The organism is Lysinibacillus sp. CTST325 (assembly GCF_054665055.1).
Genome location: NZ_BAAFHO010000001.1, coordinates 979074 through 1036744, shown reverse-complemented (window position 1 = coordinate 1036744; position 57671 = coordinate 979074). Strand labels below are relative to the sequence as shown.

60 protein-coding genes, 1 pseudogene and 1 other annotated feature (2 of these 62 cut by a window edge) are annotated in these 57671 nt (G+C 36.0%); of the genes and pseudogenes, 40 read left to right on the top strand and 21 right to left on the bottom strand.

What is annotated here, in order from left to right; translation table 11 throughout:
• From ACYQ73_RS05300 to ACYQ73_RS05285, 4 genes are all read left to right on the top strand, one after another.
• On the top strand, nucleotides 1-800 hold the 3' portion of the coding sequence (locus ACYQ73_RS05300) for a DUF418 domain-containing protein (RefSeq protein WP_460011479.1). 367 nt of this gene lie to the left of the window's left edge; 800 of the gene's 1167 nt are visible here — the last part of the coding sequence; its start codon lies off the left edge, out of view; it ends in the stop codon at nucleotides 798-800.
• A 313-nt stretch (nucleotides 801-1113) separates the two neighbouring features.
• On the top strand, nucleotides 1114-2016 hold the full coding sequence (locus tag ACYQ73_RS05295) for a fumarylacetoacetate hydrolase family protein (RefSeq protein WP_132363969.1): 903 nt from the start codon (nucleotides 1114-1116) through the stop codon (nucleotides 2014-2016).
• Between the two features lie 214 nt (nucleotides 2017-2230).
• Nucleotides 2231-2599, top strand: coding sequence for a YisL family protein (locus ACYQ73_RS05290; protein WP_460011478.1), 369 nt, complete (start codon nucleotides 2231-2233; stop codon nucleotides 2597-2599).
• 356 nt (nucleotides 2600-2955) lie between these two features.
• Nucleotides 2956-4479 (top strand): alpha-amylase family glycosyl hydrolase, encoded by a 1524-nt coding sequence (locus ACYQ73_RS05285; RefSeq protein WP_460011477.1) that lies wholly within the window; start codon nucleotides 2956-2958, stop codon nucleotides 4477-4479.
• A gap of 96 nt (nucleotides 4480-4575) precedes the next feature.
• Here the strand turns inward: ACYQ73_RS05285 and ACYQ73_RS05280 are convergent, their stop codons facing one another.
• Both ACYQ73_RS05280 and ACYQ73_RS05275 read right to left on the bottom strand, forming a co-directional pair.
• Complete coding sequence (locus ACYQ73_RS05280) at nucleotides 4576-5433, bottom strand: DegV family protein (protein ID WP_460011476.1); 858 nt, start codon at nucleotides 5431-5433, stop codon at nucleotides 4576-4578.
• 261 nt (nucleotides 5434-5694) lie between these two features.
• Nucleotides 5695-6504, bottom strand: a complete 810-nt coding sequence (locus ACYQ73_RS05275) for a Cof-type HAD-IIB family hydrolase (protein ID WP_460011475.1) — start codon at nucleotides 6502-6504, stop codon at nucleotides 5695-5697.
• Nucleotides 6505-6625: 121 nt separating this feature from the next.
• Between ACYQ73_RS05275 and ACYQ73_RS05270 the strand changes: the two genes are divergently transcribed.
• From ACYQ73_RS05270 to ACYQ73_RS05260, 3 genes are all read left to right on the top strand, one after another.
• Entirely contained in the window at nucleotides 6626-7390 is a 765-nt protein-coding gene (locus ACYQ73_RS05270) for a prolyl oligopeptidase family serine peptidase (protein ID WP_460011474.1), read from the top strand.
• A gap of 53 nt (nucleotides 7391-7443) precedes the next feature.
• Nucleotides 7444-7752 (top strand): metal-sulfur cluster assembly factor, encoded by a 309-nt coding sequence (locus tag ACYQ73_RS05265; RefSeq protein ID WP_460011473.1) that lies wholly within the window; start codon nucleotides 7444-7446, stop codon nucleotides 7750-7752.
• Between the two features lie 169 nt (nucleotides 7753-7921).
• On the top strand, nucleotides 7922-8116 hold the full coding sequence (locus ACYQ73_RS05260; protein ID WP_460011472.1) for a hypothetical protein: 195 nt from the start codon (nucleotides 7922-7924) through the stop codon (nucleotides 8114-8116).
• A gap of 450 nt (nucleotides 8117-8566) precedes the next feature.
• Here the strand turns inward: ACYQ73_RS05260 and ACYQ73_RS05255 are convergent, their stop codons facing one another.
• The gene (locus tag ACYQ73_RS05255; protein ID WP_460011471.1) at nucleotides 8567-9253 is read right to left on the bottom strand and encodes a Crp/Fnr family transcriptional regulator; all 687 of its coding nucleotides are present in this window, start codon (nucleotides 9251-9253) and stop codon (nucleotides 8567-8569) included.
• 273 nt (nucleotides 9254-9526) lie between these two features.
• On the opposite strand from ACYQ73_RS05255, the gene ACYQ73_RS05250 reads away from it, so the two are divergent.
• On the top strand, nucleotides 9527-11653 hold the full coding sequence (locus tag ACYQ73_RS05250; protein WP_460011470.1) for an ATP-dependent Clp protease ATP-binding subunit: 2127 nt from the start codon (nucleotides 9527-9529) through the stop codon (nucleotides 11651-11653).
• Nucleotides 11654-11701: 48 nt separating this feature from the next.
• On the opposite strand, the gene ACYQ73_RS05245 is transcribed toward ACYQ73_RS05250, so the two are convergent.
• The 3 genes and pseudogenes from ACYQ73_RS05245 to ACYQ73_RS05235 all read right to left on the bottom strand — a co-directional run.
• The gene (locus tag ACYQ73_RS05245; RefSeq protein WP_132363953.1) at nucleotides 11702-11896 is read right to left on the bottom strand and encodes a YjzD family protein; all 195 of its coding nucleotides are present in this window, start codon (nucleotides 11894-11896) and stop codon (nucleotides 11702-11704) included.
• 314 nt (nucleotides 11897-12210) lie between these two features.
• A complete protein-coding gene (locus ACYQ73_RS05240) occupies nucleotides 12211-12744 on the bottom strand; it encodes a hypothetical protein (RefSeq protein WP_132358150.1) in 534 nt (177 codons plus the stop codon).
• Between the two features lie 186 nt (nucleotides 12745-12930).
• Nucleotides 12931-13185: pseudogene (locus ACYQ73_RS05235) on the bottom strand (hypothetical protein); the annotation flags it as partial.
• 884 nt (nucleotides 13186-14069) lie between these two features.
• Between ACYQ73_RS05235 and ACYQ73_RS05230 the strand changes: the two are divergent.
• The 4 genes from ACYQ73_RS05230 (at nucleotide 14070) to ACYQ73_RS05215 (ending at nucleotide 16924) form a co-directional block, all read left to right on the top strand.
• Nucleotides 14070-15008, top strand: coding sequence for a beta-ketoacyl-ACP synthase III (locus ACYQ73_RS05230; protein WP_460011469.1), 939 nt, complete (start codon nucleotides 14070-14072; stop codon nucleotides 15006-15008).
• A 31-nt stretch (nucleotides 15009-15039) separates the two neighbouring features.
• Complete coding sequence (gene fabF / locus ACYQ73_RS05225; RefSeq protein WP_460011468.1) at nucleotides 15040-16281, top strand: beta-ketoacyl-ACP synthase II; 1242 nt, start codon at nucleotides 15040-15042, stop codon at nucleotides 16279-16281.
• 84 nt (nucleotides 16282-16365) lie between these two features.
• Entirely contained in the window at nucleotides 16366-16566 is a 201-nt protein-coding gene (locus ACYQ73_RS05220; protein ID WP_460011467.1) for a hypothetical protein, read from the top strand.
• Between the two features lie 127 nt (nucleotides 16567-16693).
• The gene (locus tag ACYQ73_RS05215; RefSeq protein ID WP_460011466.1) at nucleotides 16694-16924 is read left to right on the top strand and encodes a hypothetical protein; all 231 of its coding nucleotides are present in this window, start codon (nucleotides 16694-16696) and stop codon (nucleotides 16922-16924) included.
• A 70-nt stretch (nucleotides 16925-16994) separates the two neighbouring features.
• Here the strand turns inward: ACYQ73_RS05215 and trpS are convergent, their stop codons facing one another.
• The gene (gene trpS / locus ACYQ73_RS05210) at nucleotides 16995-17984 is read right to left on the bottom strand and encodes a tryptophan--tRNA ligase (protein WP_460011465.1); all 990 of its coding nucleotides are present in this window, start codon (nucleotides 17982-17984) and stop codon (nucleotides 16995-16997) included.
• A 363-nt stretch (nucleotides 17985-18347) separates the two neighbouring features.
• Nucleotides 18348-18581 (bottom strand) — a binding site (T-box leader).
• 752 nt (nucleotides 18582-19333) lie between these two features.
• Here trpS and spxA point away from each other — a divergent pair.
• The 6 genes from spxA (at nucleotide 19334) to ACYQ73_RS05180 (ending at nucleotide 26996) form a co-directional block, all read left to right on the top strand.
• Entirely contained in the window at nucleotides 19334-19729 is a 396-nt protein-coding gene (spxA, locus tag ACYQ73_RS05205) for a transcriptional regulator SpxA (RefSeq protein WP_460011521.1), read from the top strand.
• A 435-nt stretch (nucleotides 19730-20164) separates the two neighbouring features.
• Nucleotides 20165-20833, top strand: a complete 669-nt coding sequence (gene mecA, locus ACYQ73_RS05200; protein WP_460011464.1) for an adaptor protein MecA — start codon at nucleotides 20165-20167, stop codon at nucleotides 20831-20833.
• Between the two features lie 182 nt (nucleotides 20834-21015).
• The gene (locus ACYQ73_RS05195) at nucleotides 21016-22137 is read left to right on the top strand and encodes a competence protein CoiA (protein ID WP_460011463.1); all 1122 of its coding nucleotides are present in this window, start codon (nucleotides 21016-21018) and stop codon (nucleotides 22135-22137) included.
• Nucleotides 22138-22185: 48 nt separating this feature from the next.
• Nucleotides 22186-23997: an oligoendopeptidase F gene (pepF, locus tag ACYQ73_RS05190; protein ID WP_460011462.1), complete on the top strand. Its 1812-nt coding sequence runs from the start codon at nucleotides 22186-22188 to the stop codon at nucleotides 23995-23997.
• Between the two features lie 600 nt (nucleotides 23998-24597).
• On the top strand, nucleotides 24598-26286 hold the full coding sequence (locus tag ACYQ73_RS05185) for an MFS transporter (RefSeq protein ID WP_460011461.1): 1689 nt from the start codon (nucleotides 24598-24600) through the stop codon (nucleotides 26284-26286).
• Between the two features lie 110 nt (nucleotides 26287-26396).
• Nucleotides 26397-26996, top strand: coding sequence for a TetR/AcrR family transcriptional regulator (locus tag ACYQ73_RS05180; protein WP_460011460.1), 600 nt, complete (start codon nucleotides 26397-26399; stop codon nucleotides 26994-26996).
• An 88-nt stretch (nucleotides 26997-27084) separates the two neighbouring features.
• Here ACYQ73_RS05180 and ACYQ73_RS05175 read toward each other — a convergent pair whose 3' ends face one another.
• The 5 genes from ACYQ73_RS05175 to ACYQ73_RS05155 form a co-directional block, all read right to left on the bottom strand.
• A complete protein-coding gene (locus ACYQ73_RS05175) occupies nucleotides 27085-27894 on the bottom strand; it encodes a DsbA family protein (protein WP_460011459.1) in 810 nt (269 codons plus the stop codon).
• A complete protein-coding gene (locus ACYQ73_RS05170; RefSeq protein WP_132363931.1) occupies nucleotides 27887-28294 on the bottom strand; it encodes a globin domain-containing protein in 408 nt (135 codons plus the stop codon). The genes ACYQ73_RS05175 and ACYQ73_RS05170 overlap by 8 nt, the downstream gene beginning before the upstream one ends.
• A 210-nt stretch (nucleotides 28295-28504) precedes the next feature.
• Nucleotides 28505-29293, bottom strand: a complete 789-nt coding sequence (locus ACYQ73_RS05165) for a lytic transglycosylase domain-containing protein (protein ID WP_460011458.1) — start codon at nucleotides 29291-29293, stop codon at nucleotides 28505-28507.
• 39 nt (nucleotides 29294-29332) lie between these two features.
• Nucleotides 29333-29917, bottom strand: a complete 585-nt coding sequence (locus ACYQ73_RS05160; protein WP_460011457.1) for a CYTH domain-containing protein — start codon at nucleotides 29915-29917, stop codon at nucleotides 29333-29335.
• 154 nt (nucleotides 29918-30071) lie between these two features.
• Nucleotides 30072-30212: a hypothetical protein gene (locus tag ACYQ73_RS05155; protein WP_460011456.1), complete on the bottom strand. Its 141-nt coding sequence runs from the start codon at nucleotides 30210-30212 to the stop codon at nucleotides 30072-30074.
• Nucleotides 30213-30372: 160 nt separating this feature from the next.
• Here ACYQ73_RS05155 and ACYQ73_RS05150 point away from each other — a divergent pair, with 160 nt between their 5' ends.
• The 6 genes from ACYQ73_RS05150 (at nucleotide 30373) to ACYQ73_RS05125 (ending at nucleotide 35759) form a co-directional block, all read left to right on the top strand.
• Complete coding sequence (locus ACYQ73_RS05150; RefSeq protein ID WP_460011455.1) at nucleotides 30373-30756, top strand: UPF0738 family protein; 384 nt, start codon at nucleotides 30373-30375, stop codon at nucleotides 30754-30756.
• Between the two features lie 62 nt (nucleotides 30757-30818).
• Nucleotides 30819-31490 (top strand): GTP pyrophosphokinase, encoded by a 672-nt coding sequence (locus tag ACYQ73_RS05145; protein ID WP_132363923.1) that lies wholly within the window; start codon nucleotides 30819-30821, stop codon nucleotides 31488-31490.
• On the top strand, nucleotides 31487-32281 hold the full coding sequence (locus ACYQ73_RS05140) for an NAD kinase (RefSeq protein WP_460011454.1): 795 nt from the start codon (nucleotides 31487-31489) through the stop codon (nucleotides 32279-32281). Before ACYQ73_RS05145 ends, ACYQ73_RS05140 begins: the two co-directional genes overlap by 4 nt.
• A gap of 1 nt (nucleotide 32282) precedes the next feature.
• On the top strand, nucleotides 32283-33191 hold the full coding sequence (locus ACYQ73_RS05135; protein ID WP_460011520.1) for an RluA family pseudouridine synthase: 909 nt from the start codon (nucleotides 32283-32285) through the stop codon (nucleotides 33189-33191).
• A 736-nt stretch (nucleotides 33192-33927) separates the two neighbouring features.
• Nucleotides 33928-35304 carry a magnesium transporter gene (mgtE, locus tag ACYQ73_RS05130; protein ID WP_460011453.1) on the top strand — a complete coding sequence of 459 codons (1377 nt, stop codon included), beginning with the start codon at nucleotides 33928-33930 and terminating at the stop codon, nucleotides 35302-35304.
• 29 nt (nucleotides 35305-35333) lie between these two features.
• The gene (locus ACYQ73_RS05125; protein ID WP_460011452.1) at nucleotides 35334-35759 is read left to right on the top strand and encodes a hypothetical protein; all 426 of its coding nucleotides are present in this window, start codon (nucleotides 35334-35336) and stop codon (nucleotides 35757-35759) included.
• A gap of 64 nt (nucleotides 35760-35823) precedes the next feature.
• On the opposite strand, the gene ACYQ73_RS05120 is transcribed toward ACYQ73_RS05125, so the two are convergent.
• Nucleotides 35824-36348: a CotY/CotZ family spore coat protein gene (locus ACYQ73_RS05120; RefSeq protein ID WP_132363913.1), complete on the bottom strand. Its 525-nt coding sequence runs from the start codon at nucleotides 36346-36348 to the stop codon at nucleotides 35824-35826.
• Between the two features lie 132 nt (nucleotides 36349-36480).
• Between ACYQ73_RS05120 and ACYQ73_RS05115 the strand changes: the two genes are divergently transcribed.
• The 5 genes from ACYQ73_RS05115 (at nucleotide 36481) to ACYQ73_RS05095 (ending at nucleotide 38986) form a co-directional block, all read left to right on the top strand.
• Nucleotides 36481-36885, top strand: a complete 405-nt coding sequence (locus ACYQ73_RS05115; RefSeq protein WP_460011451.1) for a YhcN/YlaJ family sporulation lipoprotein — start codon at nucleotides 36481-36483, stop codon at nucleotides 36883-36885.
• Nucleotides 36885-37340 (top strand): stage V sporulation protein AC, encoded by a 456-nt coding sequence (gene spoVAC / locus ACYQ73_RS05110; RefSeq protein WP_460011450.1) that lies wholly within the window; start codon nucleotides 36885-36887, stop codon nucleotides 37338-37340. The genes ACYQ73_RS05115 and spoVAC overlap by 1 nt, the downstream gene beginning before the upstream one ends.
• Nucleotides 37334-38329 (top strand): stage V sporulation protein AD, encoded by a 996-nt coding sequence (locus ACYQ73_RS05105; protein WP_460011449.1) that lies wholly within the window; start codon nucleotides 37334-37336, stop codon nucleotides 38327-38329. Before spoVAC ends, ACYQ73_RS05105 begins: the two co-directional genes overlap by 7 nt.
• 16 nt (nucleotides 38330-38345) lie before the next feature.
• Nucleotides 38346-38705 (top strand): stage V sporulation protein AE, encoded by a 360-nt coding sequence (spoVAE, locus tag ACYQ73_RS05100; protein WP_460011519.1) that lies wholly within the window; start codon nucleotides 38346-38348, stop codon nucleotides 38703-38705.
• Between the two features lie 65 nt (nucleotides 38706-38770).
• Entirely contained in the window at nucleotides 38771-38986 is a 216-nt protein-coding gene (locus tag ACYQ73_RS05095; protein ID WP_460011448.1) for a YjcZ family sporulation protein, read from the top strand.
• A 51-nt stretch (nucleotides 38987-39037) separates the two neighbouring features.
• Here the strand turns inward: ACYQ73_RS05095 and ACYQ73_RS05090 are convergent, their stop codons facing one another.
• Together ACYQ73_RS05090 and ACYQ73_RS05085 are read right to left on the bottom strand one after the other, a co-directional pair.
• Nucleotides 39038-39268, bottom strand: coding sequence for a hypothetical protein (locus tag ACYQ73_RS05090; RefSeq protein ID WP_460011447.1), 231 nt, complete (start codon nucleotides 39266-39268; stop codon nucleotides 39038-39040).
• Between the two features lie 19 nt (nucleotides 39269-39287).
• Nucleotides 39288-39452 carry a hypothetical protein gene (locus ACYQ73_RS05085; protein WP_460011446.1) on the bottom strand — a complete coding sequence of 55 codons (165 nt, stop codon included), beginning with the start codon at nucleotides 39450-39452 and terminating at the stop codon, nucleotides 39288-39290.
• 184 nt (nucleotides 39453-39636) lie between these two features.
• Here ACYQ73_RS05085 and ACYQ73_RS05080 point away from each other — a divergent pair, with 184 nt between their 5' ends.
• Nucleotides 39637-39885, top strand: coding sequence for a stage VI sporulation protein F (locus ACYQ73_RS05080; protein WP_460011445.1), 249 nt, complete (start codon nucleotides 39637-39639; stop codon nucleotides 39883-39885).
• 227 nt (nucleotides 39886-40112) lie between these two features.
• Here ACYQ73_RS05080 and ACYQ73_RS05075 read toward each other — a convergent pair whose 3' ends face one another.
• From ACYQ73_RS05075 to ACYQ73_RS05065, 3 genes are all read right to left on the bottom strand, one after another.
• Nucleotides 40113-40541, bottom strand: coding sequence for a GNAT family N-acetyltransferase (locus tag ACYQ73_RS05075; protein WP_460011518.1), 429 nt, complete (start codon nucleotides 40539-40541; stop codon nucleotides 40113-40115).
• A 1-nt stretch (nucleotide 40542) separates the two neighbouring features.
• Entirely contained in the window at nucleotides 40543-41058 is a 516-nt protein-coding gene (locus tag ACYQ73_RS05070) for a YjcG family protein (protein WP_460011444.1), read from the bottom strand.
• 81 nt (nucleotides 41059-41139) lie between these two features.
• On the bottom strand, nucleotides 41140-41859 hold the full coding sequence (locus ACYQ73_RS05065) for an alpha/beta hydrolase (protein WP_460011443.1): 720 nt from the start codon (nucleotides 41857-41859) through the stop codon (nucleotides 41140-41142).
• A 112-nt stretch (nucleotides 41860-41971) separates the two neighbouring features.
• Here ACYQ73_RS05065 and ACYQ73_RS05060 point away from each other — a divergent pair, with 112 nt between their 5' ends.
• Both ACYQ73_RS05060 and ACYQ73_RS05055 read left to right on the top strand, forming a co-directional pair.
• Nucleotides 41972-42553, top strand: coding sequence for a phosphatidylglycerophosphatase A family protein (locus ACYQ73_RS05060; RefSeq protein ID WP_460011442.1), 582 nt, complete (start codon nucleotides 41972-41974; stop codon nucleotides 42551-42553).
• A gap of 588 nt (nucleotides 42554-43141) precedes the next feature.
• Complete coding sequence (locus tag ACYQ73_RS05055; RefSeq protein ID WP_460011441.1) at nucleotides 43142-43759, top strand: thermonuclease family protein; 618 nt, start codon at nucleotides 43142-43144, stop codon at nucleotides 43757-43759.
• A 214-nt stretch (nucleotides 43760-43973) separates the two neighbouring features.
• On the opposite strand, the gene ACYQ73_RS05050 is transcribed toward ACYQ73_RS05055, so the two are convergent.
• Nucleotides 43974-44225 (bottom strand): YfzA family protein, encoded by a 252-nt coding sequence (locus ACYQ73_RS05050; RefSeq protein ID WP_460011440.1) that lies wholly within the window; start codon nucleotides 44223-44225, stop codon nucleotides 43974-43976.
• Between the two features lie 68 nt (nucleotides 44226-44293).
• On the bottom strand, nucleotides 44294-44788 hold the full coding sequence (locus tag ACYQ73_RS05045; RefSeq protein WP_460011439.1) for a small multi-drug export protein: 495 nt from the start codon (nucleotides 44786-44788) through the stop codon (nucleotides 44294-44296).
• Between the two features lie 198 nt (nucleotides 44789-44986).
• On the opposite strand from ACYQ73_RS05045, the gene ACYQ73_RS05040 reads away from it, so the two are divergent.
• From ACYQ73_RS05040 to ACYQ73_RS05020, 5 genes are all read left to right on the top strand, one after another.
• Nucleotides 44987-46747, top strand: a complete 1761-nt coding sequence (locus tag ACYQ73_RS05040) for an ABC transporter ATP-binding protein (RefSeq protein ID WP_460011438.1) — start codon at nucleotides 44987-44989, stop codon at nucleotides 46745-46747.
• 144 nt (nucleotides 46748-46891) lie between these two features.
• Nucleotides 46892-49498 (top strand): class III lanthionine synthetase LanKC, encoded by a 2607-nt coding sequence (gene lanKC / locus ACYQ73_RS05035; protein WP_460011437.1) that lies wholly within the window; start codon nucleotides 46892-46894, stop codon nucleotides 49496-49498.
• Between the two features lie 32 nt (nucleotides 49499-49530).
• Nucleotides 49531-49644, top strand: coding sequence for a class III lanthipeptide (locus ACYQ73_RS05030; protein ID WP_460011436.1), 114 nt, complete (start codon nucleotides 49531-49533; stop codon nucleotides 49642-49644).
• Nucleotides 49645-49777: 133 nt separating this feature from the next.
• The gene (locus ACYQ73_RS05025; protein ID WP_460011435.1) at nucleotides 49778-50608 is read left to right on the top strand and encodes a class I SAM-dependent methyltransferase; all 831 of its coding nucleotides are present in this window, start codon (nucleotides 49778-49780) and stop codon (nucleotides 50606-50608) included.
• Between the two features lie 1081 nt (nucleotides 50609-51689).
• Entirely contained in the window at nucleotides 51690-52538 is an 849-nt protein-coding gene (locus ACYQ73_RS05020) for a CPBP family intramembrane glutamic endopeptidase (protein ID WP_460011434.1), read from the top strand.
• Between the two features lie 248 nt (nucleotides 52539-52786).
• Here ACYQ73_RS05020 and ACYQ73_RS05015 read toward each other — a convergent pair whose 3' ends face one another.
• Nucleotides 52787-53659, bottom strand: a complete 873-nt coding sequence (locus ACYQ73_RS05015; RefSeq protein WP_460011433.1) for a glycine betaine ABC transporter substrate-binding protein — start codon at nucleotides 53657-53659, stop codon at nucleotides 52787-52789.
• A gap of 1443 nt (nucleotides 53660-55102) precedes the next feature.
• Between ACYQ73_RS05015 and ACYQ73_RS05010 the strand changes: the two genes are divergently transcribed.
• The 3 genes from ACYQ73_RS05010 to ACYQ73_RS05000 form a co-directional block, all read left to right on the top strand.
• Nucleotides 55103-56596 carry a helix-turn-helix domain-containing protein gene (locus ACYQ73_RS05010; RefSeq protein WP_460011432.1) on the top strand — a complete coding sequence of 498 codons (1494 nt, stop codon included), beginning with the start codon at nucleotides 55103-55105 and terminating at the stop codon, nucleotides 56594-56596.
• A gap of 28 nt (nucleotides 56597-56624) precedes the next feature.
• On the top strand, nucleotides 56625-56801 hold the full coding sequence (locus ACYQ73_RS05005; protein ID WP_460011431.1) for a hypothetical protein: 177 nt from the start codon (nucleotides 56625-56627) through the stop codon (nucleotides 56799-56801).
• A 361-nt stretch (nucleotides 56802-57162) separates the two neighbouring features.
• Nucleotides 57163-57671, top strand: the 5' portion of a protein-coding gene (locus ACYQ73_RS05000) for an HD domain-containing phosphohydrolase (RefSeq protein ID WP_460011430.1). Its footprint extends 490 nt past the window's final position; the window shows 509 of its 999 coding nt (coding positions 1-509); it begins with the start codon at nucleotides 57163-57165; its stop codon lies off the right edge, out of view.

Genomic DNA, 57671 nt, shown 5'->3' with positions numbered 1-57671 from the left:
TGTATGCATTTTGTGGCATTTTTTTATTACTTTTACTACGTCTACATCCAATTTGGTTATTGTCAATCAGTATTATGATTAACGGCGTTATGCAAGCGTTTATGTTATTTGTTGTAGGATATATTAATTTTAATACGAAAATTGATGAGTATTTAGATATCACTTCCGTAGAGCAGGCGATAACTGCTTACGGAACGGGCAGTTGGATGGATGCATTTATGCAACGTTTAACTGATTTATCGGTTCAGGCGGGGATCGGCATGTGGTTCGTGGCATTATTCACAATTTTACCATTTATGTTAATTGGGGCGGCAGCCTCTAAATGGCGTTTAGTGGAACGAGCAAGGGAGCTAAAATGGCTTTGGCTAGCATTAGCTATAGCTGGGTTAGCAGTTGGTATTTTCATCAAGAGCTTACCGATCATGTTTACACGTACGTATTTATTAGACTACTTGAAAGTTTACATGGGTGGTCCAATTTTAGCAGTAGGCTACATTGGGCTCATCGTTTTACTTTGTTTACTTCCAGTTGTCTCAAAGCTACTTAGTCCTTTTGCCAAAATGGGGCGCATGTCATTAACGATGTACATACTTCAATCGATCATTGGAACATGTTTATTTTATCAATTTGGATTTGGCTGGTATGGAAAGGTGAGCGTCGCAACAGGCGTGTTAATAGCAGTCAGTATTATAATTGTCCAAATGATTGTGGCAGAAATTTGGCTGGCGAAATGGCAACAAGGTCCGTTAGAGGCTTTATGGCGCAAATTAACATATAAAGCGAAAATTAAAGCAGGTTAATTAGTGCTTGATTCTCTTACGAAAGTGAGTAATCTACATTTGAAAATCAGTCTTCATTTTTAATGTGACGGCAACATAAAGTGAATGAATGCGTCTTGTATATTAAGAATAATTAATTGCGATTTGGCTCATTATCAAAAGTTTGGGATAGTGAAGCGGGCGCCCTAAGAAAGCGCCCAGTCGGAACTGAAATCGACCAAATTTATGGTGAAGAGCCAATCGTTTAATAGGAATAAAAATAGTTGTCGCAAAAGTAAGGCAATTCCTATAATATTGTTGTATCATGTAGAAAAAAGAAGGAGCTCTGAAAATCATGAAAATTTTATCATTTAAATTAGGTGGACATGTAAGCTTTGGACCAAAAGTAAAAAAAGAAGAAGCAGTATGGGATGTACTCGCTATTCAAAATGAACTTCAAGTTCTCCCTTCTTTTTCAAGTTCAATTGTAGATGGCATTGCTCTAGGCTTTGATTTTGTTGAACAGATTCGTAAATTAGTAGAAGCCGCTGAAAAATCAGACCGTGCAGAAAGCTTCAAACGTGAATTTACAGTGATTGAGTGGTTATCACCGATTCCACGCACACCAAAAAACATTATGTGTATTGGGAAAAACTATGATGAACATGCTAAAGAAATGGGTGCTGAGGCAGCTCCAATAGACTTAATGGTATTTACAAAATCGCCGACTGCAATTGCTGCTGATGGCCAAACGATTTCTATTCATGCTGATCTTTCATCGAAAATGGATTATGAAGGCGAATTAGCAGTTGTCATTGGTAAACGTGGTAAAAATATTCCGAAAAACTTAGCATACGATTATGTATTTGGCTACACGATTGCCAATGATATAACAGCCCGTGATTTACAAGAAAAACATAAGCAATTCTTCTTAGGAAAAAGCTTGGAAGGAACTTGTCCACTTGGACCTTACCTTGTAACAAAAGATGAAATTCCAAATCCACAAGATCTAACAGTGGTAACGAAAGTGAACGACGAAGTGCGTCAAAACGGCTCAACAAAAGATATGATGTTCACTGTAGAATCATTAGTATCGATTTTATCTCAGCATGTAACATTAGAGCCAGGAGATGTTATTCTAACAGGTACTCCAGCGGGTGTTGGCAAAGGCATGAATCCGCCACAATTCTTAAAAGCTGGGGATACTGTGAAAGTGTCTATCCAAGGCATTGGTACTTTAGTAAATCATTTTGAATAATACTATTTCAAATCCGCGTGAGTTTACCTCCGCGGATTTTTAACTCCTTTCCAGACGCATTGTTTATCTGTAGCGAAAGCAAAGCGTCAGCGGCAATTATGCCGAGGCATAATTAATGTGTATATTACATGAACACTATTGTAATGTTTGAAACCCTTTCCATCACATGGTAGGATAGAGTTTGATAGAAAAAAGAATATGAGGTGGGACAATAATGAATTTCTTAACTAGCCAAACGCATTTGCATATTACTACTTGGGTAGTTGCAATCGTAATCTTTTTAATTGCAGCATTAATGGGCAAGCAGTCAAAAGGCTTACATATGACATTACGTTTATTTTACGTTTTAATTATTATTACTGGTGGGGCACTATTCATTAAAGGCATGGATTTTAATATGGGTATGCTCTACGGCTTTAAATTCCTAGGCGGTATTTTAGTTATTGGGATGATGGAAATGGTATTAGTTCGTCAAAAGAAAAATAAACCAACAGGCATGTTTTGGATTTTATTTGCAGTATTCTTATTGATTACATTGTTCCTAGGCTTCAAATTACCAATGGGTCAAGATTTCTTAGCCTAATTTTGTAAAAGTCGTGAAGTTTTCGCTTCACGGCTTTTTATTTTTGGGGGAAGCTGGCAATCGCTTAGGAGCTTGAAAAACTGATCAGAGGTATGCCGGAGAAGTGCTCGGGTAGGTCAGAAAACTGATCGGGTAGGTCAGAAAACTGATAAGGCAAGCGGAGAAGTGATCGGGTAGGTCAGAAAACTGATCAGGTAAGTCGAAGAATCGCTCGGGTAGACCGTAAACTGCTCAGGTGGTCCGAAAAATGCTATGCTCCCCCGACCAAGCCCCTAAATGAATTTATAGGAGAAGTTGACACCTTTTTGTCGTAATTAATTTTGCATTTTCGGAAAATATTTTTAAATGATAGCGACGTGACTATTTTATTTGGTAAAATGACGATGGATTGGTTTGAAAGAGAGGGAATAAAAGTGAAATTCAAGAAGTGGATAAGTGCGACAGCTGCATCGCTTTTACTAGCAACTTCATTAGTGAGTGCTACACCAATTGCACATGCTGATGAGGCATCGACAAGAACGATTGCAGAAGAAAGCATCTATGATTTACTCGTTGACCGTTTCTTTAATGGTTCGGGCACTAACGATTTTGATACAAATACGCAAGATCCTACTAAGTTTGCAGGAGGCGATTTTGCAGGTTTACAGGATAAACTAAAATTTATCGGAGAAATGGGCTTTACAATTGCTTCCATTGGTCCGATTTTTGCCACTGAGAAATATGATGGATCGATGCCGACGAGCTACTCTACAATTGAGCGTCATTTTGGTACAGCTGAGGAGTTTCATAGCGTCATTGAGGCCTATAAAGCTAAAAATGTATCGATCATGGTTGATTTCCCACTAAACAATGTAAGTCCAAATCATGAGTGGGCAAAGGATCCAGCGAAAAAGGATTGGATTGCTTCAACAAATAATGGACAAGTACAGTGGGATTTAACAAACAAAGATGTACAAGAAGCACTTATTAAATCTGCAACAGATTTTGTCTCTACATATGATGTTGGTGGGGTGCGTTTAACAAATATTGCTGGTGCCGATACAGAATTTATCAATGCAGTGATCAAGGCGTTAAAAGATTCGAAAAAATCGCTCTATGTGATTTCTAATGAAGAAAGTGATGCAAACTTTGATGCAAGTATTTCACCGGCTACGGCTGATATTTACCGTAATATATTTAAAAATGTTGATATGGATTCTTCTAAGTTGATGGAACCTATTACAGATAAGAAGCCAACTCAAATTATGGTTGATTCCCTAGAAACGCGTCGTTTTACATTTGATTCTGCAGCTGAAAATATGTTCCCACCAACGCGTTTGAAAATGGCGATGGGTGCTTTATTTATGATGCCAGGGGTTCCAGTTGTGCAATATGGTACAGAAATTGCGATGAACGGGGAAACAAAGCCAGATACGCACCAAATTTTCAACTTTAAAACAGATGATGAGTTAATCGAATATATTAAAAATGTTCAATCTTTACGTAATAAATCTGAGACATTACGCAACGGTGATTTTGAAGTTATTACAAATGAAAATGGCCTACTTGTATTTACACGAACATCTGCTAAAGAGAAATGGGTCATCATGGTTAACAACACTAGTAAAACACAACGCGTTGATTTAACACCTGCTCAGCTTGGAGAAGGTAAAATGTTGAATGGTATTTTACACGAGGAAAAAGTTCGTATTAATGAAAAAGACGTGTATCCGGTTATATTAGATCGTGAAATGGTAGAGATTTATCAAGTTAGAGATGATGAAGGATTAAATGTACCTTATATGGTAGCACTAGGATTAGTATGGGTTATATTCATAGGATTTGTAGTTGTTATTATTAGACGAGGTAAAGTACGTCGTAATGAGCAAGATGCTCAATAATAAAGGGTGCTTCATCCCTTATTGATTTTGCAGGCAGTTCATACAAGATAAAATGATAACCCCCTCAACACTTTTTAAGTGCGGAGGGGGTTTTTGTTAAGCTTGATAGCTTTTATTCGTAAAGAAGATGGCAATTGTACCAGGTCCTACGTGTGAACCGATAGCTGAACCGATCATTGTTACTTGAATGGCTTTTGGTGAAAATCTTTCTTGGATAGAAGCTTTTACTTCGTTGGCAAAGTCCACATCATCACTATGGCTAATACCAATAATTTTCTCAGAAAAATCATCGCCACGTTCTTGCATTAAATCTAACATGCGAGCGATGGCCTTTTTGCGTCCGCGAGATTTTTCAATCGGTACAAGTTTCCCGTCCTCTACATTTAAAATAGGTTTAATGCTAAGGAGCCCTCCAAGAAATGCGCTTGCCTTTGATACACGCCCACCTTTAGCAAGGTAATCTAAATCCTCTACTGTAAATAAGTGTTCCATTTGAGGGGTAAGGGTAGTAATTTTTGCTTCAAGTTCCTCCAATGAAGCACCTGTATTTCGGAGTCGAACGGCTTCTTCGACTACTAGGCCAAAACCAAGTGAAGCACATTTAGAATCGATAATAGCTAATTTAAGGGAAGGATATTGCTCCTGTACTTGATTGCGAATCATCACAGCTGTATTATAGGTGCCTGATAATTCCGATGAAAAGGCAATATAGATCCCTTCCTCTTCATTCTTTGCTAGATTTTCGAAATGGTTGAGAAAAATCTCTGGTGATACTTGGGATGTTTTTGGATGAGCACCTTGACGAATAGCATCGTAAATTTCTTTCGAATCAATTGAAATGACATCATCATATTCATTATTGTTCAATTGCACTCGTAGTGGAAGAAGTTCAACATTGTTTTCTTCATAGTAAGACTTTGGTAAATCGCATCCACTATCAGTAAAAATTTTCATCATTTGTCCCCCTAATTTAATATTCTATATGAGAAGTTTTCAAATACCTATACTACATAACAGGTGAACAAGTGTCGAGCTTTCACTTTCCACTCTATGTTTCTCTAAACTATTTCTAAATGAAATGTTATATAGATATATTATCATATCGAGTTTCAGTATAATTGCAACCCAGGATTTTTAACTTTATTCAATAAGTAACCATCGAAAAAAGAGGTACTCCTGAATAAAGTTAAAGAGAAAAAATGGGGTATTTATTAATTAGGTTAATTTCAAGCGATCGATGAGTATTTTAGCGATGCCATCGTCATTATTGGTTGTGGTAATTTCATTGGCAATATTTTTTAAAGAAGGAATACCATTGCCCATCGCTACACCGATGCCGGCGTAATCAATCATTTCTAAATCGTTATCTTCATCACCGAATGCAATAATACGCTCGCGTGGGATACCTAAATCTTTTGCTACATGAGCGATTCCCACTGCTTTATTTAAGCCGCGGCGAACAATTTCTATAATGTGAAGTGGTGCTCCCCAGCGGCGATGCTCAATGACCTCAGCATGAACTGCCTGTAAATGATCACGAATAATCATGGAATTTACTTCATTCGCTTGAATCAGTAAACTAGTTGGGTTATCAAGTAAATGGGTATAGAGATCTCCAAGAGTGATTTTTGGATTCCCCATGTTAAAAATATTTAATATCCGTTCATCCTCTGTATGCACGTAAATATCGTCCTTAACTTCCGCAATAATATTTTCGTATTCATAGCTATTAATGGACTCGACGACATTATGCACTACGCCTAAATCAATAGGAGTATGCATAGTCTGCCAAGCAGCATTTTTTGGATGGTGGACGTAAGCACCATTAAAATTCACGATGGGCGTTGTAAGGCCAAGCTCGTGATAATATATATCACTCGCACGATAAGGACGACCTGTAGCAATCATAACTTGATGGCCTTGTTCCTTTGCCTGCAATAATGTTTTTTTAGTTTTAGCTGAAATTTGTTGTTGGTCCGTTAATAACGTACCATCTAAGTCTAAAACGATTAAATGCGGTTTCATAGCTCATTGCCCCTTTCCTATAATTTGAATAGTATCTCTTTGTAAACCATTCGTCAAAATTTTGTCACATCGAGAAAAGTTTGCTAACATAAAGATGAGACAAAAGTTGGGAGTGACAAAGATGATTGTTGAAAAAGAATTGTGGGGAAATATTCCTTTATTACATATACATACAGAAAATATGAATGAAACAACCCCAGTAGTGATTTTTTTACATGGCTTTATGAGCGCAAAAGAACATAACTTACATTATGCATACCAGTTAGTAGGCAACGGGGTGCGTGTCCTATTACCAGATGCAAAATTACATGGCGACCGTAGTGAAGGCCTATCTGAGATGAAAATGAGCTTACATTTTTGGGATATTGTTTTAAATTCTATTCATGAAGTTGAACAATTATATAATGAATTAAAGAATAAAAAATTATTACTGAATGATAAAATTGGCGTTGCTGGTACATCGATGGGTGGAATTGTAACATCAGGCTGTTTAAAGCGTTATGACTGGATTAAAACAGCAGCAGTATGCATGGGCGCACCAGGATTTCTTAAATTAGCGGAGTATCAATTACAGCAATTCGCTAAAAGCGGTGTAGATTTGCCAATGTCTGAAGAAGAAGTACAACAAACGAATGAGCTTCTTGCTAAATATGATGTCAGCTTAACACCAGAAAAATTCGCAGGACGACCTGTGTTATTTTGGCATGGGGAATTAGATAAAACTGTACCTTTTAATGAAACGTATAATTTTTATTTAACTTTACGCAAATATTATGAAAAAAATCCAGAAGACTTAGAATTCTTAGCTAATAAAAGAGCGGGCCATGCTGTGTCACGAAACGGTATGTTAGCAGCAACTGAATGGCTTGCACAGCATTTGGCATAATAAGATGCATCTGCTATGATTAAGTTAACACTGTGACGGAAGGAGAAATACAAATGGATCAAGATATGAAAGACAGCATGTTCGGTGCATTAGAGAATGTAATTGACCCTGAGCTTGGTATTGATATCGTCAACTTAGGTTTAGTATATGATGTAGATTTAGATGAAGAGGGTGCAGCAACCGTTACAATGACGTTAACGTCTATGGGTTGCCCAATGGGACCTGTTATTGTTGATCAAGTGAATACGGCATTAAGTGAGCTGCCTGAGGTAAAAAGTACAAATGTCAACATTGTATGGAATCCACCTTGGTCAAAAGATAAAATGTCACGCTATGCAAAAATGGCATTAGGTGTACGCTAAGTCCACTTAAAGCACAATAAAAAATCCCCGCTTGCAATGAAGTGAGCGGGGATTTTTGCTGTCGAAAAACTATAGTTTCAATGGAATTTAGGTGTCAAAAAAAGTATGGCTCTCTGCAAAACGTGTGGTTGATTTCCGTTCCGGCTGGGCGCTTTCCTGGGGGCGTCCGATGAGCCGCTTCACTCGCGACGCTCGCTCCAGGGTCTCGGGCCAACACGATGTTGGTCACGAAGGCGTTATCACAGGACGTGATGGTTTTAGCCTTCGCTCCTCTATTGCTGATCCCCAAGGAGTCGCCCAGCCTCCACTCCAATCAACCACTTCTCTTAGTATGTATCTTCTGGCATGTTACTTTAATTTATAGCGATAAAACGGAATTTCAGCAAGAAGTGTTTTGTGCGAAAGTGAAGCGTCAGCAAGATTAGGTGTACAATAGCATTACTGTTATAAATTTCTTCTGATTGATTATGGTGAGTAGCCATAGCGTTCACTTTTGAAATAATATAAAATTTATAAAAGTTCTACGTTATCGCTAATTGGAGTGGAAGGCTACTCGACTCCCGTGGGAAAGCAAGACAGGCGAGACCCTGAGGCCAACACGATGTTGGTCACGAAGGCGTTGTCACAGGACGTGACGCACTTAGCCTTCGTTCCTTCAGCGGAGGAAGCGGCTCGACGCTCGCCCACAGGAAAGCGAGTAGCCTGGAACGGAAATCCCCCTCATTTAAAGATTAAAATATTCACAATGATTTCCTTGATCATTATATGAAAACCCCGCTTATAACTCATAAGCGGGGTTTTTGTGTGTAACGATTTAATCGATACGACATATTTGTAACGGACAATTCTCACAGGCGATTTCATCCTTTAAAAATTGTACATCGTGAATGGTAATATAACCTTTTTCAAAGGATATGATATTTTGCTTTTTTAAGTCATTAAGCATACGATTAATCATTTCTCGACTCGTCGCACATAAATTAGCGATTTCTGTATTTGTTAATGGGAGGTCAATATAAATAGTGTCATTTTCTGTAGGTTTACCATAAGTATTCGAAAGGCGGATGAGTGTAGAAAATAAAGCGCCCTTTTTACCATTTAAAACTAAATCACGCAAACGACTTTGATGTTTTAAATTTTCTGTTTGCAACCACTTCATATATTCCACCATTAAATCAGGTTGTTCCACTAGTAAAAGTTCCAATGATTCACGGCTTAGTACATATAAACTAGAGGGTTCTAAAACTTTAGCAGTCATGGAATTGTATGCAAGATTACAAAATAATGAGCCTTCACCAATAATACTATCTGGACCACAAATACGAATGGTTAATTCCTTTCCATTCTCCGTTTCCTGACTAATCGAGATAGCGCCTGTTTTTATATAATATATTTCTTTCGCACGTTCGCCCTCTAAAAAAATTTTACTATCCTTATTCACTTTAATGAAAATACCGTGCTTTTGAAAAAAATCGTGAAATTTTTCTTGTATATTATCCATTATAACCATATCTCCAACACATCGCTTTCTTTTTGTAAAAATTATCTAATTATTACAAAAGGATGGTGAACAATTTCGATACTAAATCTAAGAAACATACTTTTATTATAACGTAGTTTCCCAGTTATAAGAGAAGAAATTTTAGGGCTAATTCTTTGCGAAGGTTTGTCGTATGTTGTAAAATAAAGTTAGTCAAAAAAGGTCAAACATTTTTTTGTGAAACAGAATGGCAAACGGGATTCCGCTTAACATTATTGAAAAGGAGTGCTAAATATGCAATTTCAACAAACTAATGACAAAAAACCATTAGAACAATTTGGACGTAATTTAATTGAAGAAGTAAAAAACGGTAAAATGGACCCGGTAATCGGCCGTGATGAAGAAATTCGGAATGTTATTCGTATTTTAACACGTAAAACAAAAAATAATCCTGTCTTAATAGGTGAGCCGGGGGTTGGTAAAACAGCTATTGTTGAAGGGTTAGCCCAACGTATCGTAAAGGGCGATGTGCCTGAGGGGTTAAAGGATTGCATACTGTATGAGTTAGATATGAGTGCCTTAATAGCAGGTGCTAGTTATCGTGGACAATTTGAAGAGCGCTTAAAGAGTGTTTTAAAAGAGGTAAAAGACTCAGAGGGGCGCATCATTTTATTTATAGATGAAATTCATACGATTGTTGGTGCAGGTAAAACGGATGGTGCGATGGACGCTGGGAATATGCTAAAGCCAATGCTTGCACGAGGTGAGCTACATTGTATCGGAGCTACAACATTAGATGAATACCGTATGTATATTGAAAAAGATCCTGCTTTAGAGCGTCGTTTCCAACAAGTGCTTGTACGTGAGCCCTCTATTGAAGATACAGTTTCCATTTTACGCGGCTTGAAAGAGCGCTTTGAGTTACATCATGCGGTACGCATTCATGACCGTGCGATTGTAGCGGCAGCAGAGCTTTCAGATCGCTATATTACAGAGCGTTTCCTGCCAGATAAGGCTATCGATTTAATCGATGAAGCATGTGCGATGATTCGAACAGAAATTGATTCCATGCCACAGGAATTGGATGCAGTAAAACGCCGTATTATGCAGCTTGAAATTGAGGAACAAGCATTACGTAAAGAAAAGGACGAGGCAAGTAAAAAGCGTCTAGAGCAACTCAGTGAGGAATTAACAAAGCTGAAAGAATCTTCTGAGGGCATGCTTAAACAATGGGAAACCGAAAAAGAAGCGTTACATGGCATTCAGAAAAAACGTGAAAAACTAGATAAATACCGTCGTGACTTAGATGAAGCAGAAAGTAAATATGATTTAAATAAAGCAGCCGAACTACGTCATGGGAAAATTCCTACGCTTGAAAAGGAAATTCAAGAGATGGAAAAACAATTAGAGAATGGTACGGAATCACGTATTTTACGTGAAGAGGTAACAGCTGATGAAATCGCATCTATTGTTTCACGCTGGACAGGGATACCAGTGACGAAATTAGTAGAAGGTGAGCGTGAGAAATTATTGCGCTTGAAAGATACATTGCATGAGCGTGTAGTCGGACAAGATAATGCTGTACAACTTGTTACAGAAGCAGTATGGCGTGCTCGAGCTGGTATTAAAGACCCGCATCGACCAATTGGTAGCTTTTTATTCCTAGGGCCAACAGGTGTTGGTAAAACAGAGCTTGCCAAGGCACTAGCGGCACAGCTGTTTGATTCTGAGGATCATTTTATTCGCATTGATATGAGTGAGTATATGGAGAAGCATAGTGTATCACGTCTTGTAGGGGCACCTCCAGGCTATATTGGCTATGAGGAAGGTGGACAATTAACAGAAGCTGTTCGCCGAAATCCATATTCAGTTGTATTGTTAGATGAAATTGAAAAAGCTCACCCTGATGTTGCAAATATTTTACTGCAAATTTTAGATGATGGACGCATTACGGATAGCCAAGGTCGTATAGTCAACTTTACGAACACAGTGGTTATTTTAACTTCTAATATTGGCTCAAGCTATTTAATGGAAGCAAAAGAAGACGATGTAGCAGTGGAGGATTTAGTGATGGCTGCACTGCGTCAACACTTTAAACCAGAGCTGTTAAATCGTATGGATGATATCATTATGTTCCATGCGCTATCGGATGAGCACTTCACAGCGATTGCTTGGAAATATGTCGAACAGCTTGTCAAACGAGTTGCAGAGCAAGAAATTACTTTACAAGTAGAACAAAATGTAATTGACTGGGTTGTAGAACAAGGAGCAGATGCTCAGTTTGGCGCTAGACCACTAAAACGCTTCGTGCAACGTTATATTGAAACTGCGGTTGCAAAGGAATTGCTTCGAGGTGAAGTATTACCAGGAGAAACATTGCACATTAGAATGCATGATGGCCAATGCATCGTTGAAAAATAACAAAAAAACCTGTTCCGCATTGAGCGAAACAGGTTTTTTCTAGTTGAATTAATGATTGTCTGCAGCTTCTGGAGTTGACTCGTTTGGAATAACTGCACCGATGATGAAAACAAGAATTGTAAATACAACTGATGTGACAACAGCAGTTTGGAAATCAAAATCTACACCAAGTACAGAGCTTACTACGTAGTTTAACATTGAAACTAGTAGGAATGACCATATGAATGTTACGATATATTGCATTAATTTCACCTCAACCGAACTTTTTTATATCATTATCATATCATAACATAAATCGAAAAAAAAAGAACCTTTTCTGTGAAACATGGCGAATTTTTCACAACGATAATCTTACTTTTGTTCTTTCATGTAGGCTGTTTTCTCAAAGATTGTTGCTGTTAAAACTAAAAGACAGATTTAATCTACAAAATGTGTAGGATAAATCTGTCTTTTCGGTTTGATATTTCGTGAATCGAAAATTTAACGAAAGCTTTGGTTAGTTGAAGAAAAAACATTCAATATTTTTAAAATATTTCACTTACTTCTATGTAAAATAACTATTTTCCTCGTGGCCAAATGAAATATGAAATAGATATGATAAAATCAATTCCCAGTACTAAAGACCATACTTTTAGTGTTTCAAAAAGTTTAGAGCTACGGTCCGCATCATTTACTAGGTATATCAATATTAATAAAAATCCTGCTCCGATGATATATGCAAATAAATGCTGAAAAGACCCTTTCAAAGAATTACGAGCATATGCGAAACCAGTCTTTTTTTCAGGTTTTGTTCCCTCTTTTTTTATGTAGTATAAGAACCTTTCATCAGCCCAACGAACGATACTCTTGCCAAAAGCAATCGACACACCTAAATAGATAGCGGCAATTGCATGAGACGTAGTTGCATTTCCACCCTTTAATAGATCTATAGCAGTTACGATTAACAGAAACAAATCAATCACGGGTGTTAGAAGTAAAAAGAACGATCCCATTTTTTTGAAGTTATATACATAACGTAAAGTTAGACCGAGTATTATAACAATCCAAAAACCAATTTCTGCTGCAATAATTGACCAAGTAATAAAATTCAATTAACCACCCCACACTTTTACTTACAAAAAATCTAGTAGTATAAAAACACACGCTTATATAGCGTATATTATATTATAAGGAGAAACAATAAAAAAAATTCCATCATTTATCAATTTAACCATATTAATTCAGAGAAAACCTCTTTTTGCTTCGCTAATTGAATAACAGTAAACCACTGAATCCGCTTAAAAAGCATCTGATAAATGGTGCTCTTTGCCTTTTCTTATTGCTTCAATTGTGAAATAGTTAGATTTTTGACAAGTTGAAATAAGCATTTGCTCTACCCGATTTTCAAATGCCAAGTTTTTATGTAACTCAAGCCAACGATACCAGTAAAGGTAACTATCCAAATAATACGTACCAACGCCCTGAAATCGTTCCATCCATCCTTTCAAACGGCGATGGAAGTTATTAACGTGTTGTATATGGAATATCCCTTTTTTTACTCGTTGATTTTGATTAAGATTAACTGTTTCGTGTTTAAGATTTTTTGCTGCTGCAAATTTTTTATAATTGGTAGCGGTATCCGTGCATTGGTCATGTTTAATTTGAAACTTTTTTACATACCATTCGTATTATAACTAGACCATTCGAATTGATAGAACTGAAAAAAGGGAGAAATGAATTTTTGAACCATTGAATGAAACAATTACTTTTTGTGATTTACTTAATTACCATTGCGGATGCGTATTACTCAACGTTGTTTATTGAACCGAAAACACCACCGCAACACCAGACGATTAAAGCGTCAGCCATTACGTTGACACAACTACGGTAGCAAACCTAACAAAAAGAAATGTAGAACACGTCGTTTGAAACCTTCTGTACTGCGACCCATCAAGCGATTTCTTCAGAGCATTAAGTGTTCCAAAGAGAATAGGATCCTTAACGACCTATTAGAGAATAGATTGGACGTACGCAGATTCATGCGAGAGCCACCTTTCATCTTTTTACGATATCGACTTTTACGTTGTTGATAATATATATGTTAACAATTGTTAGGCTAAAGCTGCAGATTTATTTGCAGCTTTTTTTCATTAACCGCCATTATTAAATTTTTCAGCCTCACTTTTCAAAAAAAATGCTTTTCTTGCATTAGCTCTAAAAATTGAAGATGACATTTGTTAAATCGTATGCCATGTATATAAGTTGATTGGAGTGGAGGCTTTGCGTATCGGACGCCCCAAGTCGGAACGGAAATCAACCCCACGTTATGGTAATGAGGAACGTTAAATTTAATTCATCTTGCACCTCTCCTTCATTATGAGTTATAATTATGACCAGTTACTAATAATTGATAGTAAGAAAGCAGAGGGGTTGCTAAATGAACGCTGGTATTATAGGAATTGGCAAATATGTTCCGGAGAAAGTCGTTACAAATTTTGATTTAGAAAAAATTATGGACACTTCGGATGAATGGATTCGTACTCGTACAGGGATTGAAGAACGCCATTTTGCCGCAGATGACCAAGAAACTTCAGATTTAGCAGTAGCTGCAGCAAAAGAGGCTATTGCAAAAGCAGGTATTACACCAGAGGAAATAGGCTTAATACTTGTAGCAACAGTAACACAAGATCAAAACTTTCCAAGTGTAGCATGTATGGTTCAGGAGCAAATTGGAGCAGTCAATGCAGCTGCGATGGACCAAGCGGCTGCATGTGCAGGATTTATATATAGTTTAGTGACAGCAAAGCAATTTGTAGAATCAAATGCTTATAAATATGTCTTAGTAGTAGGTGTTGAAAAACTGTCGAAAGTACTTGATTGGGAAGACCGTAATACCGCTGTGTTATTTGGTGACGGTGCAAGTGCAGCAGTTGTTGGTCCAGTATCAGAAGGTAGAGGTATTTTATCATTTGAGCTTGGTGCTGACGGTACAGGTGGAAAGAATTTGTATTTAACACAGCAGGATACAATCGCTATGAATGGACGTGAAGTATTTAAATTTGCCGTTCGTCAAATGGGTGAATCTGCAATGAACGTTTTAGAAAAAGCAGGTTTAACAAAAGAAGACGTAGATTTTTTAGTGCCGCATCAGGCAAATATTCGAATTATGGAATCAGCGCGGGAGCGTCTAGAGCTACCACCGGAAAAAATGTCAAAAACGATCCACAAATATGGGAATACGTCGGCAGCATCTATTGGTATTTCCTTGGTAGATGAGCTTGAGGCAGGTAAGATTAAAGATGATGATTTATTAGTACTTGTTGGATTTGGCGGTGGCTTAACATGGGGTGCCGTTACAATTAGATGGGGAAAATAAAAAACGAAAAATGCTTGAGGGGAGTAAGACAATGAGTAAACGACGAGTAGTAATTACAGGAATTGGCGCAGTTACACCACTAGGAAATAGCATCGAAGAAACATGGACTAACATTAAAGCAGGAAAATCTGGCGTTGGTGAATTAACACGTTTAAATAAAGATCTTTTCGCAGCAAAAATTGCCGCTGAAGTGAAAGACTTCAATATTGAAAAGTATATTGAACGTAAAGAAGCTCGTAAAATGGATCGCTTTACACAGTATGCTTTAGCAGCGTCTATCATGGCGATGGAAGATGCACAATTAACAATCGATGAAGAACTAGCACCACGAGCAGGTGTCTGGATTGGCTCTGGAATCGGTGGTATGGAAACATACGAACAACAATTTTTAACATTCCAAGAGCGTGGAGCAAGACGTGTAAGTCCATTCTTCATTCCAATGATGATTCCGGATATGGCTTCAGGCCAAGTATCGATTCACTTTGGGGCAAAGGGCATTAACTCTTGTTCAGTAACTGCTTGTGCTTCAGGTACAAACTCCATTGGGGATGCTTTTAAAGTAATTGAACGTGGCGACGCAGATGTAATGATTTCTGGTGGTGCAGAATCGCCAATCGTTACGATGGCAGTAGCAGGCTTCTGCGCAAATACTGCACTATCTTTAAATACAGATCCAGAAACTGCTTGCCGTCCATTCGATAAAAATCGCGATGGTTTCATTATCGGTGAAGGTGCGGGTATTGTTATTTTGGAAGAGTATGAGCACGCAAAAGCACGCGGTGCAAAAATCTACGCAGAAGTTCTTGGCTATGGTGCAACAGGGGATGCGCATCATATTACAGCTCCAGCTCCAGAAGGAGAAGGTGCTTCTCGTGCGATGATGCAAGCTTTAACTGATGGCGGCGTAGAAGCTTCACAAGTAGACTATATTAACGCACATGGAACAAGTACACCTTATAATGATTTATTTGAAACACAGGCAGTAAAAACAGTTTTTGGTGAACATGCTTATAAGCTTGCAATGAGTTCTACAAAATCAATGACAGGTCACTTATTAGGTGCAGCTGGTGGTGTTGAAGCTATTTTCACAGCGCTAGCACTTAAAGAAGGCATTTTACCACCGACAATTAATTTAACAGATCCAGATCCAGATTGTGATTTAGATTATGTACCGAATGAAGCTCGAAAAGCAGAGATTAAATATGCTATGAGTAACTCACTTGGGTTTGGTGGACACAACGCTAGTCTACTATTCAAAAAAATCGAGGAATAATAAAGTATAACTTTAATCAGTAGGGGTTCTTCAACTTCCACTGATTTTTAGTATTTAACCAAGGCTCTTCTGCAAAACGAGTAGTTGATTTGCGTTCCGACTGGGTGCTTCGTTGTTGCTGACGCTTCGCTTTCGCACAAAAAACATCCGCTTCGCTGCAGGGTCTCGAGCCAACATGATGGTGGTCACGAAGGAGTCGCCCAGTCTCCACTCCAATCAACCATTCTACAGCAAAATGCCTTTAGCGGTAGTAACAATAGATGGACAATCAATTCACTGTTATAAGTCTATTCTGTTCGATTAGTCTTTCAATAACATAAAAAACGTCAGCCTAATTTACTTGGCTGACGTCTTTTTTTATAGTTTTGTGAATAGATGATAATTAAGAAGAAATAGAAAGGATGCCCTTATCTTGTTCCGACTCTTTTTATTTTTAATGAGCTATGGCTTATTGATTCTCTCAGTAGGGAATCTCATCTTGTATTTGAATTATCGGACACTCGGATATTCCTGGCTAGTAGTTTTTAAGTACATGGCACATACATCAGCATTTTATATGGCCATTGGATCAGCCGTTGTGTTATGCGCTGTTGTGCTTGATCTTGGTTATGATAAAACTCTAGATGAAAAGGATAAGATGTGACTCTTAAATTCCTCTCTTTTTGGCCAAGCTCTTACAATCATCTCTTCGTTTTTTTGATAAAGTTGACTTATTAGCGACGTGCACGACCAAGGCCCATTGCTTCTTCCATGCGTTTTAATGTAGCACTTGCAATTGCATTTGCCTTTTCAGCACCTGCATCTAAAATAATATCTAATTCTGATGATTCTACTAAATTATAGAACTTCTCTTGAATTGGTGTCAGGTGATCAATAACCGCTGCTGCAACACCTTGTTTGAAACCACCATAGCCAACGCCTTCGTATTTTTTAACCAGATCGTCAATAGATACGCCTGAAATAGCAGATTCGATTGTTAGTAAATTAGAAACACCAGGTTTATTTTCTACATCAAATGCCACAATACCATCAGAGTCAGTAACAGCCGACTTAATTTTTTTCTCAATATCTTTAGCTGAATCTAAAAGCTTGATTGTCGCTTTTGTATTTGGATCAGATTTACTCATTTTCTTTGTAGGTTCTTGTAGTGATTTGATACGAGCACCTGCTTTTGGTAATTGAATTTCAGGAATCGTTAAAACGTCACCATAACGTTTGTTAAAGCGCTCTGCTAGATCACGAGTAAGCTCAATATGCTGCTTCTGATCATCACCGACAGGGACAATGTTTGTATTATACAAAAGGATGTCTGCTGCCATTAATGGTGGATATGTTAGTAGAGCGGCAGATACGCTTTCCTTACCGTGAGATTTATCCTTGAACTGTGTCATACGTTCAAGTTCTCCAATTGCTGCGACACATTGTAACATCCAGCCTGCCTGTGCATGTGCTGGCACTTCTGATTGAATAAATAATGTAGATTTTTTAGGATCGATACCAGTAGCAATATACGTAGCTGCTAGGTTGCGAATATTTTGACGTAATTCCTTTGGATCTTGTGCCACTGTTATTGCATGCTGATCGACGATACAATAAACTGCATCTCCTTCATCTTGTAATGCAGGGAATTGCTTAAACGCACCTAAATAATTCCCTAGAGTTACAATACCTGTTGGCTGTACGCCTGAAAAAATAGTTGTCATTGTCATTTCCTCCTAGAATTTTGTTACCTCAGATAGTCTTTACATAAGACCTGATCCATTGATTAACTTATTTCAGCGGGTGTACAAACTCCACTGAAATAGAAGAACTCAGTCTAAGAACGCCACGTCCTGTGGTAACGACTGAGTGACCAACATCATGTTGGCCTAAGCCTCCGGCGGATGTCACGGAAATCGGAAAGGAGTTTATAAAGGATGTTAGCCTAAAAACATCGCAACCATGCGATAATGGCTAACTTACCTGCATCACGCAGGCCTAAGTACAAAGCCGATTCCGGACGCAATTATGCCGAGGCATAATTAATCCAAAATAAAAAACATCATGCGTCCTCATTAGTTTTCTAATGAAGGGACGAATGATGTTTGAATCCGCGGTACCACCCAGCTTGCCTAAATCGGCCACTTTACTTCGTAACGTGAAGGGACGAGCTTTGCTAATAGACTCCAGTAAGGAAACTAAGACGTTCACAAAGCTAACTCGGAAGTCCATTCCAAATGCTTACACGATCTGTTTGCAGCAACCACAGACTCTCTAAACGTGTAAAGTGCATATGTACTACTCTTCGTCAGCGTTTTTTTATTTAGTTCAATAACCGTCTTCCATCTGTATAGATGAGGTGAACTCACCAAAGACATAATTGATTGATTTCAAAAAATTATATTATAAAGGCTCGGTGAAATGCAAGTGTTTGAAGCTCTCACCCCTAAGGAACAAGATGACATAGCTACCTCTTGTCTGACCTCGCTTTCATCCCGTATCTAAAGACGAGCTTCACCCTACATGGGCTTTCTCGTTCGGAAAATCTGTAAAGTCAGACTTTTGGCGGTGTTCATTATCGGAAAAAAATTATATGCTACTTTTGCTGCTTTTTTATTTCCGTGCAGCAATAAATGTTTTCTGTGCGAAAGCGAAGCGACAACATAGCGCCCAGTAGGAACGGAAATCAACCACACGTTATGGTAACAAACTATTTGTTTGAAAATGCAACCAAAATTAGTAAATATACGTCTATATTGTACACACTGAACTGACAATATTCTCGTTTAATTTTTTTAAATGAGAACAAAAACAATTAAGAAATGAGTGTTTAAAATGCGCTACGAATGGGAATATTATTAGTAGTCCATTAGAAATGCCGAGAAGTAATTGCACTTTGAAAGTTATATAAATAGACAGAAAATTTAATGTCATAATGTTATTCTTTTTTTATTGGAACTATATTCAAACATCACAGAGTACTGTATAATGGTATGTAGATTACATTACATTAATTCTAATTTAACACACTGGTTTATAGATAATGATTAAATGGAAAGGATGTGTCAGTATGATAGTAACTTTATTTACATCACCAAGTTGTACGTCTTGCCGAAAAGCGAAAGCATGGTTAGAGGAGCATGAAATCCCGTATACAGAACGTAATATATTTTCCGAGCCATTAAGCATTAGTGAAATTAAAGAAATTTTGCGTATGACAGAGGATGGTACGGATGAAATAATTTCAACGCGATCAAAGATTTTTCAGAAATTGGATGTCGATGTTGAAAGCTTACCTTTACAACGTTTATATGAGTTAATTCAAGAGTATCCAGGTTTATTACGTCGACCAATCATTTTAGATGAGAAACGTTTACAAGTTGGCTACAATGAGGATGAAATTCGTCGTTTCCTACCAAGGAAGGTTCGTGCGTATCAATTGCAAGAAGCACAGCGCATGGTGAACTAATATCTCCATATTCTGCATAGAATAAGTATTAGATGTTACATATGCAATAAGCATATTGTGACATCTATTTTTTTATGTTTTACTTATGTAAAACCTTCTATATAAAGTATAATAAATAGTAGGGAAAAGTCATATATTTCCGTAAAGTATGTTAAACTTGATTTAAAGTTAATAGTTTACTACAATTTCAATAATTCAAATATCTTCTGTGAAACGGTGTATATCCTTTTCATTTTATAACAGAACAGCATACAATATAATTAGAGACAACTGTGGACAATTATTTTTTGATTTCGGTTGCTCAACGGTTTTACTGTAGTGTGGTCAAAGGTTGAAAAACAAAAACGGAGTATGAGGTTAAAAACAATGAATAAAAGCATACTAATGAAACAAAACTGTTTTTCGACAAATGACAGTGAAGGGAGATGAGGTCTAGTGGACATCGAACGTGTAAACGAAAATACACTCAAGCTCTTTATTACGTACAATGATATAGAGGATCGCGGCTATAGTCGTGAAGAAATTTGGTACAATCGAGCAAAGGGTGAACAACTTTTTTGGGATATGATTGATGAAGTAAACACGGAGGATTACTTTGATGTAGAAGGTCCTATTTGGATTCATATCAATGCGTCTGAAGTAGGCTTAGAAATCATTGTCACACGTGCACATATTTTAAAAGACGGTGAAACCTTAGATGGTTCTTCGCAATTTGGCGATCATAAAGAAATGTTTGCCCCATTCGAGGACGTTGGAGAGGATCTTCTCAGTCAACTAACTCAGTTTGGTGATTTAGATGAGTCAGAGTTATTTATGGATACAGACATTTATGTTTATAAATTTAAAGATATTGATGAGTTAATCCCTGTAGCGAAACGCATAACAGATGAATTAGTGGATTCCTCATTATTTAAATATGAAAATTGGTACTATTTGGTAGTTGACTTTGCGAGCGCAGATGAAGAACTAAATCATCACGATAGAAATGCTGTTATCAAAGAATTTTTAATACCATCAAATTTCACAATCCATCGCTTAGAGGAATATGGCGAAAAAATAATGGAATTTAATTGCTTTGAGACAGTACGAAAATATTTTATTTAAAGTAATGAGTACTTGATTCAGTGGCTTAGACTGTAAACAAACTTGGTGATTATCAAGTTTATTTACAGTCTTTTTATTTAAAAATTAAAAAGATAGCAATTTTTAAATTTCAAGAAAAAACCGTTCTTTATTTGTTGCTTTAAAAACACTCCTTTACTATTAGTCAAAAAGGAGATGATTTTATGCTTATGGCCTATAATGAGCTTCAGCAGATTTTCCTCCCATACCAGTATTCAAGGGAAGCATTACAACGATATAGGAGGCAGATGAAATTTTATTGTCCCCAATGCCAACAGCCTGTCCAATTAAAGATTGGCCAATATAATATCCCTCATTTCGCTCATATTGCTAATAATAGCTGTGAGCAGTTATTTGCAGAGGGTGAATCAAAACTTCATTTACAAGGGAAAGCCCAATTATTTGAATGGCTGAGAAAACTCGGGCATACAGTAAAGCTGGAGCCTTATTTACAGACACTTTCACAGCGACCAGATTTGCTTTTAATAAAGGAGCAAAAGCAAATTGCTATTGAATTTCAATGCAGTACAATTTCACATGAAAAGTGGCTATTGCGTACATCTGGATATGAGAAAAATTCTATACAGCCATTGTGGCTTTTTCAAACACCTCAAAAACACTCTACACAAGGTATTAAAAAAATTTCTATTTCCCCCATTATGCAAAAGATGATAATTGTCACAGCACAAGGCTTGGCTTATTTGGTGACTTTTGATGCAAACACATCGAGATTTATTTATTGGACGAATCTTCTTCATGTTCAGGGGCATACTTTTATAGGTAAAGTACAGGAACTAACTATTAACAAGCAACATTTTCCATTTTATGAGCCTAAGCCAATTACGAAAGAGGAATTTCATCTTTATTGGCAGCTTTATAAAAAGCATTGTAAGCAATTCGTATACCAACGTTTATTACATAGTAAAAATGGGGTACAAGATCTATTTTTACGAAGTAGTTATGAGTTAGGCTTTACTTTAACTGCAATGCCTGATTACGTAGGTGTTCTGGTAAAAGATGCAGAAGCGATACCGATGTTTTCTATTGAGTGGCAAACGATTTTCCTTTATTTTTGTCGTCGATTACAATTAGAACCGCATGAACTAGACGAGAGAACTATTCGATCGTTTTTAATCCAACAAAATGTAAAGGTAACAAATCAAGCAGTACAAGCAATCGAAAATTATGGAATGGTGCTAGCGAAAAGTTATGAAGAAAATAGTTTTTTTTCGGATATTTGTGAGCAAATGTACGCACATTTATTTGCAATTGCCACAATATACTGAGAAAATATGAGAGTACAGGAAAAGCTAACATATTAAGGGGGCTGGCACATGGCTAGTAATCAAATTTTAGTAAGAAATGAAGTTCCGGAAGAGTTAACTTGGCGCTTGGAGGATATATTTGCAACTGACGCACTATGGGAAGAAGAGTATAAAGAAGTTGGAGAAATTGCCAAAAAGGCATCTAGCTATGCAGGTACTTTAACAAATGGAGCAGATGCATTATTAGCAGTTCTAACTTATCACGATGATATTTACCAACGTACAATGAAGCTTTACACGTATGCTCATATGCGTTATGACCAAGATACGACAAATAGCTTCTATCAGGATATGAATAGTCGTATTCAAACATTAGCGACTAGTATCTCAGCGGCTCTATCGTTTTTAACACCTGAGATTTTATCATTGAGTGAAGAAACAATAGAACATTACTTAGCAGAAAACAAAGACTTACAACTGTATAAGCAATCTTTAAAAGAAATAACGATGGCACGTCCGCACGTTTTACCAGCAGAACAGGAAGCGTTACTTGCACAAATGTCTGAGGTTACAGGTACTGCTTCAAATACATTTAGTATGTTAAACAACGCAGATATAGTCTTCCCTAAAGTGAAAAATGAAGAGGGAGAAGAAGTGCAACTAACACACGGTAACTATATTAAGTTTTTAGAAAGTAAAGATCGCACTGTTCGTGAAAATGCCTTTAAAGCAATGTATGAAACTTACGGTAACTTTAAAAATACGTTTTCGTCTACAATAACTGGTAATGTTAAAAAGCATAATGTCAGCGCACGTATCCGTAATTATGATTCTGCACGCCACGCAGCAATGTCTAACAACTTCATTCCAGAAAGTGTTTATGACCAATTAGTAGAAACAATCCATAAACATTTACCAGCTATGCAGCGCTATATTTCATTACGTAAGAAACTTTTAGGTGTGGATGAGCTGCATATGTGGGATTTATTTGCCCCACTCGTTAAGGAAGTCGATATGAAAGTCTCTTACGACGAAGCGAAGGATATTTTAGTAAAGGCTTTAGCGCCTCTAGGTGAGGAATATCAAGGCATTGTTCAGAGTGGTCTTGATAACCGTTGGGTGGATGTCTTAGAAAACAAAGGGAAACGCAGTGGTGCGTACTCTTCAGGTGCTTATGGAACGAATCCATACATTTTAATGAACTGGCAAGATAATGTTAATAATCTGTTTACACTTGCTCATGAATTTGGTCATAGTGTACACAGTTATTATTCACGTAAAAATCAGCCGTTTGTTTATGGTGATTATTCCATTTTCGTGGCTGAAGTAGCTTCGACATGTAATGAAGAACTGTTAAATGATTATTTACTAAAAACAATTGAAGATCCACAACAGAAAATTTATTTATTAAATCATTGGTTAGATGGCTTCAGAAGTACTGTTTTCAGACAAACAATGTTTGCTGAATTTGAACACCTAATCCACCAAATGGATAAAAACGGTGAATCTTTAACAGCAGAGCGTTTAACAGAGGTTTACTATAATTTAAATAAACAATACTTCGGCGAGGATATTGTTGTAGATGAGGAAATCGGCTTAGAATGGGCTCGTATTCCACACTTCTACTATAATTACTATGTGTATCAATATGCTACAGGTAAATCAGCTGCAACGGCATTAAGTAAACAGATTTTAGAAGAGGGTACACCAGCTGTAGAACGTTATATTAATAACTTCTTAAAAGCAGGTTGCTCTGATTTCCCAATTGAGGTATTAAAGGCAGCGGGTGTTGATATGAACGTTGCTAAACCGATTGATGATGCATGTAAAGTATTTGAAGAACGTTTAAATGAGTTAGAAAAACTATTGTTGAATAATTAATTTCGAAGGCTGTAGGTATTTCACTACAGCCTTTTTTCTATGATTAATTAAATAATAAAAATTTAAAGAATAATGATTTTTTTTGATTTCTAAATGTTTAAAAGTATGTATCTTGGAAAAATACTGTTTGTAATCGCTTTCTATTTGACAAATTTGTGAATCTATCATCGGACTTGTTGCTATATTTACTATTCCGTGATAAATTGATTCATGTGAAATAAATCACAAAACAAACATACACCCCTTTGTTTGAACGTGAACATTTCTCCCATCCCCTTTGTGAAAAAGAAGCGTCACTATCTGTCGAGGATAGTGGCGCTTCTTTTATTTTTTTAGAAAGTATTCCGATAAATCACTAGAACATTCCGATAAATAATAGAGCCTACTCTAAAAATAAAATGAATGCAACCAGTTGCGTTCATTTTATTTTTTATTTATAATGCAATCAAGTGATTACATTTTACCCTCATTCAGTGGGTGTTTGACAACACTGAGTGAGGATAAAGCCCCCGGCGGATGTCACGGATTGTTTATCTGCGCGAAAGTGAAGCGTCAGCGGCAATTACGCCAAGGCGAAATTGATAGAAAAGAGGCTAGAAAGTGAAAAGTAAGCAAAGTTATATGATGCCGGTAATTGCTGCGGCTCTTGGTTTTTTTATGGCTTTATTGGACACCACAATTGTGAATGTGTCTTTGCCAAAAATTACAGCATACTATGAAACTACAATTGATCAAATTTCTTGGGTGATTGATAGCTACAACATTGCATTTGGTGTTGTTTTGCTAACGGCGGTAAGATTTGCAGATCAATTTGGTAGGAAGAAAATATTTCAAATAGGGCTTATTTTGTTTGTAGTTGCGTCAGTTCTATGTGGATTATCACAATCTATTGGGTTACTAATTTTATTTCGGGCGATTCAAGGTTTGGCGGCAGCAATGATTGTTCCAGTATGTGTTCCTTTAGTACTTGTTCATACTCCGGCTGAAAAGGTTGGTGTTGTAACGGCACTTTTTGGAATAATGGCTGGGGTATCGACAGCATTGGGGCCGACAATTGGAGGAGTAATCTCAGAGAACTTTTCATGGCAGTGGATATTTTATATTAATGTACCAATAGGGATTTTAGCAGTGAGTTTAATTCATTCTTTTGTACATGAATCGTATGATCCTACTGCCTCTAAGAAGATCGACTGGATGGGTATGATAACAATTAGCATTTCATTGTTCGCACTCATATACGGTCTTTTACAAGTGAAGGAAGTTGGGTGGTCATCACCACTTGTTCTAAGTTGTTTAATTGGCAGTGTTATAGGTTTATTATTGTTTGTAAAATTTGAATCAAAAAATAAAGATCCAATGCTTCCAGTTCAGTTGTTTAAAAACTATCAATTTGCATGCGGGAATATCGCACTGTTATGTTTAGGAATCGGGATGATGTGTGTCTACTTTTTAATGGCATTTTATTTAACAACAGTAAACGGAATTTCTCAGATAAAGGCGGGGTTAATCCTTAGCTCATCTTCTATAGCGACAATGCTCATTACTCCTCTTGCTGCTAAAGCAAATAAATGGGGGACATTATGGTTTGGTGTCATTGGTTATGTGCTGTTTAGTATAGGAACCTACTTGTTAGGTTTTATTTCATCAGATCAATCGGTTTGGGCGATTGTCGGAGTTTTAATGATTGTCGGTTTAGGATCGGGTTTAATCTTTAGCCCATTATCAATAGCACTCATTTTGCAGGTTCCCGAAGAAAAGGCTGGGATTGCATCAGGGTTATTTCAAGTAAGTCGTGTAATTGGGGCTTCGGTTGGCGTGGCAATTTTAGTAGTGATGCTACAGCATATGATGCAGAACGAAATGAAAGCGGCAAAAAATGAAATGGTTGAAAAGGTTGAGATAAGTAAACTTAGTGATAATACGAAGGAAAAGCTAAAGTTTCAATTCGAAAATAATAAAAATGAGTTAACAGAAAATAAATCTTCACTACAAGATGTTTTACATAAGCTAACGGACGAAGAGGAAAAAGTACTAAAATCTTCACCAGATAACGCACATGCTGAAATTAAGAAGAGATTTGCCATTGAAAGAAAGGCAATAATAAATCTTTATCCAGCGTTAGAAAAAATAATGAAGGATCATATTTCTTTAGCATTTAAAGCAGTTTTTAGATTTGGAGCAATTGTTATGTTAATTGGTGCCGTTTTCGCATATTTGAATGGCATAAATGCAAGAAGAATGAAGAAATATATAAGAGAGCGAAACTTTGAGGCTGCTATGAAACGTTAACTTCTTTCAGCAAATGTTTTATGTAACGTAAGTGAATGCAACTGATTGCTATCACTTTCTGATTCCGATATAATATTGAGCAAATTGTTCGGAGGAGGAAAGTGGGCATAATGGCAAAGTTGAAGACAAGAGAAAAAATTCTTAGTGCTGCATTGACGCTTTTTGGTGAGAAGGGGTTTGCTGGAACTTCGACACGTGAAATTGCTGAACGTGCCGGTGTGAATCACATTACACTTTTTAGACACTTTGGAAATAAAGAGAATTTGTTTCGTGAGAGTGTTATCTCACATAAAACAGACAGAGATTATTTTCCTAAAATAGAAGAGGCGTTTACAGGTGATATAGAGCATGATCTTAAAATCTTGGCGCAAGCTTATTTTGAAGAAAACATTCCTGTCAAGGAAACTATTTGGGTACTTATGCGGGAAATTCAACAAGATAAAGAATTTGAAAAAATGTTTTTTGAATATCCAAATAAGTTATTTCACCATTTAGAGAATTATTTAATTAAATTACATGAGCAAGGGAAAATTCCAAAAGGGAACTTTAAATATACTGCGAATTTTTTCTATTCTTTGCTGTCATCAATTTTAGTTTTTCAATTGACATTACCTTATATAAATGAGTTTATTAATCCGGATATTGATGAGATGATAGATGAGGTTGTGCATTTATTTACTTTAAGTTTGTATAATCCGAAAGAAAGTTAATGATGAGGCTAAAAAGACAAATAAAAGCAAGTGAAGTCTTCTTCACTTGCTTTTATTATTAGGAGCTTAGATTAATAGTATAATTGCATTATTTAATACGCCACAGTGTAGCGTGATTTGTCTGAATTCGTTCAATCTTTTGTTGCAGCATACGCTTTTTTAATTCGCGTTCAGCTGTTTGTTCTGTTAATGAGTAGATGGAAGCTACTTCATTCGTTGAAAGTGTATGGAATTTTGTAAATAACTCTTCCATTGATGGTAATGGTTGACGCACAAGCTGTTCATCCATCATTTCTTGTAAAATATGTTCATAAACTTCATAGGAATAGCTACCACTAACTTTTAGACCCTCATCTTCAATACATTCATTGAAAAATACAATGCTAGGCACTTCATCAACTTCCATTTCACGTTTAATATATAAATCGCATTGGAAGGCACGTGCTGCTTCCTTTGAACCAAAGTCTGCAGAAAATTCATTCATGTCTAATTGAACATCTTCCGCAATTTTTAACAGCGTAGCATAAGAATTGACATCTTGCTGGTTTAGTAATACATATTCTTGTAGTTTCGACAAATAGCGTGCTCCGACACGTTTGCCCTGTAACTCTGCCGCTTTAATAGCGATAGATGGTAAGACAGGGTGATTAATGTCGAGTTCAATACCTGATAAACAACCTTTTACACGTTTACTTAAACAATTCAAAGAGGCAAGCTCTGTGCTTAGTACAAAGCGCCATGTAAAGTAATGATTGTACTCTAAATGTAACTTACGAAGAATGGCTTGCATATTATAAGCTTCTGGACAAAGTGGATCTACGAAAATATACAATTCAATAGGCTTATTAGCAGTAGAAATCTCAAGAGTCGGCTTCTGCAGCATTTGAATATTATTCACGTAACAATTCCCCCTCATCGTCATTTGGTGTATTAATCATGTGATGAGCTGTTAATACTAAACGTTGATAATATGTTTCTCGGAACTTCCCTTCCAACCCTACTTCATCCATCGCTTCGGACATACATTCAAGCCAAGCTTGGGCACGATCAGGTGTAATCGGAAAATTCATATGGCGTGCACGCATCATTGGATGTCCATGCTCCTCAGTAAAAAGATTTGGTCCACCTAAATACTGTGTTTGAAATTGAATTTGCTTGCGTGCTGTCTCTGTCAAATCTTTCGGAAAGATTGGAATAAGATCAGGATGCTGAGCAACTCTTTTATAGAATGCATGGATTAGCTCTGAAAGCTTTTCAGCCCCCAGCTCCTCATAAGGAACAGTGTATTTTCGATTCATAATTAAATGCCCCTTTTATATCGTAAAGTATATTTTTATACTTGGTCATCTTTACAAATGTGAATTTCTTGTGACTACCTTCATTCTATCAACGTCTTTTCGTTAACACAAACAAAGCGCTCTTTCGAAATGTTTTTCGCTAAAAAAGCACAAATTTCACCACGCGGGTGAAATTTGCCGAAAAATACTGTATTAACAATGTTTTTGCGATTAAGCTGTGTAGTAATTCATCACTTTTTTGACATAATTCTGTGTCTCTTTGAAAGGAGGAATGCCACCATACTTTGTAACGCGTGAAGCACCTGCGTTATAAGCAGCTAACGCTAATGTAGGATCATTATCAAATTTATCTAGCAATTGACGTAAATATTTTGCACCTGCCATAATATTTTGCTCAGGATCAAAGGAGTTTGTAACCCCTAAATATTGCGCTGTTTTTGGCATTAATTGCATTAATCCTTGTGCTCCAGCATGACTAACAACGCTTGAATTAAAATTAGACTCTTGCTTAATCACAGCAGCGATGAGCTTCTCTGGAACATTATATGTAGTTGCTGCCTTTTGAATAATCGAAGCGTATTGGTTCGCACCTGCTAGTGAATTGGCATACGCTGTTGAACCAATTACATTATCCGAAACATAGGAGTCGAGCTTTGTACTAGATTGTGTATTTGCTAATGCCGCCTGTACAGCAGAAGGTATAAAGACGTCATTAGAACCACTATAAAGTAATGATTGATACGCACTATTTTGCATGTTTTCAGCTAACCCATTTAAACTACTAAACTGGTTCATCAATGACGAAGCGCTTGATACACCCCCGAGCAAACTAGATAATTTTGCACTGTTAGTAGTAGTTGAGTCGCCTAGCAATTCGCTAATCATATCAGAAAATATAGAATTGCTGTCTGTAAGATTGTTTGACGATGAATTTTCTGAAGATCCTAGTGTTTGTAATGCTTGAATCTCAAATAAAGTTCTGAGTGATTGGATATCCAAGGAGTTGTCACCCTTTCTTGTATACTAGTTAAGCTACTGTTATTTATTCATTTGTAATGCTTTCATGAAACGTGCGATTTTTTTATCTGTAGCTCGTTTTTCAATACCATATTGCTGTAGAAATTCGTCGAAGATTGCATTTCCTTTTATTGCATCTTTTGATTCATATTCTACCTCATAATCGTCGCACTGCAAATAGAAAGAATGATCGAATACTAGAAGACCATCCCTATAAGGAATTTCGACGCGATCGGTTGTAAGTGAACCAAATACTGCTAAATTTTCTAAAGGAATGTTGAAGAGAGCTAGTCTTTTTTCCACTTCCTGGGCATAGAAACCTTCTCCAACAAGCATTTTCTTAGCTTGCTCAGCAGTTAATTCGTCAGTTGTTTCTAAATGAGCATGCTCTGCATTTTTTTCTTTTAAAGTACATTCGAAATATTTGTCGATTTGTCGAATGCGGAGCCCACTTTGTAGTTTTCGAATAGCTTGAGTAGGTGTGTCGAAATAATGATTTGTTTGGCGATGAATAGCATTTTCGGAAATGTTGAATGCTTGCAATAAATGTTCGTATTGTTGCTTTGTTAAGAGATTTTTAAATTCTATTTCAAGTTCTTGTGCCATTATGATCACCTGTTTATTTAAATTTTTTTACGCTTGTTGCTTAAGAGAAAGGATTAAAATGATCTTTTACTTTTCGCAAAATAACCAACGCTGTGTTACACCTTATAGAAAAAGTCAACCTACCTATTTTCTGAATAGTTCGTCAACTAACTTTTTACATTAGCTCAAAGTTAGTTGATTGTAGAGGAGACTGGGCGACTCCTTGGGGATTAGCGATAGGGGAACGAAGGCTAAAACCATCACGTCCTGTGATAACGCCTTCGTGACCAACATCGTGTTGGCCCAAGCGGCTCATCGGACGCCCACAGGAAAGCGCCCAGTCGGAACGGAAATCAACTACACGCTATGATAAAAAGTTTAGTTCGTTATTTCATTGATTTAGTATTTACACACTGCAACTATTTACCCTCTATGCTAAAATAAGAGGAAGAGTACGACGAAAAGGGGAACCGCATGTGCGTAAAATTTATACAATAGAAACATTGAATTTTGAAAACGAGCAACTTCATTTTAGTTTAAACGACATTGAAGCAAATTTACAGTTAAAACCTGCTGCACAATTAATAGCAGACTCTGATGACTTTGCGTTTATTTATTTACTTGATGCAGGAGAGAATTATCATTACTTGCGTTTTCCACCGAGTAGTTGGGATGAACTTGTACATATTTTACAAAAAAAGCAAAATCCAAAGCTACAACTAGGTACGGAAGTTATTGAGCTTACTAATTTTCACGATGAACTGGAAATGCTCGTGTATAATATTGAAGGAAATTACAATTATGGGGCGGAATTTGTCCAAGCGGTGGAACACCACTTCAAGACAATTCTTGCTGAATAAAAAGACAAAACGAACAGGCGGTGTTGGTTTTGTTCGATACCGATTGTCGGGAGGTTTTTGCGATGGGACAATGGGAAATATTTTTAAGTCCTTATAAACAAGCAGTAGATGAGTTAAAAGTAAAATTAAAGGGTATGCGTTCACAGTTTGGTATTGTTAATGCAAATTCACCAATTGAATTTGTAACGGGACGTGTAAAACCTTTAGCAAGTATATACGATAAATCATTAGAAAAGGGGCTCGCATTTGAGCCTTCTAAACAGCTAGGTGATGAGTTAGGGGATATCGCAGGCTTACGTATTATGTGTCAATTTGTAGATGATATTTCAACAGTTACGGAACTAATACGTCAACGTAAAGATATGCGTGTAGTGGAAGAGCGAGACTATATTACACATAATAAGCCGAGTGGCTACCGATCATATCATATGATTGTCGAATATCCTGTAGAAACGATACAAGGGAAAAAAGTGGTATTAGCTGAAATTCAAATAAGAACTCTAGCTATGAATTTCTGGGCATCTATTGAGCATTCTTTAAATTATAAATATAAGGGCATGTTCCCCGAAGAAATTAAAAATCGCCTTCAAAGTGCAGCAGAAGCCGCTTTCCGATTGGATGAGGAAATGTCGTCCATTCGTAGTGAGATACAAGAAGCGCAGGCCTATTTTAGTGAATACAAAGAAGCATCGAATCCTAATTTACTATCGGAGAAGGAGCGTGACACAAAATGAAATTTTCCATTCAATCACGTAGAGATGCACAGTCGAACGAATTAATGGAGCTAGCTAGAACGTATTTGCAGGACTTTGGGTTAACGTATGATGAAGAGGCTCCTGAGATTGTCATCTCTATTGGAGGAGATGGCACTTTACTACATGCCTTTCATCGATATGCTCATATGCTACATCAGGTTGCCTTCGTAGGTATCCATACGGGACATTTAGGATTTTATGCGGATTGGAAGCCATCTGAATTAGAAAAGCTTGTTTTATCCATTGCCAAAAAGGACTTTAACGTTGTGGAGTACCCACTACTAGAGGTAAAGGTGGAACATCATAATGCAGAATCCAATACGTATTTAGCGTTAAATGAAGCAACTTTGAAATCACCTGATGTCACGCTTGTTATGGATGTTGAGTTAAATGGTAATCAGTTTGAGCGTTTCCGTGGAGACGGTCTTTGTGTGTCAACTCCTTCTGGTAGTACAGCTTATAATAAAGCCCTCGGTGGAGCAATTATTCACCCAACTTTAGCGGCACTCCAAATTACTGAGATAGCATCTATCAATAACCGTGTCTTCCGTACAGTTGGTTCACCACTCATTTTACCAGCACACCATCACTGTGTTTTACGTCCAGTAAATGAACAAAACTTTAATATGACTGTTGATCATTTACAAGTTACGCAAGGCGATGTGAAGTCGATTGCTTTTAATGTAGCAACTGAAAGAGTACGTTTTGCTCGTTTCCGTCCATTTCCATTTTGGGAACGAGTACATGAGTCATTCGTGGCAAATGAGTAAAATGGATACAAGATTTACACTGCATTTTATAGCGGAAAAGGAAGGCCAGCTACTAAGGGAGGCCTTAACTGAATGGCGCATCTCCAAGCGAGCTTTAACGGCAATTAAATTTGATGGAGGCTTACTGACTGTGAATGATGTTGAATGCAATGTTCGACATCCTCTTCGCGTTGGGGATCGAGTTAAAGTTAAATTCCCTCCTGAAGAAAAAAGTGAAGGGCTCGCTGTTGAACATGGTGAACTTTCTATTATTTATGAAGATGAAACGATTTTAGTGCTTAATAAGCCAGCACATCAGAGCACGATTCCTTCACGTGAGCATCCGACATATAGCGTAGCTAATTTAGTGTGTGGTCATTTTCAGCAACAGGGTCTCGCATCAACTGCTCATATCGTAACGAGACTTGATCGTGATACTTCTGGCTTGCTGTGCATTGCCAAACATGCTCATATTCATCATTTAACGGGACTTGCACAGCGCAGTGGGGAGATTTCTAGACAATATGAAGCAATTGTACATGGACATGTGGCACAAGATGTACAATCAATTATCGCTCCTATTGGACGCAAGGAGACGAGTATTATTGAGCGAGAGGTACGTGAGGACGGTCAATTTGCACATACAGATGTAACAATTTTAAGGCACTTTTATTTACAGGATGAACCGATGACACATATACAGCTAAAGTTGCACACAGGACGTACACATCAAATTCGTGTGCATATGGCCTATGTGGGACATCCACTTGTTGGAGATGAACTTTATGGTGGAAGTCGCGAACATATAAATAGACAAGCCCTACACTGTGTGTCCTTAAAGATGCTTCACCCTTTGACAGATGAGAGTTTACAATTCAAAAGTAATTTAAATGAAGATATGCAGCGATTATTGAATGGCTCCTTAATTTGAAGTTCGGATATTATTTTTCAAAACTATCTATGAACGAAGACTTCATTAGTTCACTAAGAGTGAAAACTATTTCTGAATATGTTATATATTTAAGGAGATGTTCGTACAAACGGGCATCTCTTTATCATTTTATAGCTCAGTAAAAGTAATAGGCTATTCTTAACAGCACGTTATCAGAACAAAAAGTGATTGTAGGGTATAGTAAAGTGGATAATAAGGTGCATCTCCAACTTTTGTTGATGAGCCATTCTTATTCAGTAAATTCATTCACAGATTTATCCAATCAGATAGTAGTGATGATGTAGGTTGCTATGTAGTAAAAAAAGGGTTTGCAGAAAAGGCACAATACACACTATTATATATAAGGTAGATTTACGGCATGACCCGTATCAATGATTTAACTTATTTCAGTAAATGTTTTCTATACAGAAAGCGAAGCGATAGGTACAAATGAATTTATTTTTCGGCGGTTGGTAAAACACCCGCTGAAATATAGGAACTCAGTCTAAGAACGCCACGTCCTGTGGCAAAGACTGAGTGACCAACATCACGTTGGCCTAAAGCCTCCGGCGGATGTCACTGAATCGGAAAGTAGTTCTTAAAGGATGTTAGCCTAAAATCATCGCATCCATGCGATAACGGCTAACTGACCTGCATCCTGCAGGCCTAAGCACAAAGCCGATTCTGGACGCAATTTGCCGAGGCATAATTGATTGCTCGGAAGGAGGGGACAAGCATGATAGAGGAAAGAAATGAAAAGGATGATGTGCAGTTCGACGAAGCACGTTTGCGAGAAATGCTCGAAGCACATGATATTAACGCATTCCGCGATGAGTTTTTAGAACTTCATCCATATGATCAGGCAACGTTTTATGAGAAGGTGGAACCTGATATAAGGAAGATCATCTATTCGTACTTGTCTCCGACGGAAATGGCTGATATTTTTGAGGCAATTGAAATAGATGATGATGAATACACAGCGTATCTAGCTGAGATGGATCCATCATATGGTGCAGAAATGCTTTCTCACATGTATGCAGATGATGCTGCAGATGTTTTAAATGAGTTGGATACGAAACAACGTGAAAGCTATTTAGGCATGATGGATGAGGAAATAGCTGAAGAAATAAATGAGCTATTAAGTTATGACGAAGGTACAGCTGGGTCTATCATGACGACTGAATATGTAGCGATACCAGAAAATTCTACTGTTCGTTCAGCCATGGCGATTTTACGGAAAGAGGCGCCAGATGCCGAAACCATTTATTATATATTTGTCGTTGATGAAGCACATCGATTAACAGGTGTTATTACGCTTCGTGATTTAATTATTGCTGATGAAGATACCCTTATACGTTCGATTATGAATGAACGTGTTGTGATGGTGCACGCAGGGGATGACCAAGAAGAGGTTGCTCAAATTATGAAGGACTATAACTTCTTAGCGACACCAGTTATTGACGATAAGGGTGAATTACTAGGGATTATTACAGTCGATGATATTATCGATGTTATTGATGAAGAAGCATCGGAGGATTACTCTAAATTAGCGGGTATTTCCGATATGGATAAATTTGATACAACTTCGTTCCAAGCGGCTAAAAAGCGATTACCATGGCTTGTCATATTATTATTTTTAGGGATGTTGACAGCAAATTTGATGGGACAGTTTGAGGCAACGTTAGAACAGGTTGCGTTACTCGCAGTGTTTATTCCTCTCATTTCAGGTACTTCTGGGAATAGTGGAACACAGGCACTAGCGGTAGCTATTCGAGGTATTGCAACAGGAGATGTTGAAGAACATAGCAAGCTAAAATTACTACTACGTGAAGCCGGTACAGGCTTAATGTCTGGAATTGTTTGTGGGCTGATTGTCATTGGCATCGTCTATGTTTGGAAACAAGAATTGATTCTTGGAATGCTGGTAGGAGCAGCGCTTTGTGGTTCTATTTTAGTAGCAACACTTGCAGGTTCTTTTATTCCACTACTAATGCATCGCATGAAGATTGATCCTGCTGTCGCATCAGGTCCATTCATTACAACATTGAATGATATTACAAGTATTTTAATTTACTTAGGTTTGGCGACAGTATTCTTAAGTCAAATAGGCTGAGAACCAAATTTCTTCCTTTTGCATATTGTATGAAAAAAAGGGAAGTGAGTAATGTGGGTCATGAGCCACGCTTGTTTATAAAGTCACCATCGTATTTTCTAAATATTTCTAAGATGCTACATGAGCTTGAATTGGATGAAAGTACGTCAGTGTATATAAAGGATGGCTATTACAATGAGCAAACTATTGAAGAAAAAGAAGAAGTAATTGAAAAAGTACAAATAGATCCGTATTTACTAAAGCAGCTTCAATTTTTAGAGAAGCCTTTTCGACAAAAAGCCTATCAACCGTTACTTATATGTTTAAAGGATGGTAGAGAATTACGTGGTAGTGCATCTGATGTACAGACCGATTCATTGATGCTTACTTCTTTCGAATTAAAGACGCAAGAGATTATCTATTTTGAGGACATAGATCAAGTATTATGGCGAGGTAAACAATTACCTACCTTATGAAAAAAGTGTACAGCAGAGGATGCTGTACACTTTTTTTATGTGTAGTGTGTCAAAGGTGAAAAGATTATTCACAAATCCCTAAGTCAACATCGGCAATACATTGTACAGCGCAGAAGCATGATAAATCTACAGTGATACAGCTCTCAGTTGAATTCCAATCATCTACTTTACATATTTTCTTCATGTTGACACAGCAGCCATCTCGACTTAATAGATCTACTGTACTTTCGCTGGAGTCAAATGAACATAAAGGCTCTAAAACACGCAAAGTAGCGCAGCACTCATCGAACATATCTTCTACACGGAAAAATACTGATGTACATATACATGGATCTGCTGTTGGTGAACTGAAAAATGCTTTAAAAGGAGTACCGTCTTTTGTAATTAACATGAATACACGTGTATCTGCATGAGAGCGTGCAGGACTTACAATGCCTCCAAGTGGTTCTAAGAAACAGTTAGCTGTACATGGTTGACATTCATCTCTCACCGCTTGATTCTGAATGTCTAAAATAGCGCGTACTACGTCACAAACGCAGCCTGCTGAATGGATTGGTCCAATAGGATTTGTTGGCTTACCACAACCCATATTGTCACCTCCTTTCCTTGTTACTACTTCTACAATATGTGCGTATGAAAAATGGACTCGGGCTTTCGTATATAGTCAAATGAATAGTTTTTTTATGGTTGGAGAAACTTTAAAGAAAAGGAGGGTAAAAGCTTGAAGCTGTTAGGAATAATGTTACCTCTATTAGTCGGTTTATCGCTTTTAAGTGGTTGCGGTGAAAAAGAAAAATTTATTGTCTACGGTTCACCAGAAAATGAAAAGGAAGTTGAGGCCATTTTAAAAAAACAGGACTATGTAGACAAAACTACGGTTATTCAATATGACAATAGTATGCTTGTAGCGGTGCAAATTAAACAATGGGATAAGTGGAAAAAGGCTAAATTAGAGAAAAAGTTGCAAAAGAAATTTGAGGAAAAATATCCAAACAAAGATGTTTTTGTTTCAGCTGATTATAAAATATTTTATGAAGCCAATAAAATAAAAAGGGAACAAGTTGAAGATAATAAACTGAAAGATAAAATTGTGAAATTGAAAAAGCTTGCAAAGGAGGAAACATAGTGGAAAAAGAACAATACCAGCAATTAGAGCAAAATGTCACGCCGAAACCGCCTTATTTTAAAAATGTGGCAAAGGCGTTTCTAATAGGTGGACTTATTTGTACAATCGGACAGGCCGTATCCCTTTTTTATATGATTTTCTTTGATTTTACCGAAGCGACAGTCGGAAATCCAACAGTTGCAACAATGATATTTTTCGCCATGATTTTAACGGGTTTTGGCTTATATAAGAAGATTGGCCAATTTGCTGGAGCTGGATCAGCTGTACCTGTAACAGGGTTTGGTAATGCTGTTATTTCAGCTGCCATTGAGCATAGATCTGAAGGATTAGTACTCGGTGTTGGTGGAAATATATTTAAATTAGCTGGTTCAGTTGTATTATTTGGGGTTGTCTCCGCCTTTTTTATTGCACTTATTAAATTCATTCTTGTGACGATAGGAGTGGTTTCATGGTAATTGTCTTTCAATCGAAGCCTTCCTTAATAGCAGGTGGTGTGGTAGCAGGTCCACTAGAAAAACGTAGTATATTTAGTCAATATTTTGATGCGACCTTCGATGATGAACGTTGGCAAATGAAAACAAATGAACAAGGGCATCGAAAAATGGTTGAAGAGGCCTGTGAATTCGCCATGAAAAAAGCGGGCGTGAAAAATGCAGACATTGATTATTTTATGGGTGGTGATTTGGTTAATCAAATGACGCCAACCAATTTTGCGGCCAGAGACTTAGACATTCCTTTTATCGGATTATTCTCAGCGTGTGCCACCTCTATATCTTCATTAATTGTTGCGAGCCTTTTAACAGAAGTAGGTGCCTCCAAATTAGCGCTAGCTGGTGCATCTAGTCAACACAATGCGGTTGAGCGACAATTCCGCTATCCAATCAATTATGGCTCACAAAAGCCCCAAACTGCTCAATGGACTGTAACGGCCGCTGGCTATGCTCTTATCGGTAAGCATCATGAGGAATACCCTTCTATTGAAGCAGCAACTATTGGAAAATCAGTTGATTATGGTATGGATAACCCTTTTCATATGGGTGCAGCGATGGCCCCAGCAGCTTTTCAAACAATTCAATCACATTTAGAACAGCGTAATCAAAAAATTTACCATTATGATTTAATTTTAACAGGGGATTTAGGTCAACTTGGCTTAAAACTTCTAAAAGGAATGTTTGTTGAAAGTGGCATCAAGAGTGAGGAGTTACAACCTTTACGTGATGCTGGTGCTGAGTTTTATGGACAGGATGAAACATTCCAATCCGGTGCAAGTGGTGCAGGCTGTTCGGCAGCTGTTTTTTTTAGTTATGTGATTCAACAGATGCGAGCAGGTACCTATAAAAGAGTACTTCTTGTGGCAACAGGAGCATTGCTGTCTCCGCTTTCATTTCAACAGGGCGAGACAATTCCATGTACGGCACATGCGATTGAAATTACAATGAAATGAGGCGAAAGCTATGGTTATGACATTTGTGTTTGCATTTTTTGTAGGAGGCATTATTTGCGCCATAGGTCAATTATTAATGGATGTTGGAAAATTAACACCTGGACATACATTGAGTACTTTAGTCGTAGCTGGGGCGATTCTTGCCGGAATGGGTTTGTATGAACCACTTATTAATTTTGCTGGTGCCGGTGCAACTGTCCCTATTACATCTTTTGGAAATTCCTTAACGCAAGGTGCAATTGTTGAAGCGGAAAAACATGGGCTTGTAGGTGTGTTAACTGGGATGTTCGAGGTGACAAGCTCAGGAATCAGCGCTGCCGTAGTTTTTGGCTTTATCGGAGCATTAATATTTAAACCTAAAGGCAATGTTGATTAGACGAATACCCCACCCATTTTTACAACGCTAACATATGATAGGTTGTAGAAGGGAGGGGTATTTTTATGGGATATCAAGGCTGGGGTGCGCATCCGTATGGAGGGCATGCTGATGGTTGTTACGGAGGAGATTACGGCGGTTACTATGGCGGTCATCATGGTGGTCACCATGAAGGTTGCCATGGCGGTTACTATGGTTATGGACATGGACATAGTTCAACATTTATCTTAATTGTTGTCCTATTCATTCTTCTGATCATTGTCGGAGCTGCTTGCATATAATTTGATAGAAGTCTCCTACCTTTATAGGTGGTGAGATGAATGCGGGTTTAGCTATTTTTCAGCGGATGTCCAAACATTTGCTGAAATAGAAGAACTCAGTCTAAGAACGCCACGTTCTGTGGCAACGACTGAGTGACCAACATTATGTTGTGTTGCTGTCGCTTCGCTTTCGCACAGACAAAAACACGTTGCTGCCGCTGCGTTAGCACTACGCTTTCGCACAAAAAACATTTGTTGGCCTAAAGCCTCAGGCGGATGTAACGGAATCGGAAAGGAGTTCATAAAGGATGTTAGCCTAAAATCATCGCATCCATGTGATAACGGCTAACTGACCTGCATCGGTAAAAGCGCCACGTCCTGTGGCATTACCGAAATGACCGACATCGTGTCGGCCCTCTGTAAAAACGCCACGTCCTGTACCGAAATGACCAACATCGTGTTGGCCCTCGTGCAGGCCTAAGCACAAAGCCGATTCCGAACGAAATTATGCCGAGGCATAATTGATTGTGACAGTAGATAGAGGCTTTAGCTTTTCTTCAGAGTGCTCCATTTTCTGAATAAAGTTTAAAGCCTTCACTAGTTGCCATATGTGTCGTGCATAAGAACAACAGTGGAAATAAACTTGAATTTTAACTGATAGGAGGGGGAACATGAATCGCTCGCTTTTTAATTCAATTGAACAAAAAACTGGAGTAACAATGGATGAAATCTTCGCATTAGCAAATGAAATTCAACATGCTGATTTTAAAAATGAAAAACAAGTAAGAAAGATCGTACGACGCGTAAGTAAAATGTCCAAAAGACAAATTACGCAAGAGCTTGAAGATAAGTTAGTACAATCTATTATTCAAGATGGTAATTCATTAGATTTCGATAAAATTACTAAAATGATGAAATAACATGAGTCTACTAGGCAAAGCAATATATCTAAAAGGTTGATTTAAATGGATTTTCATTTATAAATCAACCTTTAAAGCATTGTAGAGAAATAAAAAAGGTGTTACGATATGCATCAGCATTTTCGTAACACCTATTTGATCAATTATGCCTCGGCAAAATTGCCTCTAACGCTACGCTTTCGCGCAAATAAACTATGCGTCCTGCTTGCACAAAGAGCAGAAAGAAGTTAAATTATTTTTTCCATAGCACGATGTGGGATACCAGCATCCATAAATTCAGGAGATGTTACCGTGTAGCCAAGCTTTTCATAAAACGGAATAGCATAGCTCTGTGCATTAAGTTTTAGTTTTTTCTTATTAATTAAAATAGCGTGCTTCTCCATTTCCTTCATGATTAAAGCACCTAGTTTTTTGCCACGTTGATTTTGTAAAATACAAACACGTTCAATTTTTGCAGCACCGTCCTCGATACTTCGTAAACGTGCAGCACCTACAGGGACATTGTCTTCGTACATAATGAAATGCGTAGCAGATGCATCCTCAGCATCACATTCTAGATGAAGCGGCACACCTTGCTCTTCAACAAAAACTTGCTTGCGGACTGCAAACGCATCCTCATGCTCTTTTGCTGTTTCAACAATCTTAACGTTATACAGATTACTCAGCTCCAGTCAATCGGAAAGTTTCATATGTTGTCCACGAGCCGTCTTCCAATTGATATAAAAGATGAATGCGATCAATTGTATCTTTTTCGTCAACACCTGTCATACGTAATTGCCCAAAGATATCATCGTGCTCTGAATCTGTCATTTTTTGAGCAATTGTAATATGTGGTACAAATACGTGTTTTGACTCACCAAAAGGTACTTTTTCTTCTAGAGTTTGATGTAATGTTGTTAATTGTTCAGTTGGTTCAATACGGAAATAAATCGCATTTGTTGTTGGGAAAAATGAACTAATGCGTAATGCATGAATGTTTAAAGGTGCATATTTGGCAGCAAGCCCATCTAATTGTTTTACGACAGATTGAATATCTTCATCTGTTGCATCGAAGCTGTCCTTTAATGTGATATGCGGAGTAATTTTCGCATAATGAGGATCGTAACGTTTGCGATAAGTGTTCGCTAAATCTTGTAATTTTTTTGATGGAAATGCCACAATACCATACTTCATAGGCCATTACCTCCTGAAAATAAACATTTTTTTATTTAAGTATAACAGAAACTTCCGATTTCGTAATTTGAATCGTCTAAATTAATTAAAATTTTCAATCAATGCGCGGCGTAGATCAGGTTTCCAATATTTCCATGTATGATTGCCATCAAATTCTTCATAAAATGTAGAAAATCCTTTGTTTAACAGAAGATTATGAAGCTGACGATTTGGTGTTAAAAAATCTTTAATTGTTTTATCCATCGTGACAACTTTATCTTCTTCTTTACCGACGATATGATAAATGGAAATTGCGCCTGGATCTTTAAAAACTTCTACAGCTTGCAAAACATCTTCGTCAACATACGGTGATTGTAAAATAACCTTGCCAAAAATATTTGGGTATTTTAATGCGGCCATTAAGGAAGCGGTTGCAGCCATTGAGTCACCAATGACCCCACGACTCATTCCCACTTGATAGGTTGTATATTCAGCATCTAAATAAGGCACAAGCTCATGAGCTAAAAAACGAAGGTATGCTTCATGTTGCTCTCCACTTGGAATATATTTATGACGTCGATCCTTAATGTCCTTATATGGAACGAAGGCAATGATTAAATTTTCGATTTCATAGTCATCGATAAGTTCATCAGCAAGTTTTGTAATACCTCCAAGTTGGAAATAATCTTTTCCGTCTGATGCAATTAAAATATTATATTTATATAGTGGAGAATAATTTGCAGGAACATAAATATAGAGCTGTAATTCCTCCTGTAATGCTTCACTATAGAACTTTAAATCCTGTACAGTTCCCTTATCCAATGATGACACTCCTTCTCGTGTTTGTAACAAAATTGTACCATATACCCAAAGTAAAGGTATAATAGGTTGGGCTAGCACTATTCTAGCAATAAAATCGAAGTGAGGGATAGTTATGCATGATAAAAGTACTCGCATACACTCTGATGAAGTAGCGAAAGCAGCCCAAGCTGCACTTATTCGTCGTGGTGTATCGCTAGAGGATATTGCTAAAATCGTTTATGAAATGCAAAAATCCTATAATGAAGGCTTAACATTAGACCACTGTGTTCATTCTGTCGAGCGTGTATTACGTAAACGTGAAGTTCAACATGCTTTATTAGTAGGTATTGAACTAGATGAACTTGCAGAGAAAAAGTTATTATCGGCACCATTACAGCAAATAATAGAATCCGATGAGGGTTTATTTGGTGTGGATGAAACAATAGCACTTGGATCTGTTTTTACATATGGTAGCATAGCGGTAACGACTTTCGGACACTTAGACAAGCAGAAAATCGGTATTATTAAGAAGTTAGATACAGAACCTGGCCATCATGTAAATACGTTTTTAGATGACTTAGTTGGCAGTATCGCAGCTTCTGCCGCATCCCGTATTGCGCATCGTATGCGTGACTTGGAAGAAGAGGGCGGTACATTTGCAGATATTGAGCCCGAAGAGCTAGGACCAAAACCAAAATCACATAATGAGATTTGATAGTATTCATATATATAACAGAGCCTTCTCAATAATTTGAGGAGGCTCTGTTTATGTTGTAATTAAAGTATGGATCTTCGCCAAAGCGAGGGGGGATTTCCGTTCCGACTGGGCACGATTCTTGGATTTTATCGGCGATTATCATGAGGTTATCGGCGATTATAGGCATTATATCAGCGATTATCATGAAGTTATCAGCGATCGGCATTCATCGCGCCTTTCCTCCGCCTTCGCACAAAAATCATTTGTTGGCCAAAGTGGATTATCGGACCACTATGAACAGAGCATCTTCAATAATTTGAGGAGGCTCTGTTTTTTAAATGCTTAGCCGATTGTTTTGTATACTCATACACATAATCAACATAAAATAAGGACGAAAAAACACACAATGAGATAGAAAATAGTCAGCTTGTTGAAGTATCCCCAAATCATTAGGTTGCCTTTGCAACTACATAACTTGAATGTAGTAGCCTGATATTTTACAATAGAAACATCGTGAAACTTTTTAGGACTTTTGATGAATTATGGATTCTTTTAGAAGCTTCCTTAAAGTGTAATGAAGATGAATAGTTGTGAGGGACCTACTACATGAAAATGCAAGATATAAAAACGTTAATTACAAGTGGTACAATCATTCTAGCCGTTGCATTGTATATGATTTTTGGCAGATCACCAGCCCAAGAAAAAGATGCAACATCGACTAACCAGAATGGTACTATTTCTATTGAACAAGTTGAACAAAAAACAGGAAATAAACGCTTTGATGTAGATTATATTAAAGCATATGACGGCGATACAATTCAGGCGACAATAAATGGCAAGAAACAAAAAATTCGCCTATTGATGGTAGATACACCAGAGATGAATTATAACAAAGGTGAAGCTCAACCTTATGCTAAAGATGCGAGAGATTATACGATTAAATTGTTAGAACACGCTAAAAAGGTTGAAGCGGTTTACGATGTTGGTCCAGAGACAGATAACTATGATCGCTTATTAGCCTATGTCTTTATTGATGATGTAATGTTGCAAGAATCATTATTAAAAGAAGGACTTGCAGCAGTGCGCTTTATCCATAAACCAAACAATACGTTTGAGGAAGAATTTAGAGACATCCAACAAAATGCAGAAAAAGCAAAATTAAATATTTGGTCACATCAAAATTACTTCCAAAAAGATGGTTTCCATCCGGAAGCATTAAAATAAAGAAACAAAGGACTGTCCCAAAAGGCAATGAAAATGCCTTTTGGGACAGTCCTTTTATTAGGAGTTCTTTGTGCACCTCTTCTGTTTGGTGATGTTTTCTAGTCGTTCGCGCTATATCAATGAATGAGATGCTTTTTGTATACCTATAAAGTCCCTAATTCTCAATCTCTTTTTGCTTGAGAATCTTGTGCGTTTGATAAATTAATAATTCGCATCACTTTGTTCGTGTTTTAAATACGACATCATATAAGCCAGTTAAAATCAAATGTAACATAGCAAAAAATAAAACTATATTAAAAAATTGAGTTTCATAAAAATTAAACCAATTTGTAAAAAGGTTTGTCTGCAAAACTTTATTTCCAAGGTTACCAAATTCAAGGTCTATAATAGGAGGTTTACCGTCGACAATTAAAAAAATTAAATTAAGAATTATAAAGTACCCAACATTAATAATCCATTTCCTCATTTTAATATCATCCCTCTATTATTTATTGTTTTGTTGGAATCAGTATGGGAGAACACATAGATGGTTTATTATGGCATTATATCGTAGTTTATAAAAGAGCCTATACTTGCTCCCGCTATGCCCCAAACTATTATGCTAATAGTATGCCATAAGACTACTCTCTTTTTATCTGCACCAGCTACTAATGATGTGAAAGCTGCAATATGTCCAGAAGCCACCAATGGAGCGATAAGTGCAAGACCAGGTACACCATACTTTTCGTACCATTGTCTTGCTTTACTTGCTCGTCTCTGAATAAATCCTTGTCTTTTAGACTTTCTATTTCGCATTTTTGTTAATAATGCGTTAAATGGTACTATGACTAACATTACTGAAATCCAATTTCCGACTATAGCGATTAATCCAGATAAAATAAACGAAAGACCAATCACAGAACCAGCTGCTGCCCCACCGGGAGACTCTACGAATGGAATGAAAGATAATAAAAATACACCTAAATACTGTAGTATTTGGTTTGATTCATTTAATTGTGAGATTAAATTTTGTACAATTTCACGAAACATAAAAAATTATCTCCCCTTATTTTAAAAATTAAATCCAATAATACCATACATTACCATATGATTCAATTAATGTATTGAGAATTCTGATTTATTAGTATTGTTAAAATTTAATTTTATTTTGAATATTTGTAATAATAAGTATATTGTGTAAAGATATACATAATAACTTGCGGAAACCGAAATAAGGAGGATTATCTAATGGATAGAGAAATAGTTCCAAGATTGTATGTATTACAATTTATAAAATTGATTAAACCACACCTTCCCCGACGGTGGGTTACTGGTATAGCAATTTTCCTTTTATTAGGACAGACTATTTTATCTTTGTTAGTACCTTTACTAGCAATGTCACTTATAAATTCGATGAGTAAATTTAATTTTAATTATCAGACTATTTCGTTATTAATTGTCTTGTTTTTAGCACAGATAGTTTTGTCGGGAGTATCTCTTTATATATTATATTTTGTGGGACAAAAAGTAGTCGCTAGTTTACGAGAAAGTATATGGTCGCAAGTGTTAAGATTTCCTGTCGATTTTTTTGATAAAAATTCATCTGGTGAAACAATGAGTCGGATAACAAACGATACTGATGTAATAAAAACATTTTTTATAAATCAGTTTATCCCATTTTTTTCTGGATTAATATCAATCGTTGGTTCGATAGCTCTTCTAATTTATCTTGATTGGGTAATGTCTCTAATACTATTGGCTATAGCACCTATCTCTTTCTTAATATTTGGTTTGCTCGGTAAAAAGATGTTTAACGTTTCTAAAAAACTTCAGGCTGAGACTGCTAAATTTCAATCTGATCTCGGAAGAGTATTGTCAGATATTAGATTAGTGAAATCATCACAAACTGAAAAACAAGAAAGTTCGCAAGGGAGATTACGTATTAACAATTTATTTCAAAATGGTATGAGAGAAGGGAAAATATTTTCTATTGTATCCCCTTCAATGACAGCAATAACCTTGATTGGACTTGTTGTAATCTTTGGATACGGCGGAATGCAAGTGGCCTCTGGGCAGCTTACTACCGGGGCACTTGTGGCTATTGTATTTTATGTATTTCAAATAATAAGTCCTTTAACTCAATTAGCACAGTTTTTCACTCAATTTCAGAAAACAATGGGTGCTGCTGATAGGATTCATCAAATTATGAAATTAGATACTGAATGGTCTTTGAACACAAAATATTCAGAACGGAATAATTGTTCGATGAATTTTCCGGTCCCAGACGAAGGATTACTATTTCATAATGTTGACTTTAGTTACGACGAAGAAAAGATAATCCTGAACAATGTAAATTTTTTGGCACCAAAAGGTAAAGTCACTGCTATAGTAGGGCCAAGTGGATCTGGAAAAACAACAATTTTTTCTCTCGTACAACGTTTTTATATTCCTAATAGTGGACTCATCACTTTAGACGGTAAACCTGCTCAGAGCTACAATCTTGATGCATGGCGTTCCAAATTCGCTTATGTTTCCCAAGATTCACCAATTATGGAAGGTGATATTCTTTATAATTTAACTTATGGTATGAAAGATGTAGAGCAATCAGTAATTGATGAAGCTATTTCCAAAACGAACCTTAAAGAATATATAGAATCATTACCCCAGGGATATAAAACCGAAGTCGGAGAACGTGGAATACGTCTGTCTGGCGGTCAAAGACAACGTATTGCCATAGCAAGGGCTCTTATTAGAGACCCGGAAATACTGCTTCTTGATGAAGCAACAGCACACTTGGATAGCACTTCTGAACTTATAATTCAAGACTCTTTAAAACATCTTATGAAAGATCGAACAACTTTAATAATTGCTCATAGGCTATCTACGGTCAAAAATGCCGAGACTATTATTTTTATTGAAGATGGAAAGGTGACTGGTATAAGTAATCATGCAGGACTTTATAAGAATCATAATAGCTACAAAACGCTTGTTGACCAGCAAACTATGTAAATTTCGAGATAAAAAACAAAATATTTCAAATATTCAATTGACAAAATAAATAAACTAATTTATGGTATTTATAGAAGCTTAAACCAGTTAATGTACAGTTGATTTTTATATTATTAATTATTTGAGAAGGGAGAAAAATAGACCTTGAAAAATAATCTAATCTATTTTAAATATTTAAAAGAAAATACGAAATACTATGCTCCTAATGATTCGAATAATAGTAAAACAGAGTTTAAGTTAAAAAATGTTCCGAATGACTATATTGTGAAAACAGATAAAAATTCACCGTGGAAATTTTATCAAAGCAAAAATGGAGAGCTCCCAAAACAGGGGTGGAAGATCCACATTAGTTCAAGCTTAGATGCTTCTAAAGATATTCTGGAAGAAGTTAGTGAGGTTTTATTCAATTTAAAAGTTGCTTTTAAACACATTTCAAGTAGAAGTAAATTGTATTTAACTTATTCAAAACAGGGAGATAGAATTACATCCGGTAAGTTTATAACAATTTATCCTTCAGATGATTCGGAATTTATAAAGTTATTAGGTTTGATTTATGAGAGAATATCCTCCTATGAACAAGGACCTTATATCTTAAGTGATAAATGCTGGAAAAATAGCAATATCTTTTATAGATATGGGGGCTTCGTAAGTATGATTAATAGTAAAGGAGAACTCTGTATAGAAGATACTGATGGGAATTTAATACCTGATCAAAGAAACCCTTTTTATCAAGTTCCTATATTCGTAAAAGAATTTGATGAATACTTAGACTCTTTAAACGATCATATTGAAGGTCAAAAAGAAAGTATCCAGTTAGAGGACTATGAATTTGAAAGTGCTATACGTTTTAGTAATAGTGGCGGAATTTATTTAGCTAGAAGAAAGACTGATAACATGAAGGTTGTTATCAAAGAGGCAAGACCTAAAGTGGGATTGGATGGCAATAACATCGATTCAATAACTCGACAAAAAGTAGAGTATAACGCATTAAAAAAGCTAGATGATGTAGAAGGTGTAGTGAACGTAATTGATCATTTCAATTCATGGAAGCATGGATTTCTAGTTCAAGAATTTGTAGAAGGTATAAACCTACAAACTTGGGTAGCTCTTAAATATCCCTTTTATAGTGGGAATAATGCCGATACTTATATTAATGATGTAAGAAAAATAATCAATAGTTTAATTACTATTGTTCAACAAATGCATGAAAAAGACATAGGTATGGGTGACTTGCAACCACAAAATATAATTATTAATGAAGACTTAGAAATAACCCTTATTGATTTTGAAACAGCACTTCCGAAAAAATCAGAGGAAAAACCAACATTACATACGTTAGGTTTTTCAAACAAGAACTGTAAAAATCATATGCAAAGAGACTGGTATGCTGTTAAAAAAATCTTACGATATTCATTACTCCCAATTGGTCCTATTGAGTTACTAGACAGTGATACTCAAGCTAACCAATTACAGTGGATAGAAGAACAGTTCGGTATAGAAACATTATTATATTTTAAAGAAGTCATCAGTCAGTGTGACCGCTTCATTCCAGTTGAATTAAAAGATACTATTTCTATTAATGAAAATAAAGAAATTAAAGATCTTTCATTAATCGTTGCTGACTTAAGAAGGGGAATTGAATTAAATTTTACTTCTGATGAGAGATTAATCCATGGGGATATTAGACAGTATGAGCAAAAAGATGGTGCAATGAATGTATTGTCCGGTGGTGCCGGTGCAGCCTTAATTTTCAGTAGAGCTGGTATTTCTAATGATTATGTAAAAGAGTGGATAGAAAATAAACTATTGCCTAGTATTTATTCATTTGAGCAGTTAGGCTTATTCACAGGCTTATCTGGTGTAGCCTCTGTTTTATACGAATCTGGATATAAACAAGAAAGTATTGATATTTTCGAGCATATATTCACTACTATGGATAAAAATGTATTGGATATTTCATTAAGATCAGGTCTTGCCGGAATTGGGCTTTCACTAATCAGTCTATATTTAGAAGAAAAAAGCGACTCTTACATTCTCAAGGCGGAGGCAATCGCCCAAACTATAAATAATTATATTAGTCAGGGTAAAGCTCTATTTGTGCAAGATATGTCAGGCGTACCGATTGGACTAATTGATGGATGGTCGGGTGTTTCACTTTTTTACTCAGCTTTGTTCGCAGTTACAAATAAAAGAATTTATTTTGATAATTCAATCGAGCTAATCGAAAAAGATTTAGAATGTACTCAGAACGATGAAACAACAAATGTATTACATACACTTGATGATAAAAAAAGATTATTACCATATCTTTCAGGTGGTTCAATAGGTATAGGAATAGCGATTGATTATTTAAACCATGTAAGTGGACAAGATCATTTTCGAAATGAATTGGATTTAATTTCTAACTTAAGTTCCGTTAAATGTACATTTAATGGAGGATTATTCGACGGTGCAGGAGGTTTCTTATTATTACCCCTTTTGAAAAAAAGAAATGCATCTCAATATAATATGAGCATAGATTCGATTACAAAGCTATTAAATTTATACCTAATAAAAAAAGATAATCACATCTTGTTTCCAGGTAACTTGAGTTATCGTTTCTCTCATGATGTGTATTCAGGTAGTTCCGGTATAGTATTAGTACTGGAGTCTCTAATAGAAAAAAATATCCTGTTTTGGTTACCTATCATAAACCCAAACCTTTTTTACAATAAAACCAAATATCTTAATAAAGAACTTAGTGAAGTATAAATTGAGTATATTATTGAAAGGAGGTGAGTTACATGAAACAAGTACTAGAGTTACAAAAGTTAAATGTTGAGAATGGCGATGTTAGTACAGGCTATTGGACAACAATTACTACTTTTACACTGTCAACTGCAAGTTACCAGTGCTAATAGTAAAGAGTAATTATAGGGAAGGAAACCTAGTTGATAATCTAGGTTTCCTTCATACCTTATTTATTGAATCATCTTTTTTAGTATTAACATAATTAGGGTAATTTATACATTGTAAAGTAAAGGAGAAATTATGGACAAAATTTTTAATTACCTACAAGCTCCAAAAGCTTTTGATAAAGGAAATGTTGAATATTGGACATACCCTTTATTTTCAAATCTTATACTACAAGGGCATTTAGATCAGGAAAATTCAGGTGGTAGTCGAAATTATGAATTTATAGATAAATCAGTTGGATTTATTAGTAAAATCGCACCAAAAGAGAGATTTAAAAAAGTTATTGATTTGGGGTGTGGACCTGGATTATATTGCGAAAGGCTAGCTAATATAGGATATGAAGTCACAGGGTTTGATATTTCTGAAAACTCAATTGAATTCGCTCGGAATAAAGCAAAGCAAGAAGATTTAAATATTATATACAGATTAGAGAGTTTCTTAGATTTTAATGAAACTGAAAATTATGATTTAGCTTTACTAATTTATTATCTTTATGGGTCTATTAGTTCTAATGATCGTAAAGATTTGTTAGAGAGAATATATAGAAGTTTAAATCCAGGAGGTATATTAATTATGGATGTAACTTCTGTAATTACTTTTAATAAATTTAAAGAGGAGCAAAGCTGGAGCTTTAGTAATAGTCAAGCATCACTCTCAAGTGATTCATACATAGGCTTCAGGCAAGCTTTAAAATATCCGGACCAAGTAACTTTAGAAAAAACAACTCTTCTTTTCAAAGATATGGAACCTGTAACTTTCAATATATGGAACAAATCATTTGATACAAATACTTTAATACAAGAAGCAGAAAGTGCTGGCTTTAAAGTAAAAGGTATTTATTCTGATGTTGCAGGACAAGATTTTAGTGAAAATAGTGCAGAGATCACTGTCTTATTGGAAAAATAATAAGAAGAAACAATCTTATCTTAATAAATTCTCTAACAGTACAGCTAATTGCAGTGCTGTTTTTCTTTTTCTTCAGGATTAAAGTATTTCTTCTATTTTTCAAATGTAACTGAATTCACACCATGAGAATAGAATGTACATTCTTTATATTTAAAATGAATGAAGGAATTCGTGACCGCGGTAATCTCAAATGGTCAATGTCTATAATGCTGCCCGAACACGTTGCAAAGCTCAGAGAGTGGTAAGCTGAGGATGGTTACATATAACGTCCTGGTGTATCCTTTGGGATCGAGTCTAAAAATAAGTCTTGGTGAAAAGGTAGAGAGACACTTATATTTGAAAAACTTCTCAGCTGAACATACATTTAAACTCAAGCAATGTAGAGGAGCCGTTTGGCGAAGATACTATCCCGGTCGAGGATATAGTAAGTGTTCAAAGTATAAATTAGTAACAGGCGAGTCTTTGCTACTGCAAACTGTCTAATTAGTTTTCTCCTAATTTTCATATTTTTCATATTGATGTTTGCTATAGCGAATGAACCAGTACAATATCAAATATTTCTACAACTGTTTATTTATGTTTGATACTAATAGGGCTAATAACTGGCTCAAAATTTTATTTGTAAAAATTTCGATACATAAATTTTAAGCATTCTTTTTTAGTACTGAGTGAAAAACAAACCCAAGCACATTTGTCATCGTACATGATGATGAAAACAGAACTATTTTATAAAATAATCCTAATTTTAAAAAATGCTGAACAAATGTCTAAAACTCTACCAAAATGTACAGATTGTAAAGAAAATGGGGATTTAATAAATGGCTATTTATATGCATATAATAAATTTTTTAAAAAAGAGAATACAATGTAAATTTGACTTTTTGAGTTTTTCGAATTGCGGTAAACATGAGATTTGTGATTTAACAATCTCATGTTTTTTTATTTCAAGAATAAAGAAACTTGCAAAATGTATGTTATTTGTTAATATTGCATATAAAGTATATATACAATATTAACAAATGTTGTGCGAAGTTTATAGACACACTTTAAACAATGTAAAAAACTGGGAGGGAGTTGATGTATGAGATGGATACTTTATATCCTCGCTGGATGGTCAACATTAGTCGCTAGTCTGTTCTTAGCTTCAAGTTCTGGTGAAGTTTCTGCACAGTTGTTCGGCTCTTCAAGATATACTCAATATTTGATTCAGGGGCTTGTGATGAGCGGGTTAGTTGTCCCTATTATTTTGTATGTATATCAGCATGTCTATCGGATGACTGGAATAAAACCGGATATTCCAGTATATTCCTTGAAAAGACTATATCATTTTATTACTGGGGTTTTCTTGGCGATTGCACTAGCTTCATTGGGCTTCGTTATAGCCAATTTTCAAGGATGGATAGTCTTTGAAAATTGGCATCCCTCTGAACAGTGGTTAGTTGCATTAATCATAAATATTTTATTTGCTTTTTTTTATGAAGCTTTGCCAGAGGAATTTGGTTTACGAGGTATGTTATATGATGTATTACGTTATAAATTCGCTACTTGGTTATCGGTATTACTTCAAACTTTACTATTTGTATCTATCACTATAGCAGTTGGCCAGATTCAAGTGCTTGTTGGACTTACTCCAGGAGTATCCATTAACATCTTTTATATCATATTAATTTTTTGCTTTGGAATATGTTTGCAGTTGCTCCGTTTGTGGACCGGAAGTCTCTGGACCTCGATTGGTTTTCACCTCGCATACTTAGAAATCATGAGGTTTGCTATCTCTCCACATCAATATGGCGTACCACCAATCATAACCTACCACGAATCAGTGCCTGGAATTGGCCTCTTAATCTCTATTTGTATGATGATTATTGGGGGCATTATTGTATCACTCTTTATACTAGGTGCGAAGCGTTTTATATGGAAAAGTACATAATTTGAACCAAAACGCTTTCATAGATTATTTGTTTCAAATGTTTAACAATCGCAGCATAAAACAACAAAGTCGATTCCATATTGTACTGGGAATCGACTTTGTTTTTCGGCTGAACATCTAACGACAGAATTTCAACGTTTTAATTATTTTCTAAATACCATCAACTAAAGTGCAGAAGTATTGTTGTTTTTAATTCTATTCCTAATATGTAAAATCGCTAGAAGAGTATATAAAACTCATCATTTGTATTATTTTACATCCTTTGTCCACTCTGAAACTTTATCTTCATTTTCTTTAATCCATTTTTTTGCTGCATCTTTAGGATCAGCACCTTTCATAATATCAAACATAACACTTTCAATATCCTCTGAAGTCCAGTGGAAGCTATTAAGAACACTATATGCTCCCGGATTATCCTCTTTTAATCCTTTACGTGCAAATGTACCAATATATTCTTCGGCTCCGTATATACCTTTAGGATCGTCTAAATATTTTAAATCAAAAGCGTTAAATTTCCAGTGTGGAGACCAACCAGTAACGATGATTTCTTCATTTTTCGCAATGGCTTGAGTAAGGGCTGCTGTCATTGCGCCTCCAGATGAGGTCACTACATTCCAGCCTTCGAGATTACTATATTCTTTATAAGCATTTTCCGTAGTTGCTGTCATATTTGCTCCTGGATCAATACCCGTTATCGTTTTACCAGCTTCATCTGTTAAATCTGCAATAGAATTTACATCCATATAGCTAGGGACAACTAAGCCAATTTTTGCACCTTCAAGGTTTTTACCTAAATCTACTATTCTATCTTTGTACTTTTCAACTTGTGGGGCATGTGTTTGTGGTAACCAGGCTGACACCATACCATCAACCTCTCCTTTTGCAAGTGCTTCCCACATAATTCCGTTATCTAGTGGTGTTAGTGTTACATCATATCCTAAATCCTCTAGCACTTGTCCTACTACGTTTGTAGAGGCAATTTCAGTATCCCACTCAACATAGGCTAAGTTCACTTCATTTTTTTCTTTATTTTTTGTGCCTTCACCATCTGAGCTACAAGCAGTTAATACGAACATTAAAGCTAAAGCCAATCCTATCTTCACTAATTTACCGACTCTCATAAAATTTCCCTCTCTTTATTATAGGATGAGATATATCTAAATATTAACAAGTAACAACTTAAAGTTATCAAAGGGTTGTTACTTTTGTCAAATTGGCTTTGATAGAAAATATGTATAAACTGTGATAGCGAATGATAGAAAAAGTATCCAAAGCTAACTTCTAATCTTCGAAATTATGTGGAAATATATAAGATTGTTCTTTTAGGTGAATTCAGATGGGAAAAGCGAGTATTTTATGTTAATTCATATGTATTTGATACATATCGAGGTTATTAAAGTAAATAAAATATCTTTCGGTTTTAGTTAGTGAAAGGACCAAATGGTGCTGGTTTTGATGAAACTTAAAATTGCAAGAAAAAAGATTATCAATATTTGCTCGAAAACTAACAAATTTTGATTTTATCAATTTTATAATGAGTGATAGTTGAGAAAATGAAGGGCGGTCTGTTTTAGAAATAGGGGATAGAGTGTTAAAGGAAACGTTAATTATAAATGTAGAGATATCAACAAATTTATAAAAATCAAGTGTTAAGACAGGACATTCTTCATGTTTTTTCAACTAATTTGATTGAGTAAAGTTTCATGGGTGTAGTATCAAAAGATATAACGCTATGCGATAAATGATTGGAAGCGGCCTCATCGTTACTGTTGATTCCGTCACCAACAAATGCTCAGAAAACTCGTGCCCAAATGGCAAAAATGATGTTGCTCGCATTTCGCTAAACGCCAGGAAGCGAGTAGATATTAGCAAATCAAAATTGCATTAGTCGATGCAAACGATACTTTTTTGGACCAAATGGAAACTTAACAAGCGCACGATTTACAGCGTTTATGTACCGAGCACTTGGTTTATAAGTATTACCATGAAGGGAGATGTATGATAATTTGATACATCTCTTTTTCTGTTTGACAACGTGTTCAATTCTACAATTAACCTATATAGTCTGTGGATGAAATTTCAGGGAAAAGCGTAAAGAAACACCCTTTCACGATTGAAATCCAATAGATGATCTAAAAAATGAAGTCTTAAGATGAAAAAAACTAGAATTGACAATCCAAAATAGGTAGAAGTTCTGAATGAAATATAGGATTATCATATTTTGCTTCAAAACGAACAAAAAGTGATTTTGTTTGTTTTAAAATGCCTGTTATAGTGTAAATATCCTTGAAAACAAGAGGATTTAACCACAGTTTCTCAAAATGAGTGAATTTGATGAAAACAAGCTGCAATTGTTGTTTAGAAGAGTATTTAATGGAAGTGTTTATCGGCAATATTAATTAACTATAGTAGCTATAAAGTATCGAGAATATTGCTTTTTAATGTTTAGTGTCATAAAAAATGGGGAATAGAATGTATTGATAAAAGTTATATAAGCTAATCTAATTCAAACTGTTAGTATGACACAGCTGGGGTTTACTGGTGGAAGGCATTGAGGTGTTTTTATGTATAATTTTTTAGATCGTACATCTTTACAAAAGGTGAATATTCTACATCATATTTATGAAGGACAGAGGTTATATTCAAGTTTAGAGTTATCTCAAATGATGGATATGTCTGAAAGAACAATTTTGAAAATGGTAGATGAAATAGCCATTGATTTAGAATTTATTACAAAATCTGCTGTTATCGAAAAAGAAGAGCTTAAGTATTTTCAATTAATTTATAAAGACAGTTTTTCTATGAAGACTATAGAAAGATATTACTTACAAAACTCATTAACATATAAAGCTTTTGATGAGATGTTTTACAATAGGTTTTTTGATATTAACATGTTTGTTTTGGATAATTTTACCAGCCCTGCATCCGTGTATCGACGAATAAAAAAAGTTAAGCCTTTGTTAGATCAGTTTCAATTGACGTATACATCTTATGCGGAAGTCAGTCTTGAAGGAACTGAAAAGCAGTTTCGTTATTTTTACTTTTTGTTCTACTGGAATTCGTGTTGGGGAGAGGAATGGCCATTTGCTCTAGTTTCTAGAGAAGAAATACTAGAATTAATGGAGGAAGTAGACATAGCTTATTCCGAACAACTTTTATATTGGCTGGCCATTTGCATATCACGCACAAAATTAGGTTGCTTAATTGAATATCATCCAATGTATGCTAACTTTATGAAACATCATTATAACTATGAGCCATTATCGGAAAAAATTAAGTATATATTTAAAGAATTTACTGATTTATCAGATGAAGAAATTGAATTAGAAACAATGTTTTCATTTTCCATCATTAGTTGCATGCGTCATTATCAGAAAAAAGATAATGCTGTAAGTTTGTTGATGAACTTTGCACAGCATCATAATCAGGAATTATTTATCCAAGCGACTATATATTGGATGGAGATATTCATGGATCATTTTTCAGTTACTTTAGATGTAGAAGAATATGGGGCACTCTTTGTAAACTTAATGCATCTTCATTATTTTATTTTATCTTTTTCTGGTCCAGCTAATTTATTTAAAGAAGATCTTTATAAAAAGCGCTTAGAAATGCATGAAACTGCTCAAATAGAAATCATGAATCAGTTTTATGATCGACTATTGGAAAATGAGTCCTTCGCCATCGTATTTAAACGCAGAGAAATATTAATTGGTCGATATCATAAATTACTCAAACAAACAATTGATTTTGTAGATAGAGCTAAAATCAAATTAAAAATATTTTCAATGATAAATGATGAGCCTTATCTATTCAATCAAATAAAACGTCTTTTTATCCATGTAGAATTATGTGCTGAAGATGAAGAGGCGGATTTAATTATAACAGATCGTTTATATTTAAATATTAACAAAGACTTAGAAGATATATTTGTATGGAATTCAGTTCCTCCAAGAAGCGATTACGAAAGGTTATCAAAAAGACTACAGGAAATCTATTTTAATAAGTATCAACAGCCAAATAAGCTATTATTGAAAACTTTATTAAGTGAAGTATAAAGAAAATAAATCGATAGGGGGTCGATTCATGTACTGGAAAAATAAAAAGAAAGAGATAGATAACGGCTTTATATTACTCAAAAATAATATAAAAATGAATGTTCAACATGGTAGTGAAATAGAGAAACAAATAAAAATGATTAATTTTTCGATAGAAGAGCTACATGAAATTAAAAACTTACAGCCATTTATTGAAGAGAGTTAAAGAAAATTTAGCAGCTATTTCAGAGCAAACTAATGCGGCATTTCTGGAAGTACATAATCATTGCACAGAAATGATGGAATGGACGTAATTATGCTGAGGCATAATTAATTTTTATCTACTGTATCTAAGGCAGAAAAGTTATCAGCATTACTTGATTTGATTAATCAATCTGCTCAAGACGGAAAACCAATAATGCGAATTTTACAATCTATAAAGGAAACACAAGAACATTCACAAGAAGAGATCGATATTTTGCCAATGTTGTAAATGAGTTAGGTAAAGCATTTGAAGAAGTTGCATGGCGGCTTACCGACTTGCTAGTTTTGCTAATGATTTAAACAATTGATGAGGAGTCGTCTAAATGTGTAAAAATATACCAAATGAATTAACATATTATTTAAAATTGGGTGATGCTGTTGTAATTTTTGATGAAGATCGATTAATCATCGATGTAAATCAACAATACGAAACGATCACCGGCTATAAAAGAGAATTTCTTATTGGATTACCAGTAGAGTGTTTCAAATCGAGTGTAACACCATTTGTTATGTATAAATCGTTAAACAGTACATTAAAAAAAGGACAGCCATGGTCTGGGACAGTGGTAAATGTCAACAAATCATTAGAGCTAAGGTACTCATTTATAACGATTACTCCAATTGCAATAAAAGGAATTGTTTATTATGTAGGAGTAATGCGCTTAGCTGAACAACTATTGATAGAAGAAGTAAATCAGAACAAAATAGACCAAAAGGAGCTATTTAAATTGTTAGCTCTATCAAGTGAAATGCGCGATGTAAATATAGCAGAACATCTTTTGAATGTGCAAAAGTTATTAGAGGAATTCTTGCTAAGTCTCTTTGAAGATCG

Coding starts and splice junctions, on each gene's coding strand:
- ACYQ73_RS05295 (WP_132363969.1), top strand. CDS start 1,114: ATGAAAATTTTATCATTTAAATTAGGTGGACATGTAAGCTTTGGACCA.
- ACYQ73_RS05290 (WP_460011478.1), top strand. CDS start 2,231: ATGAATTTCTTAACTAGCCAAACGCATTTGCATATTACTACTTGGGTA.
- ACYQ73_RS05280 (WP_460011476.1), bottom strand. CDS start 5,433: ATGAAAATTTTTACTGATAGTGGATGCGATTTACCAAAGTCTTACTAT.
- ACYQ73_RS05275 (WP_460011475.1), bottom strand. CDS start 6,504: ATGAAACCGCATTTAATCGTTTTAGACTTAGATGGTACGTTATTAACG.
- ACYQ73_RS05270 (WP_460011474.1), top strand. CDS start 6,626: ATGATTGTTGAAAAAGAATTGTGGGGAAATATTCCTTTATTACATATA.
- ACYQ73_RS05265 (WP_460011473.1), top strand. CDS start 7,444: ATGGATCAAGATATGAAAGACAGCATGTTCGGTGCATTAGAGAATGTA.
- ACYQ73_RS05260 (WP_460011472.1), top strand. CDS start 7,922: ATGAGCCGCTTCACTCGCGACGCTCGCTCCAGGGTCTCGGGCCAACAC.
- ACYQ73_RS05255 (WP_460011471.1), bottom strand. CDS start 9,253: ATGGATAATATACAAGAAAAATTTCACGATTTTTTTCAAAAGCACGGT.
- ACYQ73_RS05250 (WP_460011470.1), top strand. CDS start 9,527: ATGCAATTTCAACAAACTAATGACAAAAAACCATTAGAACAATTTGGA.
- ACYQ73_RS05245 (WP_132363953.1), bottom strand. CDS start 11,896: ATGCAATATATCGTAACATTCATATGGTCATTCCTACTAGTTTCAATG.
- ACYQ73_RS05230 (WP_460011469.1), top strand. CDS start 14,070: ATGAACGCTGGTATTATAGGAATTGGCAAATATGTTCCGGAGAAAGTC.
- fabF (WP_460011468.1), top strand. CDS start 15,040: ATGAGTAAACGACGAGTAGTAATTACAGGAATTGGCGCAGTTACACCA.
- trpS (WP_460011465.1), bottom strand. CDS start 17,984: ATGACAACTATTTTTTCAGGCGTACAGCCAACAGGTATTGTAACTCTA.
- ACYQ73_RS05195 (WP_460011463.1), top strand. CDS start 21,016: ATGCTTATGGCCTATAATGAGCTTCAGCAGATTTTCCTCCCATACCAG.
- pepF (WP_460011462.1), top strand. CDS start 22,186: ATGGCTAGTAATCAAATTTTAGTAAGAAATGAAGTTCCGGAAGAGTTA.
- ACYQ73_RS05180 (WP_460011460.1), top strand. CDS start 26,397: ATGGCAAAGTTGAAGACAAGAGAAAAAATTCTTAGTGCTGCATTGACG.
- ACYQ73_RS05170 (WP_132363931.1), bottom strand. CDS start 28,294: ATGAATCGAAAATACACTGTTCCTTATGAGGAGCTGGGGGCTGAAAAG.
- ACYQ73_RS05160 (WP_460011457.1), bottom strand. CDS start 29,917: ATGGCACAAGAACTTGAAATAGAATTTAAAAATCTCTTAACAAAGCAA.
- ACYQ73_RS05155 (WP_460011456.1), bottom strand. CDS start 30,212: ATGAGCCGCTTGGGCCAACACGATGTTGGTCACGAAGGCGTTATCACA.
- ACYQ73_RS05145 (WP_132363923.1), top strand. CDS start 30,819: ATGGGACAATGGGAAATATTTTTAAGTCCTTATAAACAAGCAGTAGAT.
- ACYQ73_RS05140 (WP_460011454.1), top strand. CDS start 31,487: ATGAAATTTTCCATTCAATCACGTAGAGATGCACAGTCGAACGAATTA.
- ACYQ73_RS05135 (WP_460011520.1), top strand. CDS start 32,283: ATGGATACAAGATTTACACTGCATTTTATAGCGGAAAAGGAAGGCCAG.
- mgtE (WP_460011453.1), top strand. CDS start 33,928: ATGATAGAGGAAAGAAATGAAAAGGATGATGTGCAGTTCGACGAAGCA.
- ACYQ73_RS05125 (WP_460011452.1), top strand. CDS start 35,334: ATGAAAAAAAGGGAAGTGAGTAATGTGGGTCATGAGCCACGCTTGTTT.
- ACYQ73_RS05120 (WP_132363913.1), bottom strand. CDS start 36,348: ATGGGTTGTGGTAAGCCAACAAATCCTATTGGACCAATCCATTCAGCA.
- ACYQ73_RS05105 (WP_460011449.1), top strand. CDS start 37,334: ATGGTAATTGTCTTTCAATCGAAGCCTTCCTTAATAGCAGGTGGTGTG.
- spoVAE (WP_460011519.1), top strand. CDS start 38,346: ATGACATTTGTGTTTGCATTTTTTGTAGGAGGCATTATTTGCGCCATA.
- ACYQ73_RS05095 (WP_460011448.1), top strand. CDS start 38,771: ATGGGATATCAAGGCTGGGGTGCGCATCCGTATGGAGGGCATGCTGAT.
- ACYQ73_RS05090 (WP_460011447.1), bottom strand. CDS start 39,268: ATGAACTCCTTTCCGATTCCGTTACATCCGCCTGAGGCTTTAGGCCAA.
- ACYQ73_RS05080 (WP_460011445.1), top strand. CDS start 39,637: ATGAATCGCTCGCTTTTTAATTCAATTGAACAAAAAACTGGAGTAACA.
- ACYQ73_RS05070 (WP_460011444.1), bottom strand. CDS start 41,058: ATGAAGTATGGTATTGTGGCATTTCCATCAAAAAAATTACAAGATTTA.
- ACYQ73_RS05060 (WP_460011442.1), top strand. CDS start 41,972: ATGCATGATAAAAGTACTCGCATACACTCTGATGAAGTAGCGAAAGCA.
- ACYQ73_RS05055 (WP_460011441.1), top strand. CDS start 43,142: ATGAAAATGCAAGATATAAAAACGTTAATTACAAGTGGTACAATCATT.
- ACYQ73_RS05050 (WP_460011440.1), bottom strand. CDS start 44,225: ATGAGGAAATGGATTATTAATGTTGGGTACTTTATAATTCTTAATTTA.
- ACYQ73_RS05045 (WP_460011439.1), bottom strand. CDS start 44,788: ATGTTTCGTGAAATTGTACAAAATTTAATCTCACAATTAAATGAATCA.
- ACYQ73_RS05040 (WP_460011438.1), top strand. CDS start 44,987: ATGGATAGAGAAATAGTTCCAAGATTGTATGTATTACAATTTATAAAA.
- ACYQ73_RS05030 (WP_460011436.1), top strand. CDS start 49,531: ATGAAACAAGTACTAGAGTTACAAAAGTTAAATGTTGAGAATGGCGAT.
- ACYQ73_RS05025 (WP_460011435.1), top strand. CDS start 49,778: ATGGACAAAATTTTTAATTACCTACAAGCTCCAAAAGCTTTTGATAAA.
- ACYQ73_RS05020 (WP_460011434.1), top strand. CDS start 51,690: ATGAGATGGATACTTTATATCCTCGCTGGATGGTCAACATTAGTCGCT.
- ACYQ73_RS05015 (WP_460011433.1), bottom strand. CDS start 53,659: ATGAGAGTCGGTAAATTAGTGAAGATAGGATTGGCTTTAGCTTTAATG.
- ACYQ73_RS05010 (WP_460011432.1), top strand. CDS start 55,103: ATGTATAATTTTTTAGATCGTACATCTTTACAAAAGGTGAATATTCTA.
- ACYQ73_RS05005 (WP_460011431.1), top strand. CDS start 56,625: ATGTACTGGAAAAATAAAAAGAAAGAGATAGATAACGGCTTTATATTA.